Source organism: Rummeliibacillus sp. TYF005 (assembly GCF_003844195.1).
In the GTDB taxonomy this organism is placed as follows: domain Bacteria; phylum Bacillota; class Bacilli; order Bacillales_A; family Planococcaceae; genus Rummeliibacillus.
The window spans coordinates 1-57671 of the sequence record NZ_ML122559.1 but is presented as its reverse complement, the minus strand read 5'-3'; the positions used below and the strand labels follow the sequence as shown (position 1 = coordinate 57671).

47 protein-coding genes are annotated in these 57671 nt (G+C 33.6%); 33 read left to right on the top strand and 14 right to left on the bottom strand.

Annotation, left to right across the window (positions count from 1 at the left end; all coding sequences use genetic code 11):
- The first annotated feature begins 123 nt into the window (after nt 1-123).
- Nucleotides 124-696 carry a hypothetical protein gene (locus CW357_RS10475; RefSeq protein ID WP_124217987.1) on the top strand — a complete coding sequence of 191 codons (573 nt, stop codon included), beginning with the start codon at nt 124-126 and terminating at the stop codon, nt 694-696.
- A gap of 217 nt (nt 697-913) precedes the next feature.
- Nucleotides 914-1573, top strand: a complete 660-nt coding sequence (locus tag CW357_RS10470; RefSeq protein ID WP_124217986.1) for an RsiV family protein — start codon at nt 914-916, stop codon at nt 1571-1573.
- Between the two features lie 188 nt (nt 1574-1761).
- Here CW357_RS10470 and CW357_RS10465 read toward each other — a convergent pair whose 3' ends face one another.
- Together CW357_RS10465 and CW357_RS10460 are read right to left on the bottom strand one after the other, a co-directional pair.
- Nucleotides 1762-2574 carry a DUF6574 domain-containing protein gene (locus CW357_RS10465; protein WP_124217985.1) on the bottom strand — a complete coding sequence of 271 codons (813 nt, stop codon included), beginning with the start codon at nt 2572-2574 and terminating at the stop codon, nt 1762-1764.
- Nucleotides 2575-2696: 122 nt separating this feature from the next.
- Nucleotides 2697-4169 (bottom strand): TcaA 3rd/4th domain-containing protein, encoded by a 1473-nt coding sequence (locus tag CW357_RS10460; RefSeq protein WP_124217984.1) that lies wholly within the window; start codon nt 4167-4169, stop codon nt 2697-2699.
- Nucleotides 4170-5030: 861 nt separating this feature from the next.
- On the opposite strand from CW357_RS10460, the gene CW357_RS10455 reads away from it, so the two are divergent.
- Both CW357_RS10455 and CW357_RS10450 read left to right on the top strand, forming a co-directional pair.
- On the top strand, nt 5031-5222 hold the full coding sequence (locus CW357_RS10455; RefSeq protein ID WP_124217983.1) for a hypothetical protein: 192 nt from the start codon (nt 5031-5033) through the stop codon (nt 5220-5222).
- A gap of 59 nt (nt 5223-5281) precedes the next feature.
- Complete coding sequence (locus CW357_RS10450) at nt 5282-5584, top strand: hypothetical protein (RefSeq protein WP_124217982.1); 303 nt, start codon at nt 5282-5284, stop codon at nt 5582-5584.
- 223 nt (nt 5585-5807) lie between these two features.
- On the opposite strand, the gene CW357_RS10445 is transcribed toward CW357_RS10450, so the two are convergent.
- Nucleotides 5808-6815 carry an immunoglobulin-like domain-containing protein gene (locus tag CW357_RS10445; RefSeq protein ID WP_124217981.1) on the bottom strand — a complete coding sequence of 336 codons (1008 nt, stop codon included), beginning with the start codon at nt 6813-6815 and terminating at the stop codon, nt 5808-5810.
- A gap of 476 nt (nt 6816-7291) precedes the next feature.
- Between CW357_RS10445 and CW357_RS10440 the strand changes: the two genes are divergently transcribed.
- The 4 genes from CW357_RS10440 (at nt 7292) to CW357_RS10425 (ending at nt 16058) form a co-directional block, all read left to right on the top strand.
- Nucleotides 7292-8959, top strand: a complete 1668-nt coding sequence (locus tag CW357_RS10440; protein ID WP_124217980.1) for an Ig-like domain-containing protein — start codon at nt 7292-7294, stop codon at nt 8957-8959.
- Nucleotides 8960-9861: 902 nt separating this feature from the next.
- On the top strand, nt 9862-14364 hold the full coding sequence (locus CW357_RS10435; RefSeq protein WP_124217979.1) for an endonuclease: 4503 nt from the start codon (nt 9862-9864) through the stop codon (nt 14362-14364).
- A 284-nt stretch (nt 14365-14648) separates the two neighbouring features.
- Nucleotides 14649-14840: a hypothetical protein gene (locus tag CW357_RS10430; RefSeq protein WP_124217978.1), complete on the top strand. Its 192-nt coding sequence runs from the start codon at nt 14649-14651 to the stop codon at nt 14838-14840.
- Nucleotides 14841-15395: 555 nt separating this feature from the next.
- The gene (locus tag CW357_RS10425) at nt 15396-16058 is read left to right on the top strand and encodes a plasmid pRiA4b ORF-3 family protein (RefSeq protein ID WP_124217977.1); all 663 of its coding nucleotides are present in this window, start codon (nt 15396-15398) and stop codon (nt 16056-16058) included.
- Nucleotides 16059-16219: 161 nt separating this feature from the next.
- On the opposite strand, the gene CW357_RS10420 is transcribed toward CW357_RS10425, so the two are convergent.
- Both CW357_RS10420 and CW357_RS10415 read right to left on the bottom strand, forming a co-directional pair.
- Nucleotides 16220-17407: a spr1629 family repressor/antitoxin gene (locus CW357_RS10420; RefSeq protein WP_124217976.1), complete on the bottom strand. Its 1188-nt coding sequence runs from the start codon at nt 17405-17407 to the stop codon at nt 16220-16222.
- A 21-nt stretch (nt 17408-17428) separates the two neighbouring features.
- Entirely contained in the window at nt 17429-18202 is a 774-nt protein-coding gene (locus CW357_RS10415) for a spr1630 family ClpXP-sensitive toxin (protein WP_124217975.1), read from the bottom strand.
- 671 nt (nt 18203-18873) lie between these two features.
- On the opposite strand from CW357_RS10415, the gene CW357_RS10410 reads away from it, so the two are divergent.
- Nucleotides 18874-20163 carry an arsenic transporter gene (locus CW357_RS10410; RefSeq protein ID WP_206426820.1) on the top strand — a complete coding sequence of 430 codons (1290 nt, stop codon included), beginning with the start codon at nt 18874-18876 and terminating at the stop codon, nt 20161-20163.
- Between the two features lie 81 nt (nt 20164-20244).
- On the opposite strand, the gene CW357_RS10405 is transcribed toward CW357_RS10410, so the two are convergent.
- Together CW357_RS10405 and CW357_RS10400 are read right to left on the bottom strand one after the other, a co-directional pair.
- On the bottom strand, nt 20245-20445 hold the full coding sequence (locus CW357_RS10405) for a hypothetical protein (protein ID WP_124217973.1): 201 nt from the start codon (nt 20443-20445) through the stop codon (nt 20245-20247).
- A 212-nt stretch (nt 20446-20657) separates the two neighbouring features.
- Nucleotides 20658-21137: a sigma-70 family RNA polymerase sigma factor gene (locus tag CW357_RS10400; RefSeq protein WP_124217972.1), complete on the bottom strand. Its 480-nt coding sequence runs from the start codon at nt 21135-21137 to the stop codon at nt 20658-20660.
- A gap of 445 nt (nt 21138-21582) precedes the next feature.
- Here CW357_RS10400 and CW357_RS10395 point away from each other — a divergent pair, with 445 nt between their 5' ends.
- From CW357_RS10395 to CW357_RS10340, 12 genes are all read left to right on the top strand, one after another.
- The gene (locus CW357_RS10395; protein ID WP_124217971.1) at nt 21583-22473 is read left to right on the top strand and encodes a hypothetical protein; all 891 of its coding nucleotides are present in this window, start codon (nt 21583-21585) and stop codon (nt 22471-22473) included.
- Between the two features lie 457 nt (nt 22474-22930).
- Nucleotides 22931-25123, top strand: coding sequence for a bifunctional metallophosphatase/5'-nucleotidase (locus tag CW357_RS10390; RefSeq protein ID WP_241155073.1), 2193 nt, complete (start codon nt 22931-22933; stop codon nt 25121-25123).
- A gap of 848 nt (nt 25124-25971) precedes the next feature.
- Nucleotides 25972-26946: a LacI family DNA-binding transcriptional regulator gene (locus CW357_RS10385; RefSeq protein ID WP_119416407.1), complete on the top strand. Its 975-nt coding sequence runs from the start codon at nt 25972-25974 to the stop codon at nt 26944-26946.
- A gap of 11 nt (nt 26947-26957) precedes the next feature.
- Nucleotides 26958-27842: a ribokinase gene (rbsK, locus tag CW357_RS10380; RefSeq protein WP_124217970.1), complete on the top strand. Its 885-nt coding sequence runs from the start codon at nt 26958-26960 to the stop codon at nt 27840-27842.
- The gene (gene rbsD / locus CW357_RS10375; protein ID WP_119416405.1) at nt 27839-28231 is read left to right on the top strand and encodes a D-ribose pyranase; all 393 of its coding nucleotides are present in this window, start codon (nt 27839-27841) and stop codon (nt 28229-28231) included. The genes rbsK and rbsD overlap by 4 nt, the downstream gene beginning before the upstream one ends.
- Nucleotides 28232-28247: 16 nt before the next feature.
- Entirely contained in the window at nt 28248-29741 is a 1494-nt protein-coding gene (locus CW357_RS10370) for a sugar ABC transporter ATP-binding protein (protein ID WP_119416404.1), read from the top strand.
- On the top strand, nt 29728-30663 hold the full coding sequence (gene rbsC / locus CW357_RS10365) for a ribose ABC transporter permease (protein ID WP_199670750.1): 936 nt from the start codon (nt 29728-29730) through the stop codon (nt 30661-30663). Before CW357_RS10370 ends, rbsC begins: the two co-directional genes overlap by 14 nt.
- Before the next feature lie 15 nt (nt 30664-30678).
- Nucleotides 30679-31602 (top strand): ribose ABC transporter substrate-binding protein RbsB, encoded by a 924-nt coding sequence (gene rbsB, locus CW357_RS10360; RefSeq protein ID WP_119416402.1) that lies wholly within the window; start codon nt 30679-30681, stop codon nt 31600-31602.
- Nucleotides 31603-32358: 756 nt separating this feature from the next.
- Nucleotides 32359-33297, top strand: a complete 939-nt coding sequence (locus CW357_RS10355; RefSeq protein WP_158582376.1) for a nuclease-related domain-containing protein — start codon at nt 32359-32361, stop codon at nt 33295-33297.
- Nucleotides 33298-33632: 335 nt separating this feature from the next.
- On the top strand, nt 33633-35078 hold the full coding sequence (locus CW357_RS10350; RefSeq protein ID WP_124217969.1) for a diguanylate cyclase domain-containing protein: 1446 nt from the start codon (nt 33633-33635) through the stop codon (nt 35076-35078).
- 530 nt (nt 35079-35608) lie between these two features.
- Nucleotides 35609-36268 (top strand): hypothetical protein, encoded by a 660-nt coding sequence (locus tag CW357_RS10345; protein ID WP_124217968.1) that lies wholly within the window; start codon nt 35609-35611, stop codon nt 36266-36268.
- A 6-nt stretch (nt 36269-36274) separates the two neighbouring features.
- Entirely contained in the window at nt 36275-37711 is a 1437-nt protein-coding gene (locus CW357_RS10340) for an efflux RND transporter periplasmic adaptor subunit (RefSeq protein WP_124217967.1), read from the top strand.
- Between the two features lie 87 nt (nt 37712-37798).
- On the opposite strand, the gene guaD is transcribed toward CW357_RS10340, so the two are convergent.
- Complete coding sequence (gene guaD, locus CW357_RS10335; RefSeq protein ID WP_119416396.1) at nt 37799-39163, bottom strand: guanine deaminase; 1365 nt, start codon at nt 39161-39163, stop codon at nt 37799-37801.
- Between the two features lie 260 nt (nt 39164-39423).
- On the bottom strand, nt 39424-39789 hold the full coding sequence (locus CW357_RS10330; protein ID WP_119416395.1) for a hypothetical protein: 366 nt from the start codon (nt 39787-39789) through the stop codon (nt 39424-39426).
- Nucleotides 39790-39983: 194 nt separating this feature from the next.
- On the opposite strand from CW357_RS10330, the gene CW357_RS10325 reads away from it, so the two are divergent.
- The 7 genes from CW357_RS10325 to CW357_RS10295 all read left to right on the top strand — a co-directional run bounded on the left by CW357_RS10325 (nt 39984) and on the right by CW357_RS10295 (nt 46624).
- Nucleotides 39984-40232, top strand: coding sequence for a hypothetical protein (locus CW357_RS10325; protein WP_119416394.1), 249 nt, complete (start codon nt 39984-39986; stop codon nt 40230-40232).
- A gap of 35 nt (nt 40233-40267) precedes the next feature.
- Nucleotides 40268-40546, top strand: coding sequence for a hypothetical protein (locus CW357_RS10320; protein ID WP_119416393.1), 279 nt, complete (start codon nt 40268-40270; stop codon nt 40544-40546).
- Nucleotides 40547-40713: 167 nt separating this feature from the next.
- On the top strand, nt 40714-42147 hold the full coding sequence (gene hpaB, locus CW357_RS10315) for a 4-hydroxyphenylacetate 3-monooxygenase, oxygenase component (protein WP_119416392.1): 1434 nt from the start codon (nt 40714-40716) through the stop codon (nt 42145-42147).
- A gap of 123 nt (nt 42148-42270) precedes the next feature.
- Entirely contained in the window at nt 42271-42546 is a 276-nt protein-coding gene (locus tag CW357_RS10310) for a YqhV family protein (protein ID WP_164489580.1), read from the top strand.
- 472 nt (nt 42547-43018) lie between these two features.
- Nucleotides 43019-43279, top strand: coding sequence for a hypothetical protein (locus tag CW357_RS10305; RefSeq protein WP_119416389.1), 261 nt, complete (start codon nt 43019-43021; stop codon nt 43277-43279).
- Between the two features lie 268 nt (nt 43280-43547).
- The gene (locus CW357_RS10300; RefSeq protein ID WP_124217966.1) at nt 43548-44909 is read left to right on the top strand and encodes a C40 family peptidase; all 1362 of its coding nucleotides are present in this window, start codon (nt 43548-43550) and stop codon (nt 44907-44909) included.
- A gap of 251 nt (nt 44910-45160) precedes the next feature.
- Nucleotides 45161-46624 carry a methyl-accepting chemotaxis protein gene (locus CW357_RS10295; protein ID WP_124217965.1) on the top strand — a complete coding sequence of 488 codons (1464 nt, stop codon included), beginning with the start codon at nt 45161-45163 and terminating at the stop codon, nt 46622-46624.
- A gap of 178 nt (nt 46625-46802) precedes the next feature.
- On the opposite strand, the gene CW357_RS10290 is transcribed toward CW357_RS10295, so the two are convergent.
- Nucleotides 46803-47339 (bottom strand): hypothetical protein, encoded by a 537-nt coding sequence (locus CW357_RS10290; RefSeq protein WP_124217964.1) that lies wholly within the window; start codon nt 47337-47339, stop codon nt 46803-46805.
- 315 nt (nt 47340-47654) lie between these two features.
- Here CW357_RS10290 and CW357_RS10285 point away from each other — a divergent pair, with 315 nt between their 5' ends.
- Together CW357_RS10285 and CW357_RS10280 are read left to right on the top strand one after the other, a co-directional pair.
- A complete protein-coding gene (locus CW357_RS10285) occupies nt 47655-48239 on the top strand; it encodes a competence protein ComK (RefSeq protein ID WP_119416385.1) in 585 nt (194 codons plus the stop codon).
- 177 nt (nt 48240-48416) lie between these two features.
- On the top strand, nt 48417-49784 hold the full coding sequence (locus tag CW357_RS10280; protein ID WP_119416384.1) for a S41 family peptidase: 1368 nt from the start codon (nt 48417-48419) through the stop codon (nt 49782-49784).
- A gap of 78 nt (nt 49785-49862) precedes the next feature.
- Here CW357_RS10280 and CW357_RS10275 read toward each other — a convergent pair whose 3' ends face one another.
- Both CW357_RS10275 and CW357_RS10270 read right to left on the bottom strand, forming a co-directional pair.
- Entirely contained in the window at nt 49863-50579 is a 717-nt protein-coding gene (locus CW357_RS10275; protein ID WP_119416383.1) for an S-layer homology domain-containing protein, read from the bottom strand.
- Nucleotides 50580-50733: 154 nt separating this feature from the next.
- Entirely contained in the window at nt 50734-51120 is a 387-nt protein-coding gene (locus CW357_RS10270; RefSeq protein WP_233548101.1) for a PaaI family thioesterase, read from the bottom strand.
- 231 nt (nt 51121-51351) lie between these two features.
- On the opposite strand from CW357_RS10270, the gene CW357_RS10265 reads away from it, so the two are divergent.
- Together CW357_RS10265 and CW357_RS10260 are read left to right on the top strand one after the other, a co-directional pair.
- Complete coding sequence (locus CW357_RS10265) at nt 51352-51834, top strand: hypothetical protein (RefSeq protein WP_119416381.1); 483 nt, start codon at nt 51352-51354, stop codon at nt 51832-51834.
- Nucleotides 51822-52112, top strand: coding sequence for a DUF2653 family protein (locus CW357_RS10260; protein WP_119416380.1), 291 nt, complete (start codon nt 51822-51824; stop codon nt 52110-52112). Before CW357_RS10265 ends, CW357_RS10260 begins: the two co-directional genes overlap by 13 nt.
- A 120-nt stretch (nt 52113-52232) precedes the next feature.
- Here CW357_RS10260 and CW357_RS10255 read toward each other — a convergent pair whose 3' ends face one another.
- A complete protein-coding gene (locus CW357_RS10255; protein WP_233548100.1) occupies nt 52233-53867 on the bottom strand; it encodes a tetratricopeptide repeat protein in 1635 nt (544 codons plus the stop codon).
- A gap of 372 nt (nt 53868-54239) precedes the next feature.
- Here CW357_RS10255 and CW357_RS10250 point away from each other — a divergent pair, with 372 nt between their 5' ends.
- Nucleotides 54240-55049, top strand: a complete 810-nt coding sequence (locus CW357_RS10250) for an immunoglobulin-like domain-containing protein (RefSeq protein ID WP_124217963.1) — start codon at nt 54240-54242, stop codon at nt 55047-55049.
- A 65-nt stretch (nt 55050-55114) separates the two neighbouring features.
- On the opposite strand, the gene CW357_RS10245 is transcribed toward CW357_RS10250, so the two are convergent.
- Nucleotides 55115-56770: a tetratricopeptide repeat protein gene (locus CW357_RS10245; RefSeq protein WP_124217962.1), complete on the bottom strand. Its 1656-nt coding sequence runs from the start codon at nt 56768-56770 to the stop codon at nt 55115-55117.
- Nucleotides 56771-57671: the final 901 nt, after the last annotated feature.

The following is a 57671-nucleotide window of genomic DNA, read 5'->3' as shown; positions in this document are numbered from 1 at the left end:
ATCTAATCCACGTTTCGAACAATATAAGTCTTTAATATCTCTAGAATGGCTAATAGTTAAAAAGTATTGGATATGTAATACAAAAGTAATAATATATTTGTATAATATACAAGAGGTGATCATATGAAGAATTTATGGAATTTAACATTGATAGGGATAATAATGCTTGCAGTATTATTCACATGTACTACAGAAGAACAAGCTTCAGCAAAAACTATTAAATCAGCTAAAAGCTATGTATTGAATAAAACATATAAAAAGGCGACATATTATAGTTCTTCAACCTTATGTGGAAATAACCATACATCAACATTAAAATATGCTGGTATACGATATAGTTCTCGCTTCTGGACTTGCAGTGGGCAACTTTCGGGTTCCAATAGTTTTGGATTTGGACAACGAGTTTTAGATAATACGTATGAAATGGGGATTACTTATACGGATGCTTTTATTGAAAGGTTAAAATTCCCAGTGAAAAAAGGGCAAGTCATTAAAGAAAATTTTTATGGTGATATTTATACTTCCAAAATAATTAGCACCAATGCTACAGTTAAAACTAAGGCAGGTAAATTCAAAAATACAATTGTCATCGCTCAAGGTAAATGGAGAACGTATATAGCAAAAGGTAAGGGAGTAGTACTTAAAAAAGAAGGAAATAAAAAACGTCTTGAGTTAGTTAAATTAGCGAAAAATTAGTAGTTTTCGTTTCTTGGTGAAAAAACAATTCAGACAATAGGTTACAAATTAAGTCCTTAATTTCTCCGGATTTTAAGGGCTTTTTGTCATCCTTCACCCTGGACGTAATGAAAATTGTGAATACTCAAGAATACAAAATGGAAAGTATACATAAATAATAGACTTCAATTTCTAATTTTATAGTAAAATAGAAATACGTTAACAGGAGGGAAGATATATGAAAAAGTCATTAATTGCAATTATGAATATTATTATTGCATGTGTTTTAGTAACTACAGCATTTGCCGACAATGTATCTGCAGCAGGACCAACCATTAAAATCAAGCACTATAAGAATAATAAAAACTTCCAATATGCAGTAATAAGTGGTGCGAAATACAAAAGTGCGAATACAAAAACACTGAAATATGTAAAGAAAGTCTATCAAAAAAATGCAAAATTGCAAACAAAATTGAAAAAAGATTTGAAATCAGGAAAAGCAATGAAAGGAATGCAGTATTGGTCAACTGTAAGCTGCGCGAAAAAATACAATACGACCAATAAAAGTAGTATATTGTGCATAAATGATATATATCAAGGTGGCGCACACGGCATGCAATATGTTAAATCATTTAATCTTTACAAATCCAAAGTAATTAGTCTTAAATCTGCATTTAAATCCGAAAGCAACTATATAGCTGGTAAAAAATACGCCAAAAACTATATGCTTAATCATCCGAACAACTATCCATTTGCAGACCAACAAACAACCATCGCTGGACATTCATTTATCTGGACAAAAAATGGCCTCCGAGTTGTATTCAATCCATATGAGGTTGATTCCTATGCAGGTTGGATAAAAACAGTCCTCGTTCCAGGCAAGTATTTAAAAAAATAAAGTTTGTTTGAGATGCTAGTCACCAAACAAATAGCATCCTGGTAATTTAATAATAGAGTACAAAAAAGGTCCTAAAATCTCTCTAGAGATCAAGGACCTTTTTTATGCTTGATTAGTCTTGGTGAAGTTGCATGGCTATTTCTTTGAATTTATTCTTAGTTGCTGCTAGTGACTAAGCAGAAAATATTTTAAAAAGGTATATTATTATAAAATTCTTCAAAAGTATTGATAAAGTCGCCCAGTATAGAATCTGCAAAAATCGTAAATAGGATAGCGTTTATAATCATGTAAGCGATATAAAAAATTAAATAGCCATAAAAGGAATCTATTTTATTACTGTTATTGTGCAATAAGATGGTAATAATATAGATTGGAATGATTCCTAATACTAATATATAAGCTATTAGCATACTGATGCCAAAGAATACGAATGAGTGTATTAACAAGAATATGAAGGCAATAATGTTTAAAATAATAGGTAGTGTTAAGAAACTACTGTATATAGATATTATTTGGCTATAAGTATATGGTTTTCCGAGTATACGATTAACAACATATAAAGTAGTAATAGCAATAAAGATGGATATAATGCAAGCGATTAAATATGAAAAAGCTATACTAATCGATGGTTTTGTAGAATAAAAACTTGAAAATCCAATACTATCTATTAATGTATTTAAGAAACTGATCAATAAGATGGTCATCAATAATGCATAAATACCAATAGAGATTAAACCGTTTTTTGTTTCGTTGGTATGTTGAATAGCTGAAGTAGGGTGCTTCAAATAATAGACAAAATATCCCCAATATTGTTTTGAATGTTGTTTTACTTTATCAATAGTTTCATTTTGAGTTTCTTTTACTGGTTCTTCTATAGGTTGCTTAGCTTGAGAGACAGGAGTTACATTTGTCTGTTGTTCGTGTTCCACATTAATAGGAGAACCACATTTACCACAAAAGTTACCGGATTCCTGTTTGTTCCCACAATTTGTACATATCATCAAATCATCCTTTTCTAGTGATTTACAAACGAATTTCTCTAATTACCAATGCATTCAGAAAAAGTATGAATGTATTGTGATACCATTATTTATAGCCTTCGATTTCTACTAGATGTATGTCTTTATTCGTCATCGTAATCATCATAATCATCATTTTCTTCTTCAGATATCTTTTCGCTATCTATATTAATAATCACGTAACTACCTTTAGAAGTTTGAATCGTATAAGTTTTTTTGTAATTATAATCAATCGTCGGACCTTCATGACTATAAAATGTATAAGACTCATTTGTATCAAACTTAAATGTAGTGTTATTAATTGCTACAAGATTGTTCAATTCATTTGTATGATTACTAATTTCATCATCATCTACAAATTTAGGGAAATAAGATTTATAATCCTTTTCTAGTTTTGAATTGCTAGCTATGTAATAAGATGTTGCATCATATACGTGATTATTAACATCAGATTCATATGCTTCACGGAAACGAGTGTAGAAGTCTTCAATATCGTCATATTGTTCATCTGCTAAATCTGCTAGTTTTTCCTCTTGTTCTGCTTTAGTTATCTGATCCTCTATATATTTGAAATCTAGAGTAATATCAGTCTCTTTGACTTTTACTTTATCTGTTTTATATGTTTTACCATCATCAGTTACAATGGCTTGCAAAGTAACAGATCCATCTAATGGAACCGGACCAATAGAGTCTATATCATAGATAGATTTTTTTGTAGATTTTCCATTTATATAGACAATAGCATCTTCATTATTCGAATGAACAGTAACATAATCAGGTTCAATCTCTGGTTTAAAGGTTTGTTTGTTATCCTCCGCATCAGTCATATGCATCTTACCGTCAAATGGTAAATTACCGTATTCTGATTTTAATATAGCAGACCATTTATAAGTACCTGGTAAATAATCGCCTAAATAGGTATCTTCATCAGAAGTTAACTCAATTGTTTTATCAGTTGACGTAAATTCAACATGGTCGTACTCAGAAGCTACAGTTACATGAATAGGCACAAGCTTAAATGAAACTTTATGATATAGACCACCTAGTACTGGTTTACTTGATATTTTAATTAGTTTATTGCCATCTTCATCATAAATAGGATCAGCTAATCCATTTTCTTTTAATGATTTAATATTGGCTAATAGTTGACTACGAATATGTGGCCAAGATTGTTCATCAATATAATCATAGAAACCTTTAGCATCCGTATGAACTTTCTTGTCATAATCAAAATGACCTAAGAAGGCTTTTGTATCTTCTTTTTCAAAATCTTCATGCATTGCTGTAATAATTTTCGTTGGATCTGTAATAGATTTCATCGTTAAATGGCCAGCTAATAATAATATGATAATTACAATACTCGATAAAAGAGTAAGTTTATTTTTCTTACTCATTTTTTGCTTTTGCCATCTTGATTGGGAAACTTCGTTTGTTGTTGGTGAAGTAACAACTTCTTTTTTTACATCCTCATCTGGTGCATGTTTAGGATTTTCATCTTCTGTTAAGGCATGTCCACACTTTTGACAAAAGAGTTGGCCATCTTCAGAAGCTGTACCGCAATTTTTACATATACTCATTTCTTCGCTCCTTGATATTCATATTTTTTGATAAAAAGATTAATAAATGAAAAAACTTAACCTTTATATCTAATAATATGTAAAAATTATACCATTATTTTAAAGTTAAAGTTCTAACTTTTAAGGAAGATGAAAATTCGAATATTATTTTATGTCATTAAAAAATTGGTGTATTCTGCACAAATAAGTTGCACAAGTCTGCAGTTTTATCTTGAACGAATAAGTGAGGTGGAATTTAAATAATCCATTATTGTTAATATATTGGTAAATTAATATTTACATAGTATTATTGTTATGCTATTTATAATGTGATTATGAATGCATTTATGGGACTGTATAATTGGGATAGGAGAGTACGAATAAGGATCTTGATTATTTTATTCAGGGCTAGTTGTTTATCCAATGATAACGATGGTTTATCCAATCCTACCAAAGATTAATCCGCTCTTATGGCAAGAATATCCGCTCCTATAGATGAAATATCCGCTCTAAAACAAATTGAATCCGCCCTTACAACAATTTAAGTCCTCATACCATTGCACGAGTTCAAACTCTTAACAGCAGAGAAATATTTATCCGCAGATATTAATTACTAGAATCACTAGACAAACAACCTACGCTTAATCCTTAAACTATTAGGATTCTGTTTTAATCCGCAAAAATAGGTCCAATCCATGAAAATAAAAGAGTAATCCACGTAATCATGTTTCCAATTCACGCAAAAAGAAATTGAATCCACGTTTTAAACAATATAAGTCCTTAATTTCTTCTCATTAGTAAAAAAATATTAGTAGTTCTAAAGTATTGATGTATAATGTAAAAAGAACTAATTATTTTATAAAAATTACAAGAGGTGATAGTATGAAGAATTTTTGGAAGGTAACAATGATAGGCATAATAATGCTTGCAGCATTATTCACATGTACTACTAAAGAACAAGCATCAGCAAAAACTATTAAATCAGCTAAAAGCTATGTATTGAGCAAATCATATAAAAAGGCGACATATTATAGTTCTTCAACTTATGTGGAAATAAAAAAACGGCAACATTAAAATATGCTGGAAGAGATAATTGGACTTGTGATGGAAAATTAACAGGTGCCTTTGGATTGATGCAATATGCTGCGAATAATACATATTATCTAGGAGCAAATAATAGTGATTGGACTATTGCTAGTTTAAAATTTCCAGTTAAAAAAGGTCAAGTGATTAAAGAAGATTGGTTTGGTGATATTTATACTTCTAAAATAATTAGCACCAATGCAACAGTTAAAACAAAAGCTGGCAAATTTAAAAATACAATTGTCGTCGCTCAAGGTAAATGGAGAACGTATATAGCAAAAGGTAAGGGCGTAGTACTTAAAAAAGAAGGAAAGAAAAAACATTTTGAATTAGTAAAATTAGCGAAAAAGTAGTATAGTTTTAGCCCCTGATCTCTCTGGAGGTTGGGGGCATTTTCTTTTATTCTAAATCTAATTCAATTATATAAAGCGAAGGGGTTTATAAATTTTTGAACTTTCCACATTCTATATCAACACATCTTTAAAAAACACCTGATCAATGATGAACAATGACAAAATAAGTCCTTAATCTCTTCGGAGGTTAAGGACTTAATTATTTGAATAAGTGTATTTAAATTTATTTCACTCTAATCTTAATTGTCTTCTTGGCTGTATTTCCAGCTGCATCAGTAGCTTTATAAGTCAGTTTATAAGACCCTTTTTTCTGTGTGTTTACCTTTCCACTCACTTTTAATTTATCTGTGATGTCACCATCATGTTCATCTGTAACTGTTATGCCTTTTAATGAGTTAAATGAACTTTTTCTTTTGATTGTTTTACTTTTCGCACCTTGAATAACAGGTTTTTTGATATCATCAAATGTTGTTGCTTTTAGACTATATGGTGCTGCTTGAGAATCATTATTTATATTGATATAGTAGATTCCTTTGTCCAGAATAGCAGAGTAACTTGTTGTTCCATTCATTTTTAAATCTTTGGAGTTTATTTCTTCATCATCTTCGCCCGTAATTTCCCAACTAAAGCCTGGTACTTGTTCTGTATTTGTAAAATCTAGATGAACTTTTTGTTTGTGATTGAGTTCAAGTTGATAAACGTCTCCATAATCCTCTGTAGTTGAAATGGAATCGTAAATAGCTTCACCACTTTTTAGTAAAAAGGCTGTTTCCGGACTATCATGATAATCCTCTGTTGTCATAGGTATAGGGTTAGCTGTTTCTGTAATACTATACTTTCCTCCGTTATCATCATTTTCTATTCGAATAAAGTATGATCCGGCAGGTAAAATCGCTCCAAAGGTTGATTCTGTGCGACTTACATTTTCGCTATTGCTAAGTGGATAATTTTCGTCATCTAAATCGTACAATCCCCAAAGGAATCCACCTTTATGATCTAAATTATTAATCTTAATTGTAACTTTAGATGTTTTGTCTAAATCGAACGCATAGTAATCTTCATCAAATTCATCTCCAATATTTCCAATAATAGTATCTCCATTTAAGATGAACTGTGCATCACTCGAGGAATCATTCTCCTCTATTTCAGTTATTTCTGCTGCATGAACTTGGAATTGGCTAAATCCCATCATGCTCCCTGCTAGTAATAAAGCATAAAATCCCTTTTTCATTGCTGTTCGCTTCCTTTATATATGATACATATTTACTATACAACTTATGTAGGTATTTTTGAATATATGTAAATTATAAAATATTGAGTTTGTTATGACTTAAATAGTGGTGCCAGGTACTAAAGCGATTCTGACAATAGGCGTAATTTAAGTCCTACGAGAGCAAAATAAGAACAGCCGAAACTTCCGTTATCAGTGTAAGATATTACTAGATTCACAAGCAATAATCTGCGCAAAATAAGAATTATAATTGTCAATTTTTCACCTAATTAACTTCCTTTCAAAAGCTTATTAGGCGTCAGGAATCCTACTATAATAGAATCGTCCATTCGATAATAAGCCCTTATTGAATTCATATATGTATATAGCTAAAATAATAAAATATTATAATCCACATGAATTTATTATAGTTAAAACAATAAACTAATAGTAGTATTAAATTACCAATTATTTAAATATTATAGGATGGTATAAATATGAAAAATTTGTTAGGACTTATAAGTTTCTTATTATTAATATTGTTTTGGTTACCTCTTTCTGTGGGAGCAGAGGGATTAAATCGTAATGTTCCGTCTGAGCAAGAAATTGCAAATTATATTAAGGCACATCCACCTAAAATCTATAATTCGGTGGAATATGCAAATGAACCATCATTGAAAAAGCCATACTTTGCGGGAAAAGTATCTACGGAGGCAGAAAATGCAGCATTAAACACAACAAACCTTATTCGATTTATTGCAGGATTGAGTGAAGTGAAGCTTAATCCAATTTTTAATGATTTAGCTCAGCATGCCTCAATGATCAATTCGATGAATGACGAACTATCTCATTATCCTGCAGTACCTAAAGGATTGACTGAAGACTCACCCTTGTATATAAAGGGTGCAACAGGTACAGGTAGTAGTAATCTTAGTGTAGGATATCGTACTATTGCTTCTTCAATCATCTCTGGATATATGTTTGATGCAGAATCACATAATATAGATACAGTTGGTCATCGTAGATGGATACTAGATCCAGGTTTAAAAGAAATCGGTGTAGGCATGGTAAATGATTATTCGGCTACATATGTATTTGATAATTTGGATAAAATATCAAAAAATGAGATACTAGCACCGTTGTATGGGCTCAGTCCAGTTATTGATAATCGTTATGAAAGTGAAGATGAGGAAGACTATGATAATGAGGACGATGGCGGATACGAAGATAATAAATATGAATATGCTGATGAGGATTATGAGTATCAGGATATTATAAATGATGGTGCGAATGTAGAAAAGACAGCGTGGCCAGCAGAAAATATGCCTCTACAATATATTAATAAAAGTCTACCATTCTCGCTTCAGCTGGGTTCAGCATATGAGGCAGATATCGATCAGATAAAAGTTACCATGATCAATAGTAAAACAGGAAATAAAATGATATTCGATAAATCTACTAAAGAAAAAAATGGTGCCTATTTCACCGTTAATAATGGAGGATATGGTGACTTACCTACTGCAATTATTTGGAGACCAAATTATAATGATATAAAAGAATATAAAGATGGTGATCAATACAATGTTCATATTGATGGTGTAGAAAAAAGTAGAGAACCAATTAATATTGATTATACTGTGAAGTTGTTTGATTTAGAGAATATACTTCCAAATTGGGAATTAGACCAAGATCAAATAACAATAGAAGTTGGAAATAAAACATCTGTTAAGGCACTTAAAGATTATGGTTATGAACTGTTTACCCCTTCTATTCAGTTAGATAAAAAGGGAGAAAAAATAGCCTATTTTTTAGATGATCAAGTCATTAAGGGGAAGAAAGTCGGTACAGGGAACATCGTGCTTGAATACTATAATCAAAAGCAGATAATCCCATTAAAAGTTATTCCAAACTCTAAAATTGTTCAAAAAGTAACCTTGAATTACAATACGTATCAATTAAAATTGGGGGAAAAGGTTCAACTAAAAGCCAAAATAACCCCATCAACTGCCAAAAACAAAAAAGTAACATTCTCTACTAGTAACTTACATATTCTAAAAGTATCTAAAACAGGTAAAGTTAGAGCTACAGGACGTGGAACAGCTAAAATTATTGCAACCGCATCAAATGGGAAAAAAGCAATTTGCAAAATTACTGTGACAGACTAGGGGAAAGGTAGCCAAGATTCATGTTCCAAACTAGCCTAATATTAGGTAAAAAGATTTCAATCTCCTCAGGGATTGGAGTCTTTTTCTTTTAAAAGTTGTAGTATTCGCTCTCACAACAATTTAAGTCCTCGCAAGCGGATTTGTGGCAATCGAAAAATACTCCCATAATCGCGGCAGAAGATATTATTAGATTTGAACAAGAAGTGATCCGCACCCAATGGATTAGGTTGTCCAAAAGAATCAGTAAAAAGGATTTTGATTTTTCATAAGAATTCTGAAAGAAACATAAAATACCAAACAATTACTGTCAACAAAGAATTCGTTATAACTGATTTGATAGCAACACATATAGCCTTATTTAAAATATATTAATATTGTAAATATTAGGTATTTTATATGTAATAGTATAGAAAAGACTTTATTCATAGTGAATAATTATAGTGTCAGTAATTGGCATAACATTTTATACTCGCAAAATGCCATTAATAACAATAGAGGGGGATTATTATTTGTAGTGAATATCAAATTTTTTAAGTCTTCAATAGCAATTGCTCTTGATCTAAAAAGGTTTAGTCACATACACTGTAAATCCAGTTCCTACCGTGAATATTTTAGGTGATTATACTCTTGTATCTACGCAAAAGATTCGAAATACACTTCAGACGAGCCTACTGTTGTAGCATCTACGAAAACAGGAAAACTACTTAAAACAAGGCAAAGGGTGATTGCACTATAACATCTCCACCTACTTTGAATGATGTATTATTTTTTCTAACATTAAAGTAAAAGGGAATCTAGATGCTTCTAGTGCTAAGGACAGTGAAATCTCTTTTGATGGAATTGAAGTATAAGAAGAAATGTTTTAATTTTCAATAAATTCTGATAAAGAAAGGACTGATTAAATGAAAAATAGAAGATGGAAAAAGCCTTTTAATGCATTTTTGTCAACACTATTAGTTGCGAGTATTTTAACGCCGACAATTCCTACCTCCGCTGCAACGGCACAAGCTTCAAATCTCATTATTTCAGAGTATATTGAGGGAAGTAGTTTTAACAAAGCAATTGAGCTTTATAATGGGACTGGCTCTGACATAGATTTAAGTCAATATAAATTAGAACTATATGTAAATGGAGCTTCTCCCGCAGGTCAAACATTACAACTTACTGGAAATCTGAATGCGGGTAAAACTTATGTCATTCATCATAAAGATGCAAATGATTCGATAAAGAGTAAGGGGAATTTAGTTAATTCTAACGTTATTAATTTTAATGGGGACGATCCTGTAGTTCTAAAAAAAGGTGATGATGTTATTGATTCCATTGGACAAGTTGGTCAGAGAGTCAATAACGCCGCCGATGTAACATTAGTCCGAAAATCCAATATTACAGCAGGAGATACAATTGTTGATGATCCATTTGATCCAAAAAAAGAGTGGGAAGTATTACCGAAGGATGATGCATCTAATCTCGGTCAACATACAATGGATGGTTCTTCAGTAGATCCAGGAAATCCAGATAATCCAGGTGATGGAGACATCAAATCGATTGCACAAGCAAGAGCACTGCCAGTAGGTGACAATGTTACGATTAAGGCAGTAGTAGCAGCAAAGTTAAAAAATACGATCTCCGTTCAAGATGGTACAGGTGGAATTGCAGTACGTCCAACTTCACTAGATGTAGAGGTTGGCGATGAAGTCACATTAAAGGGGAAATTAGCTGATTACAGGGGACTATTGCAATTAGATGCGGCAACGATTGTTGAGAAAGATATAAACAAAGGTATGCCAACATCAAAAGTGGTGTCAGGTGCAGAAGTTTCAGAAGAGAATGAGTCTCTTCTAGTAACAGCAAAGAATATTAATATTCTTTCTGTAGAAGACGGCACCACTTGGGCTAACTATACGGTAACAGATGGTCAGGCACAATTTGTGGTACGTGATGAAACAAATACCTTAAATTTAGAAGTTGGAAAAACGTATGCATCAATCACGGGGATTGTGCAACAATTTGATAACGTCTATCAAATTATCCCACGTTCCATAGCAGACATTATTGAAGATGAGAATGTGGTTCAGTCTGTAATACCATCAGTTAAAGCTGGTTCTATTGCAAAAGGTACGAAGGTAGAGCTATCGACGACAACAGAAGGTGCAACGATTCATTTTACATTAGATGGCTCAACTCCAACCAAATCGAGCAATGTATACAGTCAACCTATCGCTATCGAAAAGAATATGACATTAAAAGCATTTGCTGTGAAAGATGGATTACAGGATAGTCAGGTGACTTCGTATGAATATACGGTTTTTGATCCAGAACAAGGAATCCAAATTCATGATATTCAAGGTGAGTCTCATCAATCACCTAAAAAAGGTGAGACTGTTGCAAGTGTTGAAGGAATTGTCACCTATCTTTATAAAATAGGCAGCGGAAACTATTTCCACATGCAAACTCCTGATGATAAAAAGGACAACAATCCAAACACATCAGAAGGAATTGTAGTTTATACAGGTAACACGGCTGCGAACGTTAAAGTCGGGGATCTTGTAAGTGTTGATGGAAAAGTGGATGAGTACCATATTGATGGTTATACCGATACAAAAAAAGAGACAGACTTGTCTGTTACACAGATACATGCGCGTAACGACCAAGGTGGTAAAGTGAATGTTGTGAAGAATAATGTCACTCTTCCAGAACCAATAATCATTGACCGCAATAATCTACCTTCTGAAGTGATTGATAATGATGGATTTGCTCAATTTGATCCAGAGGAAGACGCTATAGATTTTTGGGAATCTCTTGAAGGTATGCGAGTTCAAGTGGGAAATGTGAAAGCAGTTGCACCTCAGGAACATGGTGATCTGATCACAGTTTTAGAAGACAGAAAAACAGATACCATTCATGGTGGCGTTTTAATGACAGCCGATAATGCTAATGCTGATCGAATTCAATTTAAACTTTACGACAATACAAAAGCAAGAGAATTTAAAGTAGCAACAGGCGATAAATTTAGAGGTCCTATTACTGGAGTAGTTAACTATGGCTATCAAAATTATAAGATCTATGCTGATTATGATGAGATGAAATCAAAACATGTTGAAGGTAATTCAAAACCAGAAACAACAACAATTGTAAAAGCAGACGACAAATTGACGGTTGCTTCATATAATCTTGAGAACTTCTCTAATAATACAAAGGAAACTACCGATGACAAAGCACAAAAATTGGCTCGAGCATTTGCTTCTGATATGAAAAATCCTGATATCATTGGTGTTACAGAGGTTCAAGATAACAACGGTTCTTCTGCAGGGGATGCTAAAGCAGATCAAAGTTATCAACGGTTAATTTCTGAAATTAAAAAAGCTGGTGGCGTAAATTACAATTACGTTAATATTGACCCAGAAAATAATGCAGATGGGGGCGCCCCAAATGCGAATATAAGAGTTGGGTTCTTATATAATCCAGAACGTGTCCAATTAACAAAAGACATTCCTGCGGGTGATGCAACAACAGCTATAGCTTACGAGAATGGAAAGCTAACACTAAACCCAGGACGAATTGATCCAACGAATCCTGCATTCAATAATAGCCGAAAACCTTTAGCTGCTCAATTTGATTTTAATGGTAAGAGTGTTGTTGTCATTGCAAATCACTGGAACTCAAAATCAGGTGACACGCCACTATTCGGCTCAACACAGCCACCTAGATTGGAAAGTGAAGAGCAACGTCATAAGATTGCAAATGTTGTAAAAGACTTTGTAGAAGAGATAAAGGCTGATAACCCTGATGCCAATATTGTCTCAGTAGGGGACTATAATGATTATCAATTTACGCAATCGTTAAAAATTCTAGAAGGCAATCACATGACGAATATGATCAACAAAGTAGAAGAAGCTGATCGCTATACGTACCTTTATCAAGGAAATTCACAAGTATTGGACCATATATTGGTTTCAAACAATTTAGCTAAATCAACAAAAATTGATATTCTCCATATCAACGCAGATTTCACGGATATGGCTGGCCGTGCAAGTGACCATGATCCAGTAATGGTACAACTTGATTTATCTGATAAATCAGATGAGGTTGTTCCTGAAAAAACGTACAACTTAGTAAACATAAGAGAGAAGGAACTAACATTCTCTGAGCCAAGCATTTCCGTGAATTTTGAAAGTGGCAAGATTACAAAAGGAATCATCATTACAAGTTCCAAGTATGCTGAGCTGAAAGGGGCGGGATTCACAAGCAAGGGCTTTAACGGTTCAAGTGTTACGATTAAACCGAAAGAACCTGGTGCCGTTATCAACTTCTCAGGACTTCAACTAGGAAAAGTCATCATTGATGGACCGAATGTGAAAGTAATTAGGGGTGCTGAAAATATTAAAAAAATCCATTATAAGAATGGTGCAAATCCTGAAAGCATTCAGTTTATAGATTCAGATGATGAAACACCCTCAACACCAGCAGAGAACAATGCTCCAGTAGCAATAAAAAAGTTTGAAAATCAAACTTTGACAGTAGGGAAAAAACTAAATTTCACTTTGACAGACTATTTCCAAGATCCTGATGGAGATAAACTAACATTCAGTTCTACAATAGGAACGATTAAAGATTCAGAACTAACTCTGGATTTATCTGTTGGTACACATATAGTGGGAGTTACAGCTACAGATGGAGAGAAATCCGTCACCTCTAGTTTTTCTGTAACTGTTACTGCTGAAGATACTTCAGATGAATACTATAGGGATGCAGTTGGAAAAAAGGGACAAATGTTAAAAGCTGCATTACATGATATCATAGATGATCAGCGTGTGCTTTCGTACAGTCAGGTATGGGATGCATTAAAAGTAACAGATGAAGATCCGAAAAATTCGAATAACGTCATTCTTCTATATACTGGCGAGTCTCGTCCAAAGAGTAAAGCTGGTGGTAATGTTGGAGACTGGAATCGAGAGCATACTTGGGCAAAATCCCATGGTAATTTTGGAACAAGTAATGGCCCAGGTACAGATATTCATCACTTGAGACCAAGTGACGTTCAGGTGAATGGTGCAAGAGGAAATTTAGACTTTGATAATGGGGGAAGTTCAGTGGTGAATTGTCCTAAGTGTAAAAGAGATGGAGATTCTTTTGAGCCACCTGATGATGTAAAAGGCGATATCGCTAGAATGTTATTTTACATGGCAACACGCTACGAAAAGGGAGACAAAGTTGACTTAGAATTGAACGATAAAGTTAACAATGGATCAACCCCATACCATGGAAAACTGTCCGTTCTACTTCAGTGGAATAAGCAAGATCCTGTAAGTGAATGGGAAAGACAACGAAACGAAAAAATATACAACATACAAGGAAATCGCAATCCATTCATCGACCACCCTGAATGGGTTGAAGAAATTTGGTGAGTTCAAGAGCCTGGTATTTCAGGTGATTGGCAATAGGAAGATTCAGATGATTGTATACAATTAATTCCTTAATCTCTTCGGAGGTTAAGGGATTTTTTGTTGGATAATACATAGGTGAAAGTTTAACAATAAGGATAGAATTAATGATGAGCTAAACACAAGCTTTAGTATCTAGTTTAGGATTTTGTGTCGGGCATTCATTACTGAACGAAGACAGTATGTAATCGAAATACCATGATTAGTGCTATACTTGTGGGTATCTGAAAGGAGTATGACCATATCTTATGAAATACTTGAAATCTCAAATGAACCAATTGGTTAAAGAAAATAAAGAATTACAAAAACACTTAAAAGAATTGATGGTAAACATGGATCTTGAGAAAAACTATGCGCTTAAAGCTTTGTATCATTCAGAAGTTGCCGATGGAGGAAAGTATCAGTCAGCATACCAAGAACTTGACCTGCCTAAAGAGTAAAACAACATAATTCCACACATATTTAAGTCCTTAATCTCCTCGGAGGCTAAGGGCTTTTCTTTTATGTTTGTTTATCCGCTTGAATAGAAGGATTATCCGCTCCTTCCACAGGAATATCCGCCCGATAAAGAGATTAATCCGCTCGAAAACAAATTGAATCCGCCCTTACAACAATTTAAGTCCTCGCAGGCCGTTTCGTAGCAGCGGAAAAATACTCCCATGATTCGCGGCAGGCATTACTAGATTTGAACGAGCAACTGAGCCGCGCACAATGGTATTGAGGAATTAATTCGCTCTTAGGCTCGTTTTATTCGCTCCTATCAGGAATTAATTCGCTCTTTTCGTCCATTTATTCGCTCGAAAGGAAATAGTATTCGCCCTTACAATAATTTAAGTCCCTAGGCCCTTAGCCCAGGTATCTGAAACCAGCACAATTCAAGTTCTTAATCTCATCATGAGTTAAGAGTATTTTACTTTAGCATTTAAAGGCTAGATTGCTTAATTTCAGTCAATATTAGATATAATTAAGCTAGTCAAGATAAACGAGGTGAATACATGAAAGCGTACATTCTTACAATTACATTTAAAGATATTGAACCAGCTATATGGAGAAAAGTGGTGATGCCTGCAGGCGCAACATTTAATCGTTTACATGAGATGATACAGAATGTAACAAATTTTCAAAGTGAATGGATTGATGAACCTTACCACTTTTTTGAATTTGTCATTGATCATGAAATTATTACGAATAATCCTGTTACCCTGGAGGATTTTAAGAAGAGTAAGAGAGAAAATCTAAAATTTACAGTAAAATCACCTACACATACGAAGATTGATAAGTATTTAGAAAAATATGATGAAATCTTATATTGCTATGATTTTGGGGATGGATGGCAAATTACCATTAAAGTAGATGAGGTAGTTAATGATTATTATTTTGGTTTTCCAACTGTATTAGCAGGAGAAGGAGCAGCGCCACCAGAAGATGTAGGGGGGCCACCTGGATTTATGGGATTTCTGAAAGTTTATAATAACAAAGACCATCCGGATTTTCTAGATACCTTTCGCTGGGCCGAAAAACAATATTTTAAACCTTTTGACCGCAACCAAGTGAATGACCGATTGAAATACCAGAAGTATCAAAAGACAGAATGGGATAAAATCGATCATGCAAATTATGTAGTTTTATCAGATAAGTATCGTGGACCTAATCAATAGCGTAATTTTAAAATATATATTGGATGATTGATGAAGTATGTTGATGGAATTTTATAATGTACAAAAGTCATGTAGCAATATAAATTTGAGTAATATTTAAAAACTAGTTAACAACAGATGATTGTTAACTAGTCAACCTCAGACTTTGGGTAAATCTATTCTTAATTTACTTTGATGTTCAAGTCAGATATAGAGAAGGTTTTATTTTCTAATCTGTAGTATTGATCAAAGAAAGTTTCATCAATTCCGGTTAATTTAGTTAAAAATCGTTTATTTATTTGTAAATCGTCTATTAAAGTAGATACAGATAAAATATTCTTTTCAAAAAGTAATTGAAGGATACTTTTAACTTTAGATGGTCTATTTATAAGTATTACATCATCTAAAGGTTCTTTCTCTTTGTAGCCTTTTTTGTTTATGGACATATAAAAATATCTGTACTGTTGATATTCGATTAATTTTAATTTGAATGCTTTTATAGCAATTGCTTGCAACGAGACCAACCATTTTTGCTTTAGCTCAATGTAAGCATCAGGATTTGATTTTTTTGTGATTTTTGTAAAGTCTTTTATGAATTCGTTGTCAGGTAGAAGAAATTCAGAAGCAAATGTATCTGCTTCTTTTTCTAACAGTTTATATTCGGCAGTGTTTCGTGTTGTAAATTCTACTTTATAGTGTAGCAAAAGATGACCTAATTCATGTGCTAAATCGAAATTTCTTCTAACTGCTGATTTCTTTAATGTTCCTAGTATAATGTAAGCTCTGTGATCATTAGTCCAGATACTATAAGCATCAATCGACTGTCCTATTTCCTTTTCAAAAACGAATATGCCTGATTTTTCAAGAAGAAATAGCAAGTTTTTGTTGGATGTTTTGGACAATCCAATTTTTTCTCGTGCTAGGGCAGCAATATAAGAAATTTGTTGTTGACGTTCTAAGTTTACATGTGTCCGTAAAAAGGAAACAACTTCTTCTCGTAATTCGAATAGTGTGTTTTTCGGATAGGATATTTTACCTTCTATTTTTTTTAAAAAGGCATCTACATACTGTAAATACATGGTTTCGCTATGGGTTTTATGGGCAGAGTTAATCGTTTCAGAACGATATGCGATATTTACACGATCAATATTTTCTTGGTCATATTTTTCTAGTAAATCACTTGTATAGAAATAAGTACCCTTTACATCGAAAATTTCTTTGAGTTTATTTATAGTTTCTAATTTAGGGGAAACATAACCATTCTCGTATTGCCATATAGCCTGTTCAGTAACGCCTATTTTTTCAGCCAACTGACTTCTACTTAGGTCATATAAAATTCTTATATTTGTAAGGCTTTTACCGATAAACACAGGTTTAGACCTCCTTATTTTCTAACTCTCCCCAGCTGGATCAATATCTTTTTCATCCTCTTCAATTGCAATACCGAATGAAAGAGCATCATATTCTTCATCTGACTGGTTTCCTAATATGTTTTTTAGTCTTTCATCTATAGTAAAGGCGTTTTCAGCATTAATATATTGTGTTAAATCATCAATTAGATAAGCTTTATTGTCTTCTGGATTTGGCATAAATAAAGAAATTTGAGAGATTAATTGGTTTTCATCGATTTCATAAGTCACGATATAAAAACGATCAACATTCCTATTTGTAGCGATTTTTTCAATTTCTTGCATATCTGAATCATTCAGCGGGTAATCATCGAAAAGACTTAATTGAACATATCCAGTAACTTTTTCAAGCTTAACTTGTCTAAAGTCGATATGAGAATTAATATTGACTAATTTTTTCATATAAGACATATTAGTGGTACGTGTTTTTCCTTTAGCATCTTTGCCTTGTGTAACCTCATCTGCATTGAAATATTTTGCATTTTTTATGACGAATAATATATTTTCTTCGCCTATATAAAATTGTAAGTATCTCCACGTCATACCTGCTTTTGCAGATATGTATTGAACACCAAGTTTTTCGCATGTTCTTGCAATGTTATCTTCGATATGATTTCCTTTGACCCAAGCATATGCACTACTAATAATCATATTAGTAGCTCGCTCTCTTCTAATATCAGTATACTCTTTATAACCTGCCATTAAACCATCGACAAGCGCTTGGTTTAACACTTTATCTAATTTATAGTTAATCACCTAATCACACCTCCATATATTCTAAAAGATTAATTCTATTTTATTAAAGAAAATATGATTTGTATAGAAAATCATTAAAGTGATAACACAAAAAGGTTCAATCAGAAATACTCCCATGATTCTCGGCAGATATTGCTAGATTTGAACAAGCAACCGGTCCACGTGCAATGGTAATGAGCAATTTATTCGCTCTTTCGTATGGAATATTCGCTCCCTGTGGAAGTTAATGCGCTCCTAGAGTAGGTTTATTCGCTCGAAATAAAATAGTATTCGCTCTCTCAACAATTTAAGTCCCCAGCCCCGCACGAGAGCAAATTCATAGCAGCCGAAAAATACTCTCATAATCCGCGGCGGATATTACTAGATTTGAACAAGTAACAGCGCCGCGCACAATGGTATTGAGGGATTAATTCGCTCTTAGGCCCGTTTTATTCGCTCCTATCAGGGATTAATTCGCTCCCTCCACCAATTTATTCGCTCCATTTCGAATAGTATTCGCCCTTACAGCAATTTAAGTCCTCGCAAGCGTATTCGGAGGGTCAGAAATCACCAGATTCACCAAGCAACCAATCCGCGCTCATTAGCTGTTCAAAAACTATCGTGCATCCTGATTGTATGGTGGTATGATATAGAAAGTATTTTGGATTTATGTAGAAAGAAGGATTGTGGGAATGGCGATTGTAGCAACTGTTATCTTTTTGGTGACATTATTTTTTGTGATATGGCAGCCAAAGGGATTGAATATAGGCCTAACAGCGTGTGTGGGGGCGATTATCGGGTTAGTAGTTGGTGTTGTTGATTTTCAAGATGTTGAGAAGGTAGTGGGGATTACTTGGAATGCAACATTAACGTTTGTAGCTATTATTATCATTTCGCTTATTTTAGATGAAATTGGATTATTTGAGTGGGTTGCTTTGCAGATGGCAAGGTTATCGAATGGCAATGGCATCAAAATGTTTGTGTATGTCAGTATTTTAGGTGCTCTTGTAGCTGCGTTCTTTTCGAATGATGGAGCAGCTTTGATATTAACGCCGATTGTATTGGCAATGGTTCGTAATTTGAATTTTAAAGAGACAATGGTGATTCCTTTTATCATGGCGAGTGGATTTATAGCAGATACGACATCTCTACCATTTGTCATTAGTAATTTGGTGAACATTGTCTCGGCGGATTTTTTTGATATCGGGTTTGTAGAGTATGCGGCAAGAATGATTCTACCGAATATTTTTTCTTTAATAGCAACAATTACTGTACTATCTATTTATTTTAGGAAAAATATTCCAAGTCGATATGATGTATCTAAGCTAAAAGAGCCAAAAGAAGCGATTCGAGATCAAGGAATGTTTCGACTTTCTTGGGTCGTATTAGTATTGTTGTTAATCGGTTATGTGACGAGTGAATGGGTAGGGGTGCCTGTTTCAATTATTGCTGGAATGATTGCGATATTCTTATTAGTTATGGCTAAACAGAGTCATGCAGTTGATACTAAAGCTGTTTTAAAAGGTGCACCATGGACAATTGTATTTTTCTCAATTGGGATGTATGTTGTCGTTTATGGTGTTGGGAATGCTTGGCTAACACATTCCTTAGCAGATGTGATTGAAAAGTTAGCTACACAAGGTTTATATGTATCAACTGTTGCAATGGGCTTTATCGCAGCTATTTTGTCATCGGTTATGAATAATTTGCCAACGGTTATGATTGATGCGCTAGCCATTGTACAAACAAATACGACAGGCGTTGTGAGAGAGGGACTTATTTATGCCAATGTGATTGGTTCCGATTTAGGTCCTAAGATTACGCCTATTGGTTCATTGGCAACACTAGTATGGCTCCACCTCTTAGCGGGAAAGGGAATTAAAATTTCCTGGGGCACTTACTTCAAAATGGGGATTACATTAACAATTCCTATCTTATTAATCACACTAACAGGGCTTTATATTACACTAATCCTATTTTAACAAATGAAGTCCTTGATCAATTTAGTAATCAAGGACTTTTAAAAAAATTGTAATTTGCGTAGCTTATATCATATCAGCAAATTAGTTAATGGGTCGCTTTTTATAGTTAAGTTCTTTATATATTTCTTGCACCTCATCTTCAGTGAATTTTCCTCTTTTGATAAGCGTATCGATAAATTTTTGAGGATATTCATTTTGAATTGCTTCGATGATCAAGTTTTTTAACTCCTTTTTCATCCTGTCCTCGGGCCACTCATTAAAACGATCTTCAGAAATATCCATTTTCCTATTGCCTCCAATAATTTTACTTGAATAATTTCAAGTAGATATACCTAATTTGGATATCCATTCAAAATCTATCCTTATTTTTGGCATGGACGAACCAAATGATTCATGTAGGTTCGGATTTTTGAGTTGAAATTTGAGACAATAATATGAGTATTTCTATATTGATATCTTTATCTTAAGAAGATTCAACGTACTACGGATACACATCAATACTCCATCAAATCTTTTCTCAATTTATCCAAAAGCCTCTTTTTTCTTTTTCGTAACGCATCGGCAGACTGATTATATTTTTTTGCTAATTCTTTAAAGGTATAGCCTTCTAGATAATAGTCAATTAGAAGCTGTTTATCTTCTTTTTTTAGATTGCTTAGAAATTGCTCGAAAATATCTGTGTTTTCTATTTCTGATGTTGGCGTGTAAAACTCGATAAGATCATCTTGTTCAGGGTAATAGCGTTCTTCATACCGGCTTTCCTTTTTAAGCTCATCTAATATACTTCCTTTAATACATGTGTAAGCATATGGTTCAAAGTCGCCTTGCTCTTGGTCGTAATTTTTCCATGCTTTCCATAAGGCAATTCGAGCTGTTTGACGATAGTGGTCATGATTTTTGTAAATACGACATTTTCGAATAGCAGCTGTGATCATTGGTTCAAAACCTTCAAGTACTTCTTCAAAGTTATTCATCAAAAGTTTCCAATCTCATTGTGCACAATGCTATATTCCTAGGTGCTTTGAGAATACAAATTTGTTTTGATATTTGTAAAATGAACAAAAATGAGTTTTATAGGGGTAAAAACGATAAAAAAATTTTGTCGATGAATTGTCGATGTTTATCGAAAGTCCGTCATATCAACGTTTTATGGCATGATAAAAATTTGATATGACTTAAATTTTCAGTAGGAAGGTGTAGATTTTATAAAATTTATCATTTTTTAAAAAATTACTTAAAATGTGAATAATTAGTTACAATTAGACTACAAATAATCCTTTTTTAAAAATAATTTGGTAATATATAGATAAAATTAAGCAGAAAGGATGTTGATAGATATGAGCAGGAATATCTAGTCGTTTTGTGAGTTTTTTCAAGGGGATTTTTTTAATTCATAAAAAGAATGGAGGAAATTGTAGAATGATCGTTAAACCTTCTGGATTAATGTCTGTTGATGGTTACGGGAGAGAAATAGATAACACTTTAGTTTGCGACTCGACAAATAATCGATTTGCTGTGATCGATGGAGATTCAGCACTAGGTCCATTTTCTGGTGCAAAAGCTGCAGAAATGATGCGACGTTATTTAAATGATCCAACATATTTAAATGACTCTTTAGAAGCAGTCATATGTGCAGCTAATAATGCGATTAGAAAAGAGAAAATTGGAAAAACGATCTGGTTTGACTACGATGAATCGGATAAACATATTCGAAATAGTTGTAGTGTCATAGCTATTCAGATTAGAGATGAACATTTAGAGTATGTTCAATCTGGAAATTGCATGCTCTTTGTACAATATGAAAATGGTACAATCCGTTGCGTTACCTATGATCACAAAGCAAAAGTACAAGTGAAATATCATTTAAAATTAAAGTCATCATTTCATTCTTTAAAAAAGGGATTAAGAAGAAAATACTCAGAGAAAAAGCTACAAACATGCTATGAAAATGCCGTTAAGTTAACAGAAACCTTTCAGAAAAAATGCCTCGCAAGCTCCAACACACATAAGGGATATTCTTCAATTGACGGGAGCAGACAAGCAATCAGCTTCTTGGAAAAAGGCAGCATTCCATTAATGGACATAAAGAAGATCGCATTAGTATCAGGCGGATTTCAACTACTCAACCACAAAACACCAGGACAAGAAAGATGGGGGGATACAGCGAAGCAAATTTTTAACCGCGGTTTTAAAAGCGCTTACACAAAAATTGCCGTCATGGAAAGAAACGACCCCTATTGCCTCCAATTCCCAAGAGCAGAACGGTCCGAGGATAAATCGGGAATCTTATTGGATGTATTGAGAAAATGAGATGCAAAACACCACCATATAGTTGAGGTGGTGTTTTTATTTTGATCTTCCGGAAACTATTAATAAAATTATTAACATTACTCAGTATTGAAATAATACATATTCTCATATAATCAGAAATTGGGAAGGTGGTAGACAGTATAAAGTAAAAGGAGTATCGAAAATGACAAACCATGAACTAAGATTTGTATAAGAAGAACGATCGGGTACTCACAATTGACTTGAATTGTGAGTACCTGATTTAATGTATTACTAAAGATTTATCTAATTCTCCAAAAGCGATTACTTCATATGAAATCCTCCTCCCCATCCATCTGTTAGTAGAATTATTCCATTGTAATAAATGTAAATATATCCTTGGAATTATATTAATTTATAGATTAAATGGTGATTATTTTTTATAATAGTATATATTACTAAATTGGTAATAAATACTATAAAGGGTGGTTGGGAGAATATGTACAATCTGAAATTTGTAAAACCAGTAGCATCGCTTATATTGGGGAGTACCTTGTTAGTAGGAGCAGTTATTACAACGCCGGTAGATGTAAATGCTGCATCAGACTATAAGATTTCAAATGGTAAACTTGTAAAAAAATCTAATGGCAAGGTAGTTAAGGGGTATAAATTTTACAATAGCAAATTGTATAAAAATGGTAATTTATATACAGGGCTAAAAGGTAGTGTTTATTACAAAAACGGTAAAAAAGCAACAGGTAAATATAAAGGCATCTATTATGTAAAAGGAAAACCTTACACTGGTATTGGTAAGAAAACAGGAAAGCTATATGTAAAAGGAAAGTTGAATACTGTTCTTACATTATATAAAGATAAATTATATGATGGACCTTACTTAAACAAAGGATTGAATCTTTATAAAGGGAAGCTATATGATGGCGGAACTTTAAATAAGGGATTAGACCTTTACAAAGGAAAACTATATAACGGTTACAAATTAAACAAAGGCATTGTTCAATACAAAGGATTTTGGTATAAAAATTCAATTCTTGCTAATGGCCTAATTAAAACACCAGACGGCAAAGAAATTAAAGTAGTGAACGGTAAGAGAGATGATTTCACAATTTCAGTTATGCATACGAATGATACACACGCACATTTAGATAATATCGCAAAAAGAACAACGGCTATTAAGCAATTTAGAGCTGAGAAGCCAAATTCGTTGTTATTAGATGCAGGGGATGTATTTAGTGGAACGTTATATTTCAACGAATTTAAAGGGAAAGCAGATCTTAAGTTTATGAATAATTTAGGTTATGATGCAATGACATTTGGAAATCATGAATTTGACTTAGGATCGAGCCCAGAAGGACATCAGGCGCTTGTCGATTTCATAGAGGGTGCTAATTTCCCATTTGTTAGCGCAAACGTTAACTTCTCAGGCGATGATAGATTTAAAGGGTTATTCACCGATTTGATATCTAGTGATCCGAAAAAAGGAAAGATTTATAACGGTATTATCAAAGAAATAGATGGCGAAAAAGTAGGGATTTTCGGTTTAACAACAGCCGAAACAAAGGATATCTCAAGCCCAGGTAGTGTTAAATTTGAAAATTATATCGAAGAAGCGAATAAGGCAGTAAAAGCATTTGAAGGAAAAGGCGTTGATAAAATTATAGCGCTAACGCATATTGGTTATGATGATAATCCAGCTGTGGATAATGATCAAATTTTAGCTGCATCAGTAGAAGGTATCGATTTAATCGTTGGTGGTCATAGCCATACGCAATTAGATAAACCTGTAGTTATTGAAAAAGACATTAAAGGTAAAGAAAAAGACCCAACAGTCATTGTACAAGCTTTTCAATATAGTGATTTTTTAGGTACAGTGGATGTTAAGTTTGATTTCAAAGGTAAAGTTGTTCAATCAGATGGTCAATTAGTAAAAGTATCTGATCAACAAGAAGATCCGGAAGCTGCTGCAATGCTAAAAGAATACTCTGAAAAGTTAAAAGAAATTACAAACAAATCAATCGGAGCAACTGCAGAAAGCGAACTGACAAATCCAAGGACTGATTCTGATGGGAAAGGCGTTAGTGTTCGAAATAGTGAAACAGCCTTAGGTAATATTATTACAGATGGCATGCTGGCAAAAGCTAAAAAGTACGATGAAAATATCATCATGGCTTTACAAAATGGTGGAGGTATTCGCGCAGGCATTCCAGCTGGAGATATTACAGTTGGCGAAGTCATCACTGTTCTACCATTTGGAAACACACTTGCTACGATGTCTGTAACAGGTGCAGAATTAAAATCAGCCTTTGAAATAAGCTTCAAATCATATCCAAGTGAAAATGGCGGTTTCTTGCATGTATCTGGAGGGAAAGTAGAATTTGACTCCACTAAGCCAGCGGGTGAACGAGTTGTTTCAATTGCATATAAAGATAAAGATGGAAATTTCACACCAATCCAAGATGATAAAACGTACAAAATTGCGACAAACGCCTTCACAGCAAAAGGTGGAGACGGCTTCACAATGTTTGCAAAAGCCTACTCTGAAGGTCGTGTAACAGACCTCGGTTTATCAGATTGGGAGAACCTAGCAGAACATTTAACAAACCTAAAAACAGTTAAACCTACTATAGAGGATAGGATTGTAGATATTAATAAAAAGATAGACTTTCTAAAATAGTTGGCTAGCACATCCCCTGTGTATCCGTGTGATACATGGGGCTTTTTTATGGATATCAAAAAATAGAACGAATATAAGCAACGAATATAAGCATATCTACTTGCATTACTAAATCGATTTAAGCTAATCTAGGGAAACAACTGTTGATATACCAAAATATAGGTTAAATCCATACGATTCAGAGTTCAATCCACGGAAAACAGCAATTAATCCACGCAACTCAGTGATCAATCCACGCAATTACGGAGTTAATCCACGCAACTCCAGCTCCAATCCACGCAATAAGGAATTGAATCCACGTTCCGAACAATTTAAGTCCTCTTGCAAAACGAATCAAAGAAAAAATGCTCCCCTAGTTCGCGGCAAGAATATATGTTTAACAAATAATCAAACCCGCGACCAAAGTCTTTGAGAATCCAAAAAATGGATTGCGAATTTAATCCACGCAATAAGAAATTGAATCCACGTTCCAAACAGTTTAAGTCTTAACGTACTCTCTCCTCACATAAGAAAACTTTTCAGGCAGTCTTTTAATAATAATAAGGAAGTTTTAATTCAATTAGTGAAATTACATCCAAATAGTATAGCCTATTTAAAAATCCTTACAAAAAATCCGATTAAGTATGAAATATATTACATAATAAGGTTATTCAATTTGTTCAATTTTTTACTAGAATTTCATAATAATAGCGTGTAATAAACTGTTTTTTTAATATAATTGTCCGAAATGAATATTTAGTATAACCTATTTCAATAATTGTGTTGACATATAAAATATTTTTCAGTATATTAATGTGTATTCGATTACATGTGTAATCGGTTACACAATGCTACAAAGGAGGAAAAGAATGGTTACCATTAAAGATGTAGGCAAGCATGCAGGCGTTTCGGTCGCTACAGTTTCTCGCTATTTAAATAGCAAAGGCTATGTAAGTGAAGATGCAAAACGAGCAATTGAAATGGCAATCATAGAATTAGATTATAAGCCTAATCAGCTTGCAAGATCTTTAAGTACAAAAAAGACCAATATCATTGGTTTGCTTGTACCTGACATTACCAATCCATTTTTCCCTGAACTAGCAAGAGCTGTAGAAGATACAGCTTATACAAATGGTTATACAGTTGTACTCTGTAATTCTGGTGAACAGAAAGATAGAGAAATACATTATATAGAGTCGCTTCAACAAAAGTACGCCGCAGGATTTATCGTGACGACCAATCAACTTGAAGCAGACTATTATCGTAAAATAAGTTTGCCGATTGTGGCACTTGATAGAAGACTTGATCCGGCTATTCCAACTGTCACAACAAATAATATAGATGGTGCAACAATTGCAACTGAATATTTAATAGCAAGAGGTTGTAAGCACATACTATGTGTGCGTGGACCTGTTGGACTCGATGTAGCGGAAGACCGGTTTACTGGTTTTATGGAAACAATGAAGAATTACCCTAACATCTCTTCTGATATTATTACTAGTCAATTTGATTTTGATGAAGCAGAGAAAAAAGTATTTGACTACCTAAAAACACATGAATTCGTTGATGGTATTTTTGCATCAAGTGATGTTCTAGCAATTGGCGCTATGAAAGCTGCTCATTCGCTGGATGTTCAAATTCCTGGTGAACTTCAATTAGTAGGATTCGATGGCATCAGTATGGGGAAATTATTAACACCCGAATTGACAACGGTTGCACAAGATATATACAAGTTGGGCACTGCAGCAACAGAATTACTTATTCAAAAAATTGAAGGTCATGAAATAGAAAATAATTTGACGGAATTACCAGCAACACTTGTTATTAGAAGTTCGACAAAGTAAGGAGAGATTTGATGATTACTGTAATAGGAAGTATCAATATGGACTTAGTCGTTGATACAACTATTTTTCCTAAACAAGGTGAGACAGTTTTAGGAAACCTTTTTACAACAGTACCTGGTGGTAAAGGAGCAAACCAAGCTGTAGCAGTTGCAAGACTTGGTGGCGATTTACATATGGTTGGTGCAGTTGGTCAAGATAGTTTTGGCAAAGAGTTAACTAACAACTTAAAAGTTGAAGGTATTGACACACAATTTGTATATGCAACAGATGAAGCTGCGACTGGTATCGCGAATATATTACTTTACGAACAAGATAATCGTATTATTGTCGTTCCAGGCGCAAATGCATTGATCACTCCTAAAGAAATCGATGCTGCAAAATCTTTAATTGAAAAAAGTGAAATGGTCATTATGCAATTAGAAATTCCAGCAGACACCGTTCAATATGCATTGCAAGTTTGCAAAGATTTAAACGTACCCGTATTACTTAACCCTGCTCCAGCGGAATCTTTCAATCCTTCTTGGATGGACTTGGTAGATTACCTTACACCAAACGAAACGGAATGTGCGGATATTTTCTCTGAAGATGTGGAAAGCGCATTAGAAAAGTATCCAAATAAACTAATCGTCACATTAGGAAGCAATGGCGCTCGTTACTTTGATGGAAAAGAACATATTTTCATCGAAGGTTATAAAACAAAAGCTGTTGATACAACCGGAGCTGGTGATACATTTAATGGTGCATTAGCATATGCCGTAACAAATGGACAATCTCTAAAAGAAGCGGTTCGTTTTGCTAATATTGCTGCATCATTGTCCGTTGAAAAATTTGGCGCACAAGGCGGTATGCCAACATTACAAATGGTTGAAAATCGCCTAGGAGGACAAGCAAAGTGAAAAAACATGGAATTTTAAATCGTGATTTAGCTGGTATTTTTGCGAAAATCGGTCACACAGATACGATTATGATTGCGGATTGTGGGTTACCTATTCCAGATGGTGTTCCTTGTGTAGACCTTTCGTATACACTTGGAAAGCCTAGTTTCTCAGATATTTTGGACGCAGTTTTAGATGACTTTAATGCAGAAAAAGCATGGATTGCAACAGAGATGAATGTGCAAAATCCAACATTACACAGTCGGGTAAGACAAGTAGTCAATGTTCCGATTGAAACTGTTAGCCATGAAGAGTTAAAACAACTTTCAGCTAAAGCAAAAGTAATTATCCGTACAGGAGAAGCAACACCGTTTGCAAATATTATTTTGCAATCAGGGGTCATATTTTAAAAGGTGGTGATACCAAATGATTGAAATGACAGGCATTGATAAAGCTTTTAGTGGCAATGTCGTGTTGAAAGATGTCCAATTCTCACTTGCAGATGGAGAAATCCATGCTTTGATGGGTGAAAACGGTGCTGGTAAGTCAACACTGATGAAAATCTTAACAGGGATTTACGGCCGTGATGCAGGTGTCATCAAAGTAGATGGACAAGAAGTAGACTTCAAATCCCCAAAAGAAGCAGAAGCTATGGGGATTGCAGTAATTCATCAAGAACTTAATATTCTACCGGATTTAACTGTTGCTGAAAACCTATTTTTAGGCAATGAAAAAACAGTAGGTATGGGTATTTTAAAAACAAAAGAGATGAATAGAGAAGCTAGTCGTATTTTAAAACAACTCGGATTAGATGTTGACGTCAAAACACCGGCTGGCCAATTATCTGTTGGGAAACAACAAATTATAGAAATTGCAAAAGCAATCGAGACACACGCAAAAGTCATTATAATGGATGAACCAACTGCTGCGTTAACAGATCGTGAAATCAAAACATTATTCAAAACGATTCGAAAATTACAATCACAAGGTGTTTCCTTTGTTTATATTTCCCACCGTATGGAAGAAATATTCGCCATCTGCGATCGTATTACCATCTTACGTGATGGCCAGTACATTGGTGTCCGTGTCATAAAAGAAACGAATTTTGATGAAATTGTTAAAATGATGGTTGGTCGTGAATTGGGAGATCGTTTCCCTGAACGCAACGCTTCAATTGGTGAAGTCAAGCTTGAAGTGAAAGGCCTTACAAGAAATGACTATTGCCAAGATATTAACTTCCAACTTAGAAAAGGCGAAGTTCTTGCATTAGCAGGTCTAATGGGTGCAGGCCGTACAGAGGTAGCTGAGGCACTATTTGGCTATCGCAAGATGAACAAAGGTGAAATCTTCATCGACGGTCAAAAAGTGAAAATTTCAAATCCAATTCAAGCGAAAAAACATGGTATTGGCTTTGTGACAGAAGACCGCAAATCAGAAGGTTTAGTCGTTGATTTTTCTATTAAGGATAATATTATGCTTACAAACTTGGACAAGGCTTCCAAAATGGGTGTTATTAATTCGAAGAAGGAATCCACCTTTGTTAATAACCTAATGAAAAAATTAGGAGTTCGTTCATCTGGTGCAATGCAAACCGCAAAATCATTAAGTGGTGGTAACCAACAAAAAGTTGTTATCGCAAAATGGTTGGGTGATGCCCCAGAAATTTTAATCCTAGATGAACCAACTCGTGGTGTCGATATCGGTGCCAAAAAGGAAATCTACCAAATTATTAATGACCTTGCTGAACAAGGTGTTGCAATTTTAATGATTTCATCAGAATTACCAGAAGTTATCGGCATGGCAGACAGAGTACTTGTTATGCATGAAGGTAAAATTACCGGTGAAGTATCAAAAGAAGAAATGACTCAAGAAAAAATTATGCATTACGCTACTGGAGGTGACAAAGTTGTCCAAATCTAAAGGTTTAGTTCAAAAACTTGGACCACTATTAGGGCTACTTTTAATAATCATCATTATCTCATTTATGAGCCCTAGCTTTTTAACAGCTACAAATATTTTCAATGTACTACGTCAAGTTTCAATTAGTGCATTAATCGCATTCGGGATGACATTTGTTATCTTAACAGGTGGTATAGATTTATCTGTTGGTTCCACACTAGCATTAACTGGTGCAATTAGTGCAGGATTACTAGCAGGTGGCATGGATCCATTTTTAGCCATGCTAATCGGTTTACTTTTAGGTGCAGTACTTGGCGCAGTAAACGGATTTATTATCGCAAAAGGGAAAGTTGCTCCTTTCATCGCAACTCTAGCTACAATGACAATCTACCGTGGGTTAACACTTGTTTATACAGATGGTAAACCAGTGTCTGGCTTAGGTGATTCACTTGCATTCCAAATGTTCGGGAAAGGTTACTTTTTAGGTATTCCTGTTCCTGTTATCACAATGCTAATCGCATTCCTAGTTCTTTACTTCATTTTACGTAAAACAACTTTTGGACGTCGTGTCTATGCAATTGGTGGTAACGAAGAAGCTTCACGTTTATCTGGTATTAATGTAGATCGTATTACAATTGCTGTTTATTCATTAACAGGTATGCTTGCAGCTCTATCAGCTTTAATCCTAACTTCCCGTCTTAACTCAGCTCAACCAACAGCTGGACAATCCTATGAACTTGATGCCATTGCAGCCGTAGTACTAGGTGGTACTTCTTTAACTGGTGGTCGCGGATGGATTTTCGGTACATTAGTTGGTGCGCTAATCATTGGTGTATTAAATAACGGTTTAAATCTTATCGGGGTATCTTCATTCTTCCAACAAGTTGTGAAGGGTGTTGTTATATTAATCGCGGTACTTATCGACCGCAAAAAAACAGCATAGGAGAGTTTGTTTACAATGAAAAAATTATCTTGGACTTTAGCTTTATCAGCTTCACTATTACTAGGCGCTTGCTCAATGTCACCAAATGGTGATAGTTCATCATCTGATAAAGCGGCAAAAAAATCTACAGATGATATGAAAATTGGTATGTCAATCTCAACATTAAATAACCCATTCTTTGTTACTTTATCTGATGGTGCAAAAGCAGAAGCAAAAAAAGAAAATGTTGATCTTACAGTAGTTGATGCACAAGACAACGCTTCTAAACAAGCTTCTGATGTAGAAGACTTAATCCAACAAGATGTTGACTTAATCATCATCAACCCAACAGATTCAGAAGCAGTTGCTTCAGCTGTTGAATCTGCAAACGATGCGAATATTCCAGTTATCACAGTTGACCGTTCTTCTGAAGGCGGCGAGGTAGTATCTCACATCGCTTCAGATAATGTTAAAGGTGGCGAAATGGCCGGCGAATACTTAAAAGAATTAGTTGGCGACGGTGCTAAAGTTGCTGAACTTGAAGGTGTTGCTGGTTCATCTGCAGCTCGTGACCGTGGTGAAGGTTTCCACAAAGTAGCTGACAAAGGCTTAAACGTTGTGAAAAAACAAACTGCAAACTTCAACCGTTCAGAAGGTTTATCTGTAATGGAAAATATCCTTCAATCTAACCCAGATATCAAAGGCGTTTTCGCTCACAATGACGAAATGGCTCTAGGTGCTCTTGAAGCAATCGAAGCATCAGGTAAAGACATCAAAGTTGTAGGCTTCGATGCTACTGACGATGCCCAAAAAGCAGTAAAAGCTGGTAAAATGGCTGCAACAATCGCTCAAAAACCAACTGAAATTGGTCAAATTGCATTAGACACAGCTGTAAAATCACTAAAAGGTGAAAAAGTTGCCAAATCAATCCCAGTCGATCTTGAATTGATCAAAAAATAATATCTCCACCATGCTAATCCCAGTCTCCCCATGAGGCTGGGATTTTTTTTAGAGAGAGATGGGAGATAAAGAGCGGAGAAGTGTGTTTATAGGAGCGAGTTGTGCAAAAGAGAGTTTGAGTTGTGCAAAAGGAGGAGCGAGTTGTGCAAAAGAGAGTCTGAGTTGTGCAAAAGGAAGTCTGAGTTGTGCAAAAGAGAGTTTGAGTTGTGCAAAAGAGAGTTTGAGTTGTGCAAAAGAGAGTGAGTTGTGCAAAAGGAAGTCTGAGTTGTGCAAAAGAGGATCTGAGTTGTGCAAAAGGAGGAGCGAGTTGTGCAAAAGGGAATCCGAGTTGTGCAAAAGGAAGTGAGTTGTGCAAAAGGGAGTCCGAGTTGTGCAAAAGGAGGAGCGAGTTGTGCAAAAGGAAGTCTGAGTTGTGCAAAAGGAAGTGAGTTGTGCAAAAGAGAGTCCGAGTTGTGCAAAAAGAAAAGCCAGTTATAATAAAGAAAGCCCAAGTAGTTCCCCAAATCCCCACTAAATGCTCTCCCTTGTCCGCGCCCCAGAAAAATATAATCAGCTAAATCCCTGCCGCGAACAATAAGAGCATCAGTCTCAATAAATGTCACTGAAAATACTAAAATTTATAAAATAATATATTGTAAAATAAAAGAATTTAAGTAAAATATAGTTGAAAATATTCATGCTAGGAGATGATCCAAAATTATCGAGCCGAGAAATAAAACACTGCTTTTTACTGCTTATCAAAGATTGTTGCTAAGAGTGAATCCAGCTTATCCAAAAAGAGCAGAAATAGAGAAGGATCTTGAAAATCTAAAGATAGGCTTTAAAGGTGAATATCGAATTGACCAAGCTATTAAGGAAACTCATTTTACCGATGCTTTTTATGTATTACCAAATGTTGAACTGAAAGTCTCTCCCCACAGACGTATAGAGATAGATACATTAATTTTGACAGAAAGATTTATTTGTATTTTTGAGGTAAAAAATTTAAAGGGCACCCTGAAATTTAACGAAAATCCTTACTCGTTACATCAAACAATTAACGGAAAGACTTATAGCTATCCATGTCCTCAACAGCAGACATTAAGGGCGGCGGATAGTTTACACTATTGGTTAAGGCAGCAATTCAAAATAAATCTTCCTATTCAAATAGCAATTGTTCTGCCAAATCCAAATGTCTTAATCGAAACAGCCCCAACAAAAGTAAAATTGCTGAGTCCTAGAGAAATCCCCCTATTTCTGCAAGGACTAGACACACACTCTAAAATAGTTTCGGGTAATCATTTAAAACAAATTGTTTCAACTATTAAACGTGAAAATTCCCCATTTAACATTTTTCCTTTAGCAGAAAAATATAATATCCCTATAAATCATCTGAGAACTGGCATTGTTTGTCCTTGCGGTGGAAACGGCATTCGAACTACACAAAGAACATGGATCTGCACCAGATGTAAAGAAACTATCAAGAAGGCAATTGAGAATACGCTTTTCGATTGGTTTTTACTTTATAAATCAAGTATTTCTCATAAAGAATGCAGTAATCTATTACAAATTCAAAACCGTAATACTGTCACTAAAATTTTGAAAAACATGAAACTGGAAGCAACAGGAAGTACTAGATCTAGGCTCTATCACTACGATTATAAGAAAGATTTGGTCAAACAAGAAGCTAGTCTAGTAAATCTTATATATGTATGAAAATCTAGTCTCAAGACAAGAGGTTGGATTTTCTCTTTTTAAAAGGAAAAAATAAAAGGAGCATAAAATTGTATATTTATGCAAATAGTTAATAACTATTCGACTTATTGCAAAATAATAAGATTCAATTATCCTATGAAAAAATACATAATAGTTTGGGAAAGTTGTATCATTTAGTCATTCGATATATAATTAATACTCCCTAAAACCTATCCTATTCGTCAAAATATTACTAATTTAAGGAAATAGGTAAAAAGCTATTGTGCTATTACTCAATTTTTATGATAATAATCTGTGAGGCAATAAAGAATGTATCGGAATGGAGATAAAAAAATATGAGTATCCTTCAGCGTGATATTTCAAAATATATAGCAGAGTCTAAAAAACGTTGTAAAAAAAGGAACTTAGATCCTAATGTAATACCAGATCTAGTAACAGTAAGTTTACTAGAATTGGGCCAAAAGATGTATCAGTTTAAAAGTATTTTAAAAGTATCAGATTTTTTTGTGGAGAAATTTTTTAAGACGATTGAAAATATTCCAATACAGCTGGCAGTTACAGATGAAAATGGAACCATCTTAGAACTAAAAGGTGATGCAAATATAAAAGATCAGATGAAGCATATGGGATTTCGCCCTGGTATAAAGTTTATAGAAGAATATGCTGGGACCAATTCAGTCAGTTTAGCTTTAGAAACAAATCAGCCAGTTGAATTAATCGGGACACAACACTATCATAGTTTTTTAAAAAACACAGCTTGTTATTCAGTTCCTTTTGAATTCGAGAATTTGCACTTAAAAGGAACGTTCTCAATTGTAACTTTAGCAGATTATCAAAGTCCTTTACTATTAACATTACTAGCAACTACAGTTGATTTAATAGAAAGAGAGTTAATGATAAGAGAGCAGAATAAGCAGCTGAATATATTTAACCAAGTTGTAACGGAGTCTACTCAGAATGGTATTATCAAGGTGGATGATGAGGGTGTGATTGTAGAGTTCAATCAGACTGCCGAAAAATTAACTGGATGGCAAAGGGAAAATGTAATAGGTGAAAAAATATCTAAAGGTAACCCTTTGCATAAGTATTTTGATCAAATTCTTGAAGAAGGAAAAGAAGTGTCTGATTTTGAAATAGCGATCAAAAATACACGTTTAGATCAACAGATTATGTGCTTATTAAATGGAGTTCCAATTTATGAGAATGTCGGAACTATATCAGGAGTATTTTTTCAATTAAAAGACATTACAGAACGATATCAAGCGACGGCGAGTATCAATTATTTAGCATATCATGATGATTTGACAACATTACCAAATCGTAGATGTTTCTTAGATTTGTTGAAAGAACAACTGGTAAAAGCAGAAGAACATCAAAAAATGTTTGCTGTTTTTCTATTAGATTTAGATAATTTCAAAACAGTTAATGATACTCTGGGACACGGAAAAGGCGATAAACTCCTGTTTAATGTAGCAAAAAGGTTGGTAGAAAACTTACCTGAACAAGCGAAAATTTTCCGCATTGGTGGGGATGAATTTACCATTCTCCTTACTGATATTCAACAGAAAAGTGAAGCAGTAGAAGTGGCAAAGAAAATCGTTCAATTGTTCCAACAATCTTATATTCTGGGAAATCATGAATTGAATATTAGTGTAAGTGTTGGAATATCCATTTATCCTGATGATGGGCAGGAAATAGATTGGTTATATAGTAAAGCTGACATAGCAATGTATGAAGCAAAACATCAAGGTGGAGCTGGATATACAATTTATCATTCTTAGTTGTGAAGAATTTCCAAAGGACGGAAATGAAACTAAAAAGGTTAGAACGCAACTTTCGTAAAAATGCTGTTATTACCGAAAATATTTAAAAGGCAAAAGCGTCATATGGACAGTTTTTGCCTTTTATGCAATACCATCCCTCGTATAAATGAGAACTCCTTTAATTTTGAAGCTCACATTTTGCTCAATATTCTTTGTAATATTATTGTACAGTAAAACAAATTTAATTTCACTGAATATTTATATTATTTATACTTTTTTATTCGGCTTTTAGATGCATATTTATTCTAAAAAGTCCCATGAATTCAACAAAAAATTCCTATCTATATAGTTGACAATTCATTCTATTAGTTACTAAAATAAAGTTGAAGTAAGAGAAGATACATATCATATCGAACAATATAAATTTGATCAGATATTTGAAAGCTCTGTTATGAGAAACCTCTCTACAGAGCTTTCTGTATTTAAATTGAAAAAATTTATAGATTAGGCCAACTATAGCAACAAGAAATTTTAAAGGAGATTTGAACATGACACTTAAAGTAAATCCTATCAAAGGGATTTTAAAACCAAATGAATATTGTGCAGAACTAGAAGATGCTGAACAATATTCACGGTATAGATTAAATATATTTTTCCTATTCTTGATAAGTGTTTTTACGTATATAATAAGCGGTGCTTTTGGAATCGGTACACAATCGATTTCCAGTGAATTATCAAGTATAGGCAATCACGCGTTTGAGGCAAGAAAACAGTTATTTCTAATTGGTAGATTGTTACAAGGAGTTTTGGTTCCTTGTGTATTAATCTTTGGTTCTGCCTTATATTATTTTGCGTTTATCAATGGTAGCTTTCGTAAATTAGTCATTGTTCAACTAAATGTCTTTAGTATCTTTTTAATAGAGAAGATTATTCAATTGCCTTTATTTCTCTTGCTTAATGTAGATGCGACATCTGATATTTTTTCTTTAGGAATTATTGCACAATATATTTCTAATAATGAATTGCTGATTCACTTTTTAGGTGAACTGACATTATTTAGAGTGGCTATGTTAGCGTATTCTTATTACTATTTATCAAGATTAGTAGAATCACGTAAAAAAGTGGTTATTGCGGCTACAATCCTATTTTTACTATATTGGATTTTCGCAAGCTTTATGTCTTATATAAAAATAGGATTCTTTTTCTAAAGGAGGATGAGAAAGTTGAAAAAATGGGGCAAATTTATAATTGCTGCAGTTGCCATAGTTTTTGTTGGAATCAATCTTTTCCTCTTATTAAAGCAAGATAGTAAAGCGGCAAGAACAGTTAATATTAATAATTGGACAACTGTTGAAAAGGGCAATGTAAAGAAATTAATGCATACAACAGGAGTGACAAAGCCGGAAACTGAAACTCATGTGTATTTTGATCGACAAAAGGGTACTTTGGATAAAATATTAGTAAAAGAGGGAGATGTCATATCGAATGACACACCTTTATATTCATATAATTCTCAGAAACTAGAAGATACAAAAGCAGAGTTAGAAGATGAGGCAGAAAAACTTCAAGGTGAAATTGATAGCATAGACCAAGAAATCACTCAACTGCAACAAATTACACCAAACGATTCTACCAATAAGGCGAGCACAACATCAAAAGACAAGAAAGTTAATGTGGATGTAGAAGTTAACACATCTTCAATTGTTGAAGGTAACGTTAAACAAAAAGTGGCAGAGGCTGAAGCTGAAAAAGGAAAAGTAGAAGCGACATTAAAAGCAACGGAAGCTAAGATTTCTAGAGTGGAAGATCAATTGGCAGATTTAACTGTAAAAAGTACTGTAGAGGGACAAATTGTCAATATTAATGAGGATTTAAAGGATCCAATAATGACAATCGCTTCGAATAATTTAGTTGTGAAGGCAATTGTACAAGCTAAAAAAGTTGGTGAGGTTGCTGAAGGGCAATCTGTTAAATTATATTCTACGTTAACGAAGAAATACTATAACGGTACGGTTTTACAAGTTATCACATATCCAAATAAAGCTAAGAAAGATAAAAAAGAAGATCCTACTTATTCATTTTTAGTTAACATAACAGGTGAAGCTGCAAAGAATGATAAGCAAAAAGATCAAGCAGAAGTTGGTACATCACCTGAAACGCAAGATTCACAAAGTAATGGACAAACAGTAAAAGATGGAACATCAGAAGATCAAAGTCAATCTGACCAGAATGCTACACAAGACGGAGCAGACCAATCTGCCAATACTCAAACTGTAGCACCAACTAAACCATTGCTTATCGGAACGAACATGAAGTTACAAGTAACATTAGCAGAAGCAACGAACACACCAATTCTACATGCTAACTCGATTTTGAAAGACAATAAAAAACATTATGTATATCAGTTTACAAATAAAGGATTGGTTCAAAAGCAAGAAGTCACATTAGGTGTAACCTATAAAGGGAAATACCAAGTGGTCAAAGGATTAGAAGTTAGTGATGTAATCGTTACTGCCAAAGATTCTATCAAACTACCATCTACTTCTAACTTTATCACGCCGTTAAAAACAGCTAAAGTTCAAAACAAAGAGTTGAAAAAGATGAAACAATCCCAACAAGCAAAATATATTTTAATTGGGATGTTTGAATAGTTGTAAATTAATTTCTTATATTTACTATAACAACTTTAAATCCACCCTAACTATTTCGGATTTTAGAAATAGTTAGGGCTTTTTATATTATCGAGAGTGAACGAGTTCTCCTTGTACCCATACTTCTCTAATATTTTCAGGTCTTGTTAAATACATGATTTTTTGAAATACATCTAGTAAATCTTCTTCCTCATTGAAAATGGGAAGTGTTGCAGTATCTATACTTGTATGAATTATTTGTACATCCCAAGCATAGTTTTCTTGTAATCTACCAACTGGTAAACTTAGACTTTCACCGCCGCCAGCAGTAGCAAAAAAGAATGCTTCGTTGATCGTGATGCGTGAATTTGGGACTCCACGCTCTTCAGTAGGAAGATAAGTATTGACTCCATCTTCTAACATTCTAGAGGAAATAACTGCTTGTTTAGCATTGTCATAAATGCTAGGTGAAAAGCCACCAGAGACATCTGTACCTAACCCAATATCGATTCCTTTGCTATGTAAATGGGCAATTGGAGTTACTCCATTAGCGAGATAGGCATTTGAAAGAGGGCAATGACCAATGGCAGTCCCTGTTTTAGCAAATAGCTCCGCATCATCGTCACTTAGAAAACTACAATGAGCCATGACAGATTTGTCACGCAACAGGCCAAAATCATGTAATGCAAAAGCGTCATTTTTTCCACAGCGTTCCTTTACATAACTATGTTCCCAATCTCCTTCACTACAATGTGATTGTATATGAGTATCATATTTGGAAGCGAGCTCGCCTAAGCCGATTAGAGCTTCATCTGTACAGCTAGGGATAAAGCGTGGTGTAACAACTGGATATACGCCTTGTTTCGTAGTTTTGGCTAATTCCTTTACAGCCATGATAAATTCTTCGGTATCTTTTAAAGCTGCTTCTGTACTCTCATCTCGATAGTAATCTGGATTTAAATTTGGATCGTCCATCACTACTTTTCCGACTAAACCTCGTTGGCCTTTCTTGGCACATATTTCAGCTAATAACAGGCTAGATTCTTTATGAACACTAGCAAAATACAATACAGTTGTTGTGCCATTTGCTAATAGGTGGCTTACCAAATCTCGATAGACGGTTTCAGCAAATTGCAAATCGGAAAATTTAGATTCAAGCGGAAATGTATAAGTATTTAACCAATCGTTGAGGGGAATATCTAAAGCAGTGCCTGATTGTGCCCATTGTGGTGCGTGAACATGTAAATCTATAAAACCAGGTAAGAAAAACTGTCCCTTGGATAAACGATGAAAATTATCTTTATTGAGATATGCTTCGATTATTTCTTGATATTCGGGTTCTTCTGGAGATACAGTTCGTTCAATCAAACCCTCTTCATTTATACAGAATAGATAGTTCTGTAAAACTTGTACTTCCTTCGGTGACTTACTTGTAAAAGCGGTACCTTGAAAAACTTGTGCATATTCTTTCATAGATGAACACCCCTTTGTATTCTATTTTTGGAATTATACTATATTTCTAGAATATGCAACAGTAAAAAGTCTGAAAAATTAGATAAAATATCACAATAAAAAGAGAGGAGATATAAAAGTTCTCCTCTCTATAAAGGCTCAATAAAAATCTTACATTAGCTTGAAACCAATATTCAATTATTAATTTTAGGTGAAGCTCTAAAATAATGGATGCCTAATCTTGAGCAGTACCAAATGAATTTAATCCCCATCAAAACAACTTAAATCCCAATCCCACCGCTCGCAGGCAGTATATCTTTTTCTTCATGGTCAACATTTATATTTTTTAAATCGTCTGTTGAAGGATTATCATGATTGAATTGATCAGTTTCAATAATTTTTGGCTCCTCATGATCTGGAGTGAACAATTTTTCTATCTTGTTATCAATCAATTCTATAGATGTTGAAAAAACGAATTTTATATCTTCAAATGCTGAGCTGATATTCGCGGGGGTTGATGAAAATAACTCAACATTTTTCTTATTCCATACATAGAGGTTAGTGGATGGGTTAGCCATTGTATAGTATGAACCGGCGACAAAAGAGATTGCACCAATAATTCCAACAGTAAAAAGCTTCTTAAACATTATTCCACCTCCCTTTCTAATAGATAAAAGCATTATTTCCATAAAGATGAAGAAATATAACTAAGTGTTGGAAGTAAAACTTAGAAATGGTAATAGAAGATATTAGCGCTTTTTAAGGCAGTGATAGATCTATCATCAAACTTTCTCATAAATAACTTCCTTTGTGGAAATATAAAGTAAATGGAGGTGATTTCATGAAAAAGGAAGAACGAAACAAAACAGAATTAGGTGTTGAAGAAGTAATTGGAAAAGGAACATATCCATCCGTCACAAGTAATGCGACGAAATTTGTTGTAGCAGAACTAGGAGGAACCGCCACTTCAGCTTATAGCCATCCAGTAAATTATAACAAGCCACCCATTTTCTCATCTGGTGGACTTAGTCTCCACGAAGCACAAGGGCAAGTTATAGAACCTCATACTGCGGAAGAAGAAAATAGCTAGAAGAATGTTCCCTTATAAAAAATGGAGGTGATTAAATGAGCAACAAAAAATACACAGAAGTTGGAACGGATATAGCCGAAGTGAAAAAACAAAATGCTCAATCAGGACCAACATTTAACGAAATAAAAGAAATAGCAGCAAACAACGAATTCGATCCAACGGCAAATGGGAATATGGTTGACCCGGATACGCCAAAAAAGTATACATGGACTGGAACGGATATTGAGGAAGTAAAAAGATTAAATGCCGAATCCGGTCCTAGTTACAATCAGATTTTTGAAATGCTCGACAGGGAACAATCAAATTTTGAATAGTAGCCTGATTTAATGCACTTTAGCTCAACCTCGCACCTTTCCACAGTGCGGGGTTATTTGTAGATATTAAGGTTACATCCCACTTAGCATATCGTCACCACCTATTTAACCTCTACATATAATAATTTAGGCAATTCAAATGGTTATTGATTACAAGGGGGAAGGTTATGCCCGTAAGAACAGGAGAGCAATACATTGACCGGATTAATGAATTAAATTCAGAAGTATGGTTAGGTGGCAAACGGGTGACAGGGAATATTTCGGAACATCCTGCTTTTAAGGGTGTTATGGAAAGCCAGGCTCGCCTGTACGATTTGCAAAATGAAGAAAAGTTTAAGAGTATGATGACTTATAAATCACCGACTACTGGAAATCCAGTCGGCCTTTCTTTTCTTATGCCTAAAACAAGAGAAGAATTAGCGCAAAAGAGGAAGATGGTGCAGCAGTGGGCAAGAGAGTCGAACGGTATGATGGGGAGAAGTCCAGACTATATGAACACCACTTTAATGACAATGGCTGCGTCGGCTCACCTATTAGAGGGAAAAGAAAATTGTTTTCCAGAAAACATAAAAGCTTATTATGAATACGTGCGTGAAAATGATTTATGTCTTACTCATACTTTTATTGAACCACAAGTAGACAGAAGTTATATCTATTATGAAAATTCAAAAGAACCGATTGCTGCTAAGATCATAGATAGAACGAAGGAAGGCTTAATCGTAAAAGGTGCAAGGCTGTTAGCTACACAGGGTGGAATTACAGACGAAATGTTATTAGTATCACCTGGAAGACCTTACAATGAGGAAAGTGGATTTGCCTTTTCAATTCCAAGTAATACAAAAGGTCTCAAATTTATCTGTAGAGAATCTTTCGTAGGTGGCGATTCAAAATTTAACTATCCGCTAAGTTCTCGCTTTGAGGAAATGGATTCGATTGTTGTTTTTGATAATGTTTTAGTGCCATGGGATCGCGTATTCTTTTATGACAATATTGATGTTGCGCAAAATTACTTAAACAAGTGCGGATTCCAACAATTTTCACTGCACCAAGTACTCTCACGCCAAATTGTAAAAACAGAATTTATGCTAGGGTTAGTGCAATCTATAATTGAAAGTATTAATATATCGAGTTATCAGCATGTACAAGAAAAAGCTACTGAAATTATCATTGCGCTTGAAACACTTAAGGCTCTAGTTCTAAAAGCTGAAGTAGAGGCCGATATAAATGATGCAGGTTTAATGCAACCAAATTCTATTGCACTAAGAATTGCCATCAATGTATTTCCTAAAGTATATCCTCGTTTTGCAGAAATTGTACAACAGCTAGGTGCAAGTGGTCTTATGTCTATCCCAACAGAAGAGGCATTTCAATCACCAATCCGACAAGATATACATCAATATTTGCAATCTGCAGCCGATAACGCAGAGGACCGTGTGAAACTATTCCGCTTAGCATGGGATGCAACGATGAGTGCTTTCGGTACACGTCAAACTTTATATGAACGCTTCTTCTTTGGAGACCCAGTACGAATATCCATGGCACTTTATGATGAGTATGACAAAGCGCCATACGTAGATATCGTAAAGAAAAAGTTAGAATAAAGATTTTTAAACAAAAAGTCATTTGATCACTTTTTAGATCAGATGACTTTTTTGCGTTGAACAATGAAAAATAATTAAACAAGACAAGACATATATTGAAAATAATAAGTCAATTAAGATTGGATGATGAAAATAATTGAAAAATCTCTACTTTTAATGGTAATTTTACGTCTACTATCTGGCAGTATTGAAGTAACAGCAGCTCTATTTATGCTCAAATTCAATAGCTTAGAAAAAGCCTTCTATATCAATACGATGTTAGCTTTAGTCGGACCAACAGTATTAATCGTAACAACTGCCATCGCCTTATTTGGACTTGCAGATAAAATATCAATCCCCAGAATGATCTGCCTCTTTGCAGGCATCACACTTATACTCGTCAGTTTAAATGCGAAATAGAAAAGCTTTTATTAAGAAACTGATTGAGCTGTGCAAAAGGGGCTGTGAGCTGTGCAAAAGGGGCCGCGAGTTGTGCAAAAGGGATTGCGAGTTGTGCAAAAGGGATTGCGAGTTGTGCAAAAGGAGCTGAGTTGTGCAAAAGGAGTAGTGAGTTGTGCAAAAGGGGCCGCGAGTTGTGCAAAAGGAGTAGTGAGTTGTGCAAAAGGGGCCGCGAGTTGTGCAAAAGGGGCTGAGTTGTGCAAAAGGGGCCACGAGTTGTGCAAAAGCAACCACCTCCCCATGCAAAAGCGGCCCAAAGTTATCACAAAGAGAAAACCGATTTACTATGAAAGAAATCCTATATTAAATCCCATAATCGATAGCAGCTACCTAAAATAAATTCCACTTTAATGTTTTAACAGAAGCTAAATGGATATCCTATAGAAGTTAAAAACAATTTATCACTGAAACGTATTCGAGGTGGAAAGAAACGATGAAAGAATTTAAAGTTACTTATTTTTTTGATAAAGAACATTATGTTAGACGATTTATATTCATGGAATCACAAGAAGAAGCGGAAAATCTTATTCAACGCGAACGTGATCAATATATTTCATTTATGGACAATAGAGGAATATATCATGAGTTAAATACAGAAAAGGTTCGGATGATCCAAATATCGGAATATCATAGAGTAGATAAAACTAAAAAGGAAAAAGAAACCTATAATCAGGATTACAACTTTTATTCTTAATATATTATTCCATACAAAAGATTCATCACAAAATAAAATAATGAATCTTTTGTATACTGCATAATAGAAAAAATGACAAACAACTATTGAATGCTACTAAACTATAAATTTATTAAAACTACAGCGAAAAAACAAAAATATAATAAAAAAATCAAAAATTCATCATATTGTAATCTAAAATAATATTTTGTAATATTAATATTACAGTTTTGTTACATAACTCTTATATAATAGATTACAATAGCTAATCTAAGGGAGTTCAAATAAATTGAAAAAAACTATCATCTCAGCAATGGCATTAAGCTCGATTATGCTTTTCTCAACAATTAGTAACGAAACAACCGCTTCTGCAGCGAATACATATACAGTTAAAAAAGGCGATACATTATCTGGAATTGCCAAGAAATATGGCGTGTCTTATAAAACACTAATGAGCTGGAATAACTTAAAATCAACAAATATTAAATCTGGCCAAAAGTTAAAAGTTACAGGATCAACAACTAAAACAGCAAAAACTGCTAGCTCAACAAAAGCAACTTCTACATATACAGTTAAAAAAGGCGATACATTATCTGCAATCGCAAAAAAATACGGTGTATCGTACAAGACACTAATGAGTTGGAATAATTTAAAATCAACAAATATTAAATCTGGCCAAAAGTTAAAAGTTACAGGATCAACAACTAAAACAGCAAAAACTGCTAGCTCAACAAAAGCAACTTCTACATATACAGTTAAAAAAGGCGATACATTATCTGCAATCGCAAAAAAATACGGTGTATCGTACAAGACACTAATGAGTTGGAATAATTTAAAATCAACAAATATTAAATCTGGCCAAAAGTTAAAAGTTACAGGATCAACAACTAAAACAGCAAAAACTGCTAGCTCAACAAAAGCAACTTCTACATATACAGTTAAAAAAGGCGATACATTATCTGCAATCGCAAAAAAATACGGTGTATCGTACAAGACACTAATGAGTTGGAATAATTTAAAATCAACAAATATTAAATCTGGCCAAAAGTTAAAAGTTACAGGATCAACAACTAAAACAGCAAAAACTGCTAGCTCAACAAAAGCAACTTCTACATATACAGTAAAAAAAGGCGATACATTATCTGGAATTGCTAAGAAATATGGCGTGTCTTATAAAACACTAATGAGCTGGAATAACTTAAAATCAACAAATATCAAAACTGGTCAAAAGTTAAAAGTTAAAGGCACAGCTAAAAAAGTAAGTAATAGTGTTGCAACAAATTCAGCAAATACAAAATTACAAAGAGCAGTATCAATTGCACTAGGACAACAAGGAGTGCCGTACGTATTTGGTGGCTCATCACCTAGTGGCTTTGATTGTAGTGGACTTGTCTATTATTCATATAGAAACGCAGGACTTTCCGTTTATCGCACGACAGCAGCTGGATTCTATTCAATCTCAACACCAACTAGCTCACCTAAAGTAGGCGATATGGTATTTTTCAAAAATACTTATAAAGCAGGTATTTCTCACATTGGTCTTTATATGGGCAACGGTAGATTTATCGCAGCTAGCGGAAATAAAGTGCAAATTAGTTCTGTATACGAATCATATTGGAAAGCACATTTCGCAGGATACAGACATCTATAATTATAAAAAAATAGTATTAAATATAGCCATCTAATCTATATGATTAGATGGTTTTTTTGTTTTCAACAATGCATCTTTTGTCTAAAAGTATTTAATATTTTAATAGTTAATATTATTGTTTATAAGTATATAAACTGATATAATTTCAAATAAATAGATAAAAACATTACTAAATACCTAATAAAGATATTTAATGTTAGTCTTATGCATTACATACTAATACGCTAGGATAAATAGAGGAGTGCGAAAATATGACTATTGAAGATTTGAAGATGGATGATTTAAAAAAGAAAAATAATTATTTATTTTTGGTAATTAGTATTGCTGCCGGCTTAGGGTTTATTGCACAATTAGTGTTTGCCTCAATGCTAGTCGTAACTATATCCGTAGGAGGTGCCTTACTTTTAGCAGTAGTAGCTTTTCTATTGCAGAAAAGATTTGATGCTTTTAAAGGATATTTTCCATACATCATGGTTGTTATTGTCTTCGCACTTATTATGATATTAATCATAGGTGAAGGAACGAGCAAACTTGGAACAATTGCATTGTCATTCTTTTTAATTATGCTTTCTAGTATTCACTCAAATTTAAAAGTATTTATAACAGGTATCATATTAGGTGCAATATCCATTTATATGAATATTATTAATTTCAATGAAAATTTAAGTATAAGTGATCAAATCCCGAATTTAGTATTAATCTTTGGCTTAATCATGATTGGCTTATTCTTGCAAATTCGCCAAAATGGTAATGTGCTGGGACAAACAATAGACTTGTTACGTACGGTTCATGAAAAATCTGAGGAAGAAAAAATAGCTGCCAACAAACTTTCGGAAGCAGTTCATGTAATTACAACAAATTTAGAAAAAATAAAAACAAATGCTGAAAATACAAGTGCTTCTCAACAAGAAATGTTAACTGCTGTTGATGAAGTGAGTGCTGGAGCTGAACAGCAAACAAATCGTATTAATGATATTGTGAAGAATATCCAAAACTCAAATGAAACAATCCGTGAAATGGAACAGTCATTGCAACAGGCCATGAATTCAACAACTGAAGCTGGTGAACAAGCAACAAATGGTACAGGCAATATGACAAAAGTAAAAGAGGAAATAGATAGTTTCCAAGACTTCTTCTTAGACTTATCTACATCTTTTAAAAATTTAACAGCGAAAATCGAAGAAACAAATTCATTTACTGCTGCTATTAAAGGGATTACCGAACAAACGAATCTACTATCGTTGAATGCTTCAATTGAAGCGGCGAGAGCAGGTGAGCACGGTAAAGGATTTGCAGTTGTAGCAGAAGAAATTCGTAAATTAGCATCAACATCAGCTGATGCATTAGTAAAAATCGAACAGAATCTCCAAAGTGTAAATGAATACAATAAAAGTACTTTAGACCAAATTCAAGATGGTTCTGAACGTATTAATCGCCAAGTGGCAGCTGCAGATAGTTCCGCAACTGCATTTAACACATTGTATATGACGATGGAAGGTCTCCAACAAAATATGCAAATAGTTTCTGAAAAGGTAACGGCAGTTGAAACTAATGCTCGTACAATTGAAACAAACACAAGCGAATTTGCGGCCATTATTGAAGAAAGTACAGCAGCACTAGAAGAACTTGGTGCAACGCTTGTAAGTTTAGCTGAGGATCAAAGAAAAACAGTCGATTATGTAACGGAAACATATAGTATTGCAACAGATTTGTAACAGTATAGCCCAACATATTTAAATGCAAAAAATACCAAGATCATTTAATAGGCCTTGGTATTTTTTATATTTGAAGCGTTGTAAAAATTGATCCTATTTTAACAAGTTATACATACAAATAACTTTATCTAGTCAAACCCCCAAGCCAAGTAGTTAAATGTCACATATACTGCATTGACTAACATGCAAAGGAGAGAAAAAATGGTTCAACCTTTCGATGGATTTGGAAGTAAGAGTCCTGGGTATCAATGGAATCCGTGGCACTCAGAGGACAAATGGAATACAGGCTCAAATTGGCATTCAGAGGATCAGTGGCCACAAGATAATAAACAGTACCAAATTCAACAAAACCCGAGCAACCAATGGAGCCCAGGTCAACATTCCCCAAGTAACCAATGGAATCCAGGTCAACAAAACCCAAGTAATCAATGGAACCCAGGTCAACAAAACCCAAGTAATCAATGGAAACCGAGTCAACAAAACCCGAGTAATCAATGGAACCCAGGTCAGCACTACCCAAGCAATCAGTGGATGCCGGGTCAACACTACTACCCAAGTAATCAGTGGATGCCGGGCCAACACTACTACCCAAGTAATCAGTGGATGCCGGGCCAACACTACTACCCAAGTAATCAGTGGATGCCAGGTCAACACTATCCAAGCAATCGATGGCACCAATGGAACCCGGGTCATCCTTGGATGTAAATAAAACCAAAAGGCATCTCACCTATAGAGATGCCTTTTATCTTTGCATAAGTCTAGCATTTGGTTAAACTCCTTAGAAACCCCTCGAAAAAAGAAATAAATCAAGCCTTCACAAAATATACAAAAATTAAATAAACAAATAAACTAAAAACAGAAAAATTTTGACAGTTAAAAATACTGATTATAAAATAATATTAATAGATAATCTAACTATGACATTTATACTTTGTTTTTGATGAGGTTTATTGAAAAGAAGTATATTTATGGGAGTTTAAACCTAAAAACGAATTAAAAAGTAAATTTAATTTAAAAGGGAGGGTAAATAATGCTAGAAGATGTTTACATAGTAAATGAAAATACAATGGCATTTATACCAGACTTTAATGGCAATGGTGGTATCGAAACATGGATCCTAGAAGTGGGAATCCTAAAAAAGTGTCATTTAAATCCATTAGAACTTATTGATTATAATTTACGCTTTTTTGGCTCTAGTTTGAAAGGGGCTAATGAAGGCACTCGTCATATTTTAGGTGAAGTTCAGATGTTTCCAATCATTATTAATCTGAAACGTCTTTTAGTTTGGCTTCCAACGACATCTCAAAAAAATAAAGATTGTATTTGGATCGCTCTTGATCATATTAAAGATTATAGTAAAAAATATCATAATACTGAAATCCTCTTCACTAATGGTTCATCAATATTACTTCCAATAAGCTTTCGTTCTTTTGAAAAAAGAATTCATCGAGCATATGAACTAAAATTCAAGTTAGAATACCATGCAAATTATTTACGCATTCCTACTAATATCAAGGATACCTTTCTACAATGTGAAATTGTAAAAGACGATGATGATATGAATTATAAAATATATAGAAAAGAGAAAAGAATAAAGAATCATTTTGATAACTAAAAGAAATATTTTATAAAGAAGTCGAAGTTGCTTGTTAAATTGAAAGCGGTTACTCAATTGTGAAAGAATCACCTGCTACAACACTATATTTAACTTCTAACGATAAAATATTCATAGTTTACCCACTCTATCTTTCAAAAAGGTACAATAGATTAAAAGATAAAAGTGGGGGATTTCATGAAAATATTTAAAATTTTTAGCTCTAGTGTATTAATGATTATGCTTTTATTATTTGCATCGTCTAGTGCTTATGCAGCTGAACCCTTAGGTGAAGTTAAAAATATCGTAAAAGAGTATTATTATCCAAAAGTATCAACAGACGCACTGAATAGTACTAGGATTGATGAATTGATGAAGCAGTTGGATCCTTATTCAGTTTATATGACAAGAGAAGAATATCAGACTTTTGAAAATGCCATTAAAAGAAAATTTGTAGGTATCGGTATTACTATTTTAGAGGATAAAAAGGGTTTGAAAATTGTCTCTATATTAAAAAATAGTCCTGCAGAACTTGCCGGTCTAAAAGCGGGAGATATTATTACTAAAGTTAATGGTGAAAATATAGCTGGGGAATCTTCTGAAATGATCACTTCGCGTATTACAGGTAAAGAGGATACTAAAGTACATATATCAGTTTTCAGGCCTTCTACCAAAAATACATTTGACCAAAAAATTACTCGGAAAGTTATTAAATTACCCAATGTAGAAACCAAAAAACTTGCAGGAAATATTGGGTTTATCCGATTAAACAGTTTTTCGGATGAAAGTGCAAAAGAAATACAGAATGCTATTAAGTCTATGCCTGGGATGAAAGGATGGATTTTTGATCTCCGCAGTAATGGTGGAGGATACGTGGATACTGCACAAAAAGTAATAGGGATTTTTCCAAAGGCTACATATGCTTTTGTATACAAAGCAAAAGCAGGAGATTTTCAGATTTACGATGCTATCAAACAAAAAGTTCAGTGGAATAAGCCAGTATCAATCTTAACAGATGCCAACACAGCAAGTGCATCAGAAATGACTGTTGCAGCGGCAAAGGATTTCAAATTAGCGAAGATTTATGGACAAACGACATTTGGTAAAGGGGTTATGCAAAGTATTATTCCTTTAAGTGATGGAAGTATCCTTAAGTTAACAACGGCAGAATTTTTTGGACCTAACTTATATAAGATTAACAAAAAAGGTGTCAAACCTGATATTCCAACAGCAATAGGGAAAGAATTAGAAAAAAGTCATAATGATTATTTGTTAAAACAATTAAAAAGCTATAAGAAACGTTCCAATATAGAGAAGAGTGTATCATCTCAATCTATGCAAGTAAAAACTAGTAAGGACTTGTCATGGACCACGCTCAAAAATTCTAAAGTATATTTATGGAAAATTGGTGGAACATCGCGCAAAATAATTGTCAAACAGACTTCGGGCAAAAAGCTGATTATTACACCAAGCAAACAACTGAAATCTGGTACAACCTATTATTTAGTCGTTAATCCTAATGAAAAAAATAAGAAAGGTACCTATAGTAAAGTTGTAATCAAATAGTACTTCGCACTATTACATTCATACGAACCTAAAAAGTGGTCATCCATCTACATTTGTAGATTATGACCACTTTTTGTATTAATCATCATCTTCAGTTTCATCTATATCGCTATCAGATGAATCTGGCATGCTATCGATTTCTTCAGCCATGGACTCATCAAGTTCATCTTTTGCATCTAGTGCCTTTTTCAATGCAATTGCAAAATCAGCACGATTCATTTTCTTTTCTGGAAGGAACTTTTTAGATGAATTACCTTTTAAAATATTGTATGAAGCAGCTGTTGAAATATAGTCTTTATATGAATTATGTTTAGTTACATCTACATACTCTTTACCTGTTTTTATAGGTAGGTTAAATGCATTTACAATGAGTTTTGCCGCTTCTTGTCTTGTAATTGTATTTTGTGGATAAAACTTCGAGCCATGATCAAATGCGTCAATTGATGTTAAAGCGATAATATATGAATAGTTTGATGTCTTATGTGAGACATCTTCAAATGAAATATGACTTGCTAACTTTACTTCGCTTGAAATATCATTTGCTTTACCAACAAATTTAGCAGCATCAGCTTTTGTAACTGCTTTTTTGGGCTTGAAAGCTGCATTTTTGTATACATTCATGTAATCCATACTTGTGACATACAAGACGGAGGAGTATGCGGGATGCTGTTTATTTAAATCGGAGAACTTCATGATAATTGCTGCATTTGCAGTTAATCCATAAAATAAACTGCTTACTAACAGCGATATTGTAGTAAACAAAAGAATCAAATTATTCCTTTTACTATATTTCATCAAAATCTCCCCAAATCTCTTAATTTTCTCAATTATACCTAAATTTGATTACAAATTTGTAACAGGTATATTTCAAGTTAAGTATATTTGGGGGGTTTTATGTCACATAGATAGTTTAATATAACTATAATAATCCTATTAGATATAGGTGAAATTAATGAGTTCCTTTAAAGGTGGCTGTTGCAAAGCCTACTAGTTCCTGATCTTCGTTATATAATCGTCCTTCTAAAATGACGGTTGAACGTGTTTGAGAGATAACACGACCCAATGCTTGAATTCGACCTTTTGTAATAGGTTTTAAAAATCTTGTTTCCAATTGTATTGTAACGACTTTATCAAAGCCAAGAGTGTGAGTTGCGATCCCCATTACTGTGTCAAGAGCTGCCATAAAGACACCACCGTGTAAAGTTCCTACAACATTTGTTAAATCTTCACGGTAGTTAAAGGCAATTTCAGCAACTCCATCTTCTGCATGAATATACTCAAAACCAAGTGTTTGCCAGAAAGTACTTTGTTCAAAACGTTGTTGAACGGTTTTCATTGTTGTCAAAATATCTCCTCCTGTACTATTACTATAACTTTTTAAGTCATATTAGAAAAGGTATATTCTAAAAAAGACGGACCTCAAGTTTTGTGAAATAGGATATAAGTTGTCGCTAATTAATCGCCTAAAAAAATTTTCTTGAGCCTTAGCGTTTCATTTTATAAAAGAGACGGTAGATGATAAAATGGTAGTAAGTTAAAAAACTTAAATTTATCGGAGGGTTTTTAATTGAAAAAACTTGCAGCAGCTTTATTTGCAGCTACACTTACTTTCTCAACTGTTGGGCCAATTGTTATGGATAGTCATCAAGGAACAATCACAGCGGAAGCAAAAGGTTACAAATCAGGAAAACGTGGATTTAACTCAAACGGAAGTTCAAATAATAATTCATTCTTTAATAACAATAAATCAAATACAAATAGCAATACAAAAGACAACAATAGCATCAATAACAAAACAACAAACAATAAAACAAATACAGCAAATCCTACAACCAATAAAGGTGGCTTCCTAAAAGGGATGATGGTCGGTGGGTTAGCAGGTATGTTATTTGGCGGTATGATGAGTCATATGGGAGCAATGGGTAATTTCTTCGGATTACTTATTAATGTGATTGCCATTTTAGTGTTAATCATGTTAGTCATGAAAATCTTCCAAATGTTCACACGTAACAAAAGAAAAGAAGAGGATCGTAACGTATGGAAACGATAACACTTTCAGAAGATAATCTTATAAATGCATTATGTGTCTACCATGCGAGACAAATCAATGTAATGCCAGAAAATGTTGAAATTGAACTTTGCTTCGATGACGATGAAGGCTATTATGCAGAAGCCTATTATAATGGTCGAAAAGATACGTATCGAGTAGCTAATATGTTATCGGCAATTCGAGTCTTTTTACAAGAAGAAGTGAATATCGACCCATATGCCGCAAGCATTCGTCTAGAAATTGATGATGAACAAGGCATGATTGCTATTGTTGAATAATATTAAAAAGTTGGGTTAAAAGTGGTTCAGCCCATATAAAAAAGGAAATTGCATTATGCAATTTCCTTTTTATTTTGGACATATGTGATGTCTTTTATCCTTTAAAGCGTTTAATCTGCCTTATTCTTTTCCCTTTAAATCAGCAATTTTTTCTCGGATCTTTTTCGAACGAATCTTCTTATTAGTAGCTTCTAGCATTTTTTCAGCTTTTGCTGATTCTCCATTAGCTATATAAATATCGGCCAATAGGAGGTAGAATCTTGATAAATCAGGGTGTATTTCGATAGCCTCATGTGTATATTTTTCAGCTTCCTCCAGTTTTCCTATTTTTATCAAAATTTCAATACGAAGAGCAAGTGAACGATCATATTTTGGTGCTAATTCCACGGATCTATTTGCTAAAGCTAAAGCCCATTTCATTTTCTTATGTCTACGACAGTGAATTCCTAGCACTCGATGGTATTCCGCAGACTTTGTATGCAATTTTCGATCATAGTCTGGTATTGGTTTTTCAGACAAAAATAATGTAACGATTTCTTTTAAAACTCCAGCTTCCCTTAAATAAGTTGGCACACGATGCCCAGCATAGTAGAATTTTTTATAAATCGCATTAGGATAAGAATGCATAATCTCTTTTGTGATATAAGGATTATCCACTTTTTCCTTTGGATCGTAACAAATAGTTGGTTGAATATCCTTATTTACTGGGTGAGATAAAGGATGTAAAAACTTGTTGTATTTTCGTTCCTTCGTACCATATATAGGGTGAGCTGGGTTTCTAGGTGCCATAGATAATATTTTGCAATCAGGTATCGTAGAACCTAGAAATAACGCGTTATAACCACCTAAACTTGTGCCGTACGCAAATCTTTTATCGTAATAGGACACTAACTTTTCGATTGCATGATAGTAATCTTCTCTAGTAATATCCTGATGATAATTATTTGCAGTCCTACGTCGAAGCGAGATTAAATCGACACCTTGCTTCTTCAAGAGTTTATACGCAAAAGGTTTCCCTGTAACTGTTTTATCAATAGCATCAAATGTAGCAACCATCCGTTTTGTTGGATGAATATACTTATAAAACTCGATGGAACTTTCTCCATTATTGAAAATTACTATTTTCTCATAATTATCTTTATAAATTTCAGGAAGGAGTTCTGCGTAGTTTTCATTGCAATATGCGAATTGTTTCTCGGCTTCTTCAAAACGCCCAGCAGCCATATGAACCATTCCGATTTTCATATTCAATTTGACAAGTGATTTTGTATCTTTTTCTAAAGATTTTAGTTTTTCAAAATAAGAAATCGTCTCTTCAAAATGACCAAATTCTAAAGATAGTTCAATAATTTTATAAAGCAATTCTTTTTGTTCTGGATTAGTTTGTAACTCCATTTTTAATAATTCTAAAGAAGTTTTATATTGATGATTTTTTAGAAATATTCTTTGTAAAAATTCAAAAAATCTAATGGGCTTTTTATTTAATACTCTTTTGATCGTTCTAGGTATATGCAATGATTTTCCTCTATCAATATTATGGTTTGCATAAAATGTCCATAATGCACGATGTAATGAAAGGCTTGTTGGATATACTTGAAGTCCCTCTTGTAAAATGTACATTGCATCAGTTAAATTGTTGGCCTTTTCATAAATGGAAGCTAATTGAATATAGCTTTTTGTCCTTGGCTTTTCTTCTTTTTGTTGTATCAATTGTTTTGCAATCTGATCCGCCAAATCTACGGTGTTCGTCTGCATTTTCAATGTAAATATCTCCTTTAGTATCTTTAAAATCAAGTTGGAAACTTCTCTACAATAATATTTAATCATAGAACTAACACCAATACTTAATAAAAAATAAAACTTAACATGATATTAAGAAATTAGTTATATTATTGTCATATTTAAGTGGATGAATACACACTTGTAACCTTTTTGAAAAAATACAAACAACATTTAATATTAATGGAAGAATGTTATATTTATATAATAATTAAATGCTATTTGTAATAAAAATATATCATTTTTTATGCTAGTATATTTTGTAAGGATTGCTAAGGGATAATATGGTATTAAGCCATATAAAGCTGAAGTATCTTTGCTATTTTAATAGTTAAGGGAGAAAAAACAATGACAAAATTTGCGCAAAAAATGATTAAATCTGCAGCGGCGTTGGCTTTAGGTGCGTCTGTATTAACAACAGCAGTAGTGTCTGGTGACGCATCAGCATCTGCTAAAACTACTTGCAAAGTTTCACATGGTAAACTAATTAACGCTAAAAGTAAAAAAGTAATTGCTGGATTTAAAATGTTCAATTCAGTACTTTATAAAAACGGTAAAAAATTCACCGGTGTTTATAAAGGTAAGTATTATAAACAAGGAGAACTTTATACAGGTTTAGTTAAAAAGATTTATTTCAAAAAAGGTGTAAAAGCCAATGGTACATTTAAAGGCGTTTATTACAAATATGGTAAACCGTTTACTGGAGAAAAAGGTCATGTGCATTTTAAAAATGGTAAAAAATTAAACCATGTAACTGTAAAAGGTATTTACTATATTAATGGAGTTCGTGCTACTGGTGTTTATGAAGTTAACGGTAAAAATGTACAATTTAAAAACGGTAAAGCAGTAGCAGACCACAAAGCTCCAGTCATTACACTTGAAGGCGGCGCTAAAAAAATCTACAAAGTCAAAAATGGTGAAGAATTTACTGCACCAAAAGCTACAGCAAAAGATAATTTAGATAAAACAGTTACAGTTACTACAAAAATTTTCAATCCACAAGGAAAAGTGATTGATCATATTGATACTACTGTAGCAGGAATTTACAAGATTAAATATTATGCGAAAGACTTGGCTTTCAATAAAGCTAAAATAACTGTTACTGTGGTGGTTGAACCAGCTAAACCCGACACACCAGTCGTAACAGCAGATAAATAAGATACGATATTTTGATTTATATAGAGGCCAACGAAAGAGAATTTACTTTTTGTTGGCCTTTTTGATTAGGCATTCTGATATTCCGTTTGTTTTTTTAAAGACTTGAGTTTTTTTACGATTTTTTTCGATTTGGTTTTCTTTCTTGCAGATTCTAATATATCTATAGCCATATACAACTCATCTTTTGAAATATAAGCATCAGCTAGTAGAATATAAAATCGCGCTAAATTAGGGTGGATTTTTATCGCTTCTTTAGCGTATTCAATACATGTATCAAATTGTTTTAAGCTAAGTAATACTTCAATTCGAAGTGCTAAAGAACGATCATATGTTGGTGCTAATTCTACTGATTTGTTTACTAAATCTAGTGACCAACGTAGTTTTAAATCACGTTTACATGCCAGTGCTAAAATCCGGTGATATTCTGCAGACTTACTATGCAATTTTGGACTATAATTCGGAATTGGCTCTTCTGCTAAAAAGCGAGAAACTATATCTTTTAGTACACCAACTTGTTGTAAATATAAAGGAACACGATGTCCAGCATAATAGAAATATTTGAAAGTAGCATTAGGATAAGACTTTTGAATTTCTTCTGTAATATAATGCTGGTCAATTCTTTCTTTCGGGTCATAGCATATGATTGGCTCAACTTCGGTGTTTACAGGATGAGATAACGAATGTGTAAATTCAGAGTTTCCTCTTATCTTAGATCCATAGTTTGGATGAGCAGAATTTCTCGGTGCAAGAGATAAGATTTTACATTCTGGAATAGTTGAACCGAAATATAAAGAACAATAACCACCTAAACTTGTCCCGTATGCAAATCTCTTTTCATAAAATAACACAAGTTTTTCAATCGTTTGATAATATTCTTCTCGTGAAAGATCCTGATGATAATTGTCTACTGTTCTTCGTCTAAGCGAGATTAAGTCAACTGATTTCTTTTTAAGAATTGAAAAAGCAAATGGTTTAGCTTTGTTTGTTTTATCAATAGAATCAAATGTTGCAACAACTCGCTTCGTTGAACAAATATTTTTGTAATATTCGATTGAACTTTCCCCGTTATTGAAAATAACCAATTTTTCATAACCGTCTTTATAAATTTCAGGCAACAGATCATTATATTCTTCGCGACAATAAGTGAATTGTTTTTCACCTTCCTCAAAGTCTCCGCTAAGTATATAAACCATTCCGATTTTCATATTCAATCTAATAATCTCATCGGTATCATTGACTAATTCCTTGATGGTTTCTAAATAAGAAATAGCTTCCTTATAGTAACCGAGATTTAGAGATTTTTGAGTTGCATCATATAATAGATCAATTTGCTGTGGAAATTTCCGCAACTGCAATTGAGTAATAGAAAGAGACAATTCATATTGACGAGTTTGAAGTAGTAATCCCTGTAATCGATCAAAAAATTTAATAGGCCTTTTCTGAATCCAACTCTTAAGGACCCTTGGTATATATTTTATTTTTTCCTGCTGCTGCTTTTGTTTAGTGTATAACGACCATAATGCACGATGAAGAGCTATGCTATTTGGGTGTTCTTGTATGCCTTCTTGCAAAACGTATTTTGCTTTATCAAGCTTATCAATTTGTTCGAAAATATAGGAAAGCTCGAGATAACTAGTATCGCTAGGTGTTGCTTCTTGAAGTTGAATGATCCGATCTGTAATTTTTCTCACTAAACTTTCTACATTCGACAATGTTTTCAATATAAAAGCTCCTTTAAGTAGTTCTATATTAATTTAAACATATTTATCTATCGCATTAGCTGGAAAAGTCTTCATTTAATAAATTATTAAAACACATGTAATAAGTTTGTTACATATCGAAAAAATATTAATGTAATTGTAACTTGATTTATATAAACACCTATAGATGGCGATTTCATATTGCATATAAATAGAAGAAAAAATAGTTCTATTGAGCCGAAACGTGCATAATTGTCTGATAATCCTTGAATAGATTAATTCCCACTATAATAATTCGTGGATAATTTTGAATCCATAATCTTATTAGACTAATTTTTAAAGGGAGTTTGGGCTAGCTATTTAATACAACCATAATTAGTAAAAAAATGACCATAAACACTAATGATTGTCGGGAAATGTCGAAAAACATTTAATTTAGCAAGATTAAATCCGTACAATTAGGTAAAATGGAACTGTTCTATTTAAAACTGTACTATATAATTTCCATTCTAAAACAGTAAAAAAAGGTAAGTAACTACATACTTTCTTCGTTTTAAACTGTAAAATACTATAAAATATCCGAGTTAATAAGTCACTAAACATTTTCTAATATAATTTCATATTTTTAAATTTGTAATATTTATACTTATATATCTGAAATTTCATAAAGAGATAATATTTTTTATGATTTAATGGTATCTATAAAAGGTAAATTATATAAAATTATTAGGAATAATTAATTGTTATTCGTATTTTGGGTAAAAAAACATCTTATACTATTAAAAATATTAAATATTTATGATAATATAGTCATCAAGGATTACTTAACGGAGATATTTGAAGTATCATCGGGAATATGAGTACATTTTGTGATCCACAATAATTCATTTATTAAAGCCCAGGGGTGAAATGTCAATCATAA

Excerpts from the sequence above, each read along its gene's own strand:
- CW357_RS10295 (WP_124217965.1), top strand. The coding sequence starts at position 45,161 with ATGACTATTGAAGATTTGAAGATGGATGATTTAAAAAAGAAAAATAAT.
- CW357_RS10465 (WP_124217985.1), bottom strand. The coding sequence starts at position 2,574 with ATGATATGTACAAATTGTGGGAACAAACAGGAATCCGGTAACTTTTGT.
- CW357_RS10270 (WP_233548101.1), bottom strand. The coding sequence starts at position 51,120 with ATGAAAACCGTTCAACAACGTTTTGAACAAAGTACTTTCTGGCAAACA.
- rbsB (WP_119416402.1), top strand. The coding sequence starts at position 30,679 with ATGAAAAAATTATCTTGGACTTTAGCTTTATCAGCTTCACTATTACTA.
- guaD (WP_119416396.1), bottom strand. The coding sequence starts at position 39,163 with ATGAAAGAATATGCACAAGTTTTTCAAGGTACCGCTTTTACAAGTAAG.
- CW357_RS10395 (WP_124217971.1), top strand. The coding sequence starts at position 21,583 with ATGATCGTTAAACCTTCTGGATTAATGTCTGTTGATGGTTACGGGAGA.
- CW357_RS10320 (WP_119416393.1), top strand. The coding sequence starts at position 40,268 with ATGAGCAACAAAAAATACACAGAAGTTGGAACGGATATAGCCGAAGTG.
- CW357_RS10255 (WP_233548100.1), bottom strand. The coding sequence starts at position 53,867 with ATGCAGACGAACACCGTAGATTTGGCGGATCAGATTGCAAAACAATTG.
- CW357_RS10340 (WP_124217967.1), top strand. The coding sequence starts at position 36,275 with ATGAGAAAGTTGAAAAAATGGGGCAAATTTATAATTGCTGCAGTTGCC.
- CW357_RS10425 (WP_124217977.1), top strand. The coding sequence starts at position 15,396 with ATGAAAGCGTACATTCTTACAATTACATTTAAAGATATTGAACCAGCT.
- rbsK (WP_124217970.1), top strand. The coding sequence starts at position 26,958 with ATGATTACTGTAATAGGAAGTATCAATATGGACTTAGTCGTTGATACA.
- CW357_RS10430 (WP_124217978.1), top strand. The coding sequence starts at position 14,649 with ATGAAATACTTGAAATCTCAAATGAACCAATTGGTTAAAGAAAATAAA.
- CW357_RS10450 (WP_124217982.1), top strand. The coding sequence starts at position 5,282 with ATGCAATATGCTGCGAATAATACATATTATCTAGGAGCAAATAATAGT.
- CW357_RS10370 (WP_119416404.1), top strand. The coding sequence starts at position 28,248 with ATGATTGAAATGACAGGCATTGATAAAGCTTTTAGTGGCAATGTCGTG.
- CW357_RS10445 (WP_124217981.1), bottom strand. The coding sequence starts at position 6,815 with ATGAAAAAGGGATTTTATGCTTTATTACTAGCAGGGAGCATGATGGGA.
- CW357_RS10460 (WP_124217984.1), bottom strand. The coding sequence starts at position 4,169 with ATGAGTATATGTAAAAATTGCGGTACAGCTTCTGAAGATGGCCAACTC.
- CW357_RS10435 (WP_124217979.1), top strand. The coding sequence starts at position 9,862 with ATGAAAAATAGAAGATGGAAAAAGCCTTTTAATGCATTTTTGTCAACA.
- CW357_RS10410 (WP_206426820.1), top strand. The coding sequence starts at position 18,874 with ATGGCGATTGTAGCAACTGTTATCTTTTTGGTGACATTATTTTTTGTG.
- CW357_RS10475 (WP_124217987.1), top strand. The coding sequence starts at position 124 with ATGAAGAATTTATGGAATTTAACATTGATAGGGATAATAATGCTTGCA.
- CW357_RS10455 (WP_124217983.1), top strand. The coding sequence starts at position 5,031 with ATGAAGAATTTTTGGAAGGTAACAATGATAGGCATAATAATGCTTGCA.
- CW357_RS10250 (WP_124217963.1), top strand. The coding sequence starts at position 54,240 with ATGACAAAATTTGCGCAAAAAATGATTAAATCTGCAGCGGCGTTGGCT.
- CW357_RS10470 (WP_124217986.1), top strand. The coding sequence starts at position 914 with ATGAAAAAGTCATTAATTGCAATTATGAATATTATTATTGCATGTGTT.
- CW357_RS10350 (WP_124217969.1), top strand. The coding sequence starts at position 33,633 with ATGAGTATCCTTCAGCGTGATATTTCAAAATATATAGCAGAGTCTAAA.
- CW357_RS10330 (WP_119416395.1), bottom strand. The coding sequence starts at position 39,789 with ATGTTTAAGAAGCTTTTTACTGTTGGAATTATTGGTGCAATCTCTTTT.
- CW357_RS10345 (WP_124217968.1), top strand. The coding sequence starts at position 35,609 with ATGACACTTAAAGTAAATCCTATCAAAGGGATTTTAAAACCAAATGAA.
- CW357_RS10305 (WP_119416389.1), top strand. The coding sequence starts at position 43,019 with ATGAAAGAATTTAAAGTTACTTATTTTTTTGATAAAGAACATTATGTT.
- CW357_RS10310 (WP_164489580.1), top strand. The coding sequence starts at position 42,271 with ATGATGAAAATAATTGAAAAATCTCTACTTTTAATGGTAATTTTACGT.
- CW357_RS10390 (WP_241155073.1), top strand. The coding sequence starts at position 22,931 with ATGTACAATCTGAAATTTGTAAAACCAGTAGCATCGCTTATATTGGGG.
- CW357_RS10260 (WP_119416380.1), top strand. The coding sequence starts at position 51,822 with ATGGAAACGATAACACTTTCAGAAGATAATCTTATAAATGCATTATGT.
- CW357_RS10325 (WP_119416394.1), top strand. The coding sequence starts at position 39,984 with ATGAAAAAGGAAGAACGAAACAAAACAGAATTAGGTGTTGAAGAAGTA.
- CW357_RS10400 (WP_124217972.1), bottom strand. The coding sequence starts at position 21,137 with ATGAATAACTTTGAAGAAGTACTTGAAGGTTTTGAACCAATGATCACA.
- CW357_RS10440 (WP_124217980.1), top strand. The coding sequence starts at position 7,292 with ATGAAAAATTTGTTAGGACTTATAAGTTTCTTATTATTAATATTGTTT.
- CW357_RS10385 (WP_119416407.1), top strand. The coding sequence starts at position 25,972 with ATGGTTACCATTAAAGATGTAGGCAAGCATGCAGGCGTTTCGGTCGCT.
- CW357_RS10405 (WP_124217973.1), bottom strand. The coding sequence starts at position 20,445 with ATGGATATTTCTGAAGATCGTTTTAATGAGTGGCCCGAGGACAGGATG.
- hpaB (WP_119416392.1), top strand. The coding sequence starts at position 40,714 with ATGCCCGTAAGAACAGGAGAGCAATACATTGACCGGATTAATGAATTA.
- CW357_RS10285 (WP_119416385.1), top strand. The coding sequence starts at position 47,655 with ATGCTAGAAGATGTTTACATAGTAAATGAAAATACAATGGCATTTATA.
- CW357_RS10280 (WP_119416384.1), top strand. The coding sequence starts at position 48,417 with ATGAAAATATTTAAAATTTTTAGCTCTAGTGTATTAATGATTATGCTT.
- CW357_RS10275 (WP_119416383.1), bottom strand. The coding sequence starts at position 50,579 with ATGAAATATAGTAAAAGGAATAATTTGATTCTTTTGTTTACTACAATA.